46 protein-coding genes (2 of these 46 cut by a window edge) are annotated in these 57,671 nt (G+C 39.2%); 23 read left to right on the top strand and 23 right to left on the bottom strand.

Annotated elements, in window-relative coordinates:
• Nucleotides 1–1,313 carry the 3' portion of an ABC-F family ATP-binding cassette domain-containing protein gene (locus PL8927_RS18125; RefSeq protein WP_083624390.1) on the top strand. The gene continues 628 nt to the left of window position 1, outside the view, so the window shows 1,313 of its 1,941 coding nt (coding positions 629–1,941); its start codon lies beyond the left edge, outside the window; its stop codon occupies nucleotides 1,311–1,313.
• Nucleotides 1,314–1,359: 46 nt separating this feature from the next.
• Here the strand turns inward: PL8927_RS18125 and PL8927_RS18120 are convergent, their stop codons facing one another.
• The 7 genes from PL8927_RS18120 to PL8927_RS18090 all read right to left on the bottom strand — a co-directional run bounded on the left by PL8927_RS18120 (nucleotide 1,360) and on the right by PL8927_RS18090 (nucleotide 8,567).
• The gene (locus tag PL8927_RS18120; protein ID WP_083624386.1) at nucleotides 1,360–1,665 is read right to left on the bottom strand and encodes a hypothetical protein; all 306 of its coding nucleotides are present in this window, start codon (nucleotides 1,663–1,665) and stop codon (nucleotides 1,360–1,362) included.
• Between the two features lie 233 nt (nucleotides 1,666–1,898).
• Entirely contained in the window at nucleotides 1,899–2,924 is a 1,026-nt protein-coding gene (gene galT, locus PL8927_RS18115; RefSeq protein ID WP_083624383.1) for a galactose-1-phosphate uridylyltransferase, read from the bottom strand.
• Between the two features lie 39 nt (nucleotides 2,925–2,963).
• Nucleotides 2,964–4,007 carry a DUF2891 domain-containing protein gene (locus PL8927_RS18110; RefSeq protein WP_083624381.1) on the bottom strand — a complete coding sequence of 348 codons (1,044 nt, stop codon included), beginning with the start codon at nucleotides 4,005–4,007 and terminating at the stop codon, nucleotides 2,964–2,966.
• Nucleotides 4,008–4,165: 158 nt separating this feature from the next.
• The gene (locus PL8927_RS18105) at nucleotides 4,166–4,816 is read right to left on the bottom strand and encodes a DUF4340 domain-containing protein (protein WP_083624378.1); all 651 of its coding nucleotides are present in this window, start codon (nucleotides 4,814–4,816) and stop codon (nucleotides 4,166–4,168) included.
• Nucleotides 4,817–4,936: 120 nt separating this feature from the next.
• On the bottom strand, nucleotides 4,937–6,538 hold the full coding sequence (locus PL8927_RS18100) for a GldG family protein (RefSeq protein ID WP_083624375.1): 1,602 nt from the start codon (nucleotides 6,536–6,538) through the stop codon (nucleotides 4,937–4,939).
• 140 nt (nucleotides 6,539–6,678) lie between these two features.
• Complete coding sequence (locus PL8927_RS18095) at nucleotides 6,679–7,479, bottom strand: ABC transporter permease (RefSeq protein ID WP_083624373.1); 801 nt, start codon at nucleotides 7,477–7,479, stop codon at nucleotides 6,679–6,681.
• Nucleotides 7,480–7,481: 2 nt separating this feature from the next.
• A complete protein-coding gene (locus PL8927_RS18090) occupies nucleotides 7,482–8,567 on the bottom strand; it encodes an ABC transporter ATP-binding protein (RefSeq protein WP_083624370.1) in 1,086 nt (361 codons plus the stop codon).
• Nucleotides 8,568–9,200: 633 nt separating this feature from the next.
• Here PL8927_RS18090 and PL8927_RS28860 point away from each other — a divergent pair.
• Both PL8927_RS28860 and PL8927_RS18085 read left to right on the top strand, forming a co-directional pair.
• Nucleotides 9,201–9,326 carry a hypothetical protein gene (locus PL8927_RS28860; RefSeq protein WP_269322024.1) on the top strand — a complete coding sequence of 42 codons (126 nt, stop codon included), beginning with the start codon at nucleotides 9,201–9,203 and terminating at the stop codon, nucleotides 9,324–9,326.
• A gap of 71 nt (nucleotides 9,327–9,397) precedes the next feature.
• Nucleotides 9,398–11,215 (top strand): PmeII family type II restriction endonuclease, encoded by a 1,818-nt coding sequence (locus PL8927_RS18085; RefSeq protein WP_083624367.1) that lies wholly within the window; start codon nucleotides 9,398–9,400, stop codon nucleotides 11,213–11,215.
• A gap of 39 nt (nucleotides 11,216–11,254) precedes the next feature.
• Here the strand turns inward: PL8927_RS18085 and PL8927_RS18080 are convergent, their stop codons facing one another.
• Nucleotides 11,255–11,923, bottom strand: a complete 669-nt coding sequence (locus PL8927_RS18080) for a Fe2+-dependent dioxygenase (RefSeq protein WP_083624364.1) — start codon at nucleotides 11,921–11,923, stop codon at nucleotides 11,255–11,257.
• Between the two features lie 168 nt (nucleotides 11,924–12,091).
• Between PL8927_RS18080 and PL8927_RS18075 the strand changes: the two genes are divergently transcribed.
• On the top strand, nucleotides 12,092–12,361 hold the full coding sequence (locus PL8927_RS18075; RefSeq protein WP_083624361.1) for a hypothetical protein: 270 nt from the start codon (nucleotides 12,092–12,094) through the stop codon (nucleotides 12,359–12,361).
• Between the two features lie 42 nt (nucleotides 12,362–12,403).
• On the opposite strand, the gene panB is transcribed toward PL8927_RS18075, so the two are convergent.
• From panB to PL8927_RS18060, 3 genes are all read right to left on the bottom strand, one after another.
• Entirely contained in the window at nucleotides 12,404–13,195 is a 792-nt protein-coding gene (gene panB, locus PL8927_RS18070; protein WP_083624358.1) for a 3-methyl-2-oxobutanoate hydroxymethyltransferase, read from the bottom strand.
• Between the two features lie 130 nt (nucleotides 13,196–13,325).
• A complete protein-coding gene (locus tag PL8927_RS18065) occupies nucleotides 13,326–14,174 on the bottom strand; it encodes a GNAT family N-acetyltransferase (protein WP_156093236.1) in 849 nt (282 codons plus the stop codon).
• Between the two features lie 63 nt (nucleotides 14,175–14,237).
• Nucleotides 14,238–15,989 (bottom strand): serine/threonine-protein kinase, encoded by a 1,752-nt coding sequence (locus PL8927_RS18060; RefSeq protein ID WP_231506054.1) that lies wholly within the window; start codon nucleotides 15,987–15,989, stop codon nucleotides 14,238–14,240.
• A gap of 663 nt (nucleotides 15,990–16,652) precedes the next feature.
• Here PL8927_RS18060 and PL8927_RS18055 point away from each other — a divergent pair.
• The 9 genes from PL8927_RS18055 (at nucleotide 16,653) to PL8927_RS18015 (ending at nucleotide 26,646) form a co-directional block, all read left to right on the top strand.
• Nucleotides 16,653–18,083: a form I ribulose bisphosphate carboxylase large subunit gene (locus PL8927_RS18055; RefSeq protein WP_083624352.1), complete on the top strand. Its 1,431-nt coding sequence runs from the start codon at nucleotides 16,653–16,655 to the stop codon at nucleotides 18,081–18,083.
• A 139-nt stretch (nucleotides 18,084–18,222) separates the two neighbouring features.
• The gene (gene rcbX / locus PL8927_RS18050) at nucleotides 18,223–18,633 is read left to right on the top strand and encodes a RuBisCO chaperone RbcX (RefSeq protein WP_083624351.1); all 411 of its coding nucleotides are present in this window, start codon (nucleotides 18,223–18,225) and stop codon (nucleotides 18,631–18,633) included.
• Between the two features lie 54 nt (nucleotides 18,634–18,687).
• A complete protein-coding gene (locus PL8927_RS18045) occupies nucleotides 18,688–19,023 on the top strand; it encodes a ribulose bisphosphate carboxylase small subunit (protein WP_083624350.1) in 336 nt (111 codons plus the stop codon).
• Nucleotides 19,024–19,385: 362 nt separating this feature from the next.
• On the top strand, nucleotides 19,386–20,999 hold the full coding sequence (locus PL8927_RS18040) for a glycosyltransferase family 39 protein (RefSeq protein WP_083624347.1): 1,614 nt from the start codon (nucleotides 19,386–19,388) through the stop codon (nucleotides 20,997–20,999).
• Between the two features lie 85 nt (nucleotides 21,000–21,084).
• Nucleotides 21,085–22,668: a peptide ligase PGM1-related protein gene (locus PL8927_RS18035; protein WP_083624344.1), complete on the top strand. Its 1,584-nt coding sequence runs from the start codon at nucleotides 21,085–21,087 to the stop codon at nucleotides 22,666–22,668.
• Between the two features lie 292 nt (nucleotides 22,669–22,960).
• The gene (locus PL8927_RS18030; protein ID WP_083624341.1) at nucleotides 22,961–23,326 is read left to right on the top strand and encodes a HicB family protein; all 366 of its coding nucleotides are present in this window, start codon (nucleotides 22,961–22,963) and stop codon (nucleotides 23,324–23,326) included.
• A 5-nt stretch (nucleotides 23,327–23,331) separates the two neighbouring features.
• A complete protein-coding gene (locus tag PL8927_RS18025; protein WP_083624339.1) occupies nucleotides 23,332–23,766 on the top strand; it encodes a type II toxin-antitoxin system VapC family toxin in 435 nt (144 codons plus the stop codon).
• Between the two features lie 151 nt (nucleotides 23,767–23,917).
• Complete coding sequence (gene dnaG, locus PL8927_RS18020; RefSeq protein ID WP_083624336.1) at nucleotides 23,918–25,861, top strand: DNA primase; 1,944 nt, start codon at nucleotides 23,918–23,920, stop codon at nucleotides 25,859–25,861.
• A gap of 563 nt (nucleotides 25,862–26,424) precedes the next feature.
• Nucleotides 26,425–26,646, top strand: a complete 222-nt coding sequence (locus PL8927_RS18015; RefSeq protein ID WP_083624330.1) for a hypothetical protein — start codon at nucleotides 26,425–26,427, stop codon at nucleotides 26,644–26,646.
• A gap of 115 nt (nucleotides 26,647–26,761) precedes the next feature.
• Here the strand turns inward: PL8927_RS18015 and PL8927_RS18010 are convergent, their stop codons facing one another.
• The 5 genes from PL8927_RS18010 to PL8927_RS17990 form a co-directional block, all read right to left on the bottom strand.
• The gene (locus PL8927_RS18010; protein WP_083624327.1) at nucleotides 26,762–31,627 is read right to left on the bottom strand and encodes a WD40 domain-containing protein; all 4,866 of its coding nucleotides are present in this window, start codon (nucleotides 31,625–31,627) and stop codon (nucleotides 26,762–26,764) included.
• A 327-nt stretch (nucleotides 31,628–31,954) separates the two neighbouring features.
• On the bottom strand, nucleotides 31,955–33,151 hold the full coding sequence (locus tag PL8927_RS18005) for a hypothetical protein (protein WP_083624324.1): 1,197 nt from the start codon (nucleotides 33,149–33,151) through the stop codon (nucleotides 31,955–31,957).
• 240 nt (nucleotides 33,152–33,391) lie between these two features.
• Nucleotides 33,392–34,015 (bottom strand): cytochrome c oxidase subunit 3, encoded by a 624-nt coding sequence (locus PL8927_RS18000; protein ID WP_083624321.1) that lies wholly within the window; start codon nucleotides 34,013–34,015, stop codon nucleotides 33,392–33,394.
• A 78-nt stretch (nucleotides 34,016–34,093) separates the two neighbouring features.
• Nucleotides 34,094–35,866 carry a cytochrome c oxidase subunit I gene (gene ctaD / locus PL8927_RS17995; RefSeq protein WP_083624319.1) on the bottom strand — a complete coding sequence of 591 codons (1,773 nt, stop codon included), beginning with the start codon at nucleotides 35,864–35,866 and terminating at the stop codon, nucleotides 34,094–34,096.
• 39 nt (nucleotides 35,867–35,905) lie between these two features.
• Complete coding sequence (locus tag PL8927_RS17990; RefSeq protein ID WP_083624316.1) at nucleotides 35,906–36,943, bottom strand: cytochrome c oxidase subunit II; 1,038 nt, start codon at nucleotides 36,941–36,943, stop codon at nucleotides 35,906–35,908.
• 359 nt (nucleotides 36,944–37,302) lie between these two features.
• Between PL8927_RS17990 and PL8927_RS17985 the strand changes: the two genes are divergently transcribed.
• The 4 genes from PL8927_RS17985 (at nucleotide 37,303) to PL8927_RS17970 (ending at nucleotide 40,956) form a co-directional block, all read left to right on the top strand.
• A complete protein-coding gene (locus PL8927_RS17985; protein WP_083624314.1) occupies nucleotides 37,303–38,241 on the top strand; it encodes a COX15/CtaA family protein in 939 nt (312 codons plus the stop codon).
• Nucleotides 38,242–38,259: 18 nt separating this feature from the next.
• Nucleotides 38,260–39,225 (top strand): heme o synthase, encoded by a 966-nt coding sequence (locus PL8927_RS17980; protein ID WP_083624311.1) that lies wholly within the window; start codon nucleotides 38,260–38,262, stop codon nucleotides 39,223–39,225.
• A gap of 308 nt (nucleotides 39,226–39,533) precedes the next feature.
• Entirely contained in the window at nucleotides 39,534–40,379 is an 846-nt protein-coding gene (locus tag PL8927_RS17975; protein ID WP_083624308.1) for a M48 family metallopeptidase, read from the top strand.
• A gap of 31 nt (nucleotides 40,380–40,410) precedes the next feature.
• Nucleotides 40,411–40,956: a DUF456 domain-containing protein gene (locus PL8927_RS17970; RefSeq protein WP_083624306.1), complete on the top strand. Its 546-nt coding sequence runs from the start codon at nucleotides 40,411–40,413 to the stop codon at nucleotides 40,954–40,956.
• 3 nt (nucleotides 40,957–40,959) lie between these two features.
• On the opposite strand, the gene PL8927_RS17965 is transcribed toward PL8927_RS17970, so the two are convergent.
• Entirely contained in the window at nucleotides 40,960–41,730 is a 771-nt protein-coding gene (locus PL8927_RS17965; protein WP_083624303.1) for an LmeA family phospholipid-binding protein, read from the bottom strand.
• Nucleotides 41,731–41,879: 149 nt separating this feature from the next.
• Here PL8927_RS17965 and PL8927_RS17960 point away from each other — a divergent pair, with 149 nt between their 5' ends.
• On the top strand, nucleotides 41,880–42,674 hold the full coding sequence (locus PL8927_RS17960) for a pseudouridine synthase (RefSeq protein ID WP_083624300.1): 795 nt from the start codon (nucleotides 41,880–41,882) through the stop codon (nucleotides 42,672–42,674).
• Between the two features lie 6 nt (nucleotides 42,675–42,680).
• Nucleotides 42,681–43,589, top strand: coding sequence for a helix-turn-helix domain-containing protein (locus PL8927_RS17955; protein ID WP_083624297.1), 909 nt, complete (start codon nucleotides 42,681–42,683; stop codon nucleotides 43,587–43,589).
• A 1-nt stretch (nucleotide 43,590) separates the two neighbouring features.
• Here the strand turns inward: PL8927_RS17955 and PL8927_RS17950 are convergent, their stop codons facing one another.
• Both PL8927_RS17950 and malQ read right to left on the bottom strand, forming a co-directional pair.
• Nucleotides 43,591–44,799, bottom strand: coding sequence for an RNA-guided endonuclease InsQ/TnpB family protein (locus PL8927_RS17950; protein WP_083624294.1), 1,209 nt, complete (start codon nucleotides 44,797–44,799; stop codon nucleotides 43,591–43,593).
• Nucleotides 44,800–45,070: 271 nt separating this feature from the next.
• A complete protein-coding gene (malQ, locus tag PL8927_RS17945) occupies nucleotides 45,071–46,579 on the bottom strand; it encodes a 4-alpha-glucanotransferase (protein ID WP_083624291.1) in 1,509 nt (502 codons plus the stop codon).
• Between the two features lie 446 nt (nucleotides 46,580–47,025).
• Between malQ and PL8927_RS17940 the strand changes: the two genes are divergently transcribed.
• Entirely contained in the window at nucleotides 47,026–47,661 is a 636-nt protein-coding gene (locus PL8927_RS17940) for a TMEM165/GDT1 family protein (protein ID WP_083624288.1), read from the top strand.
• Here PL8927_RS17940 and glcD read toward each other — a convergent pair.
• The 3 genes from glcD to PL8927_RS17925 all read right to left on the bottom strand — a co-directional run bounded on the left by glcD (nucleotide 47,658) and on the right by PL8927_RS17925 (nucleotide 52,417).
• On the bottom strand, nucleotides 47,658–49,133 hold the full coding sequence (gene glcD / locus PL8927_RS17935; RefSeq protein ID WP_083624286.1) for a glycolate oxidase subunit GlcD: 1,476 nt from the start codon (nucleotides 49,131–49,133) through the stop codon (nucleotides 47,658–47,660). The two genes, PL8927_RS17940 and glcD, sit on opposite strands and share 4 nt — an antisense overlap.
• Nucleotides 49,134–49,231: 98 nt before the next feature.
• A complete protein-coding gene (locus PL8927_RS17930) occupies nucleotides 49,232–50,524 on the bottom strand; it encodes a sensor histidine kinase (RefSeq protein WP_083624284.1) in 1,293 nt (430 codons plus the stop codon).
• A gap of 102 nt (nucleotides 50,525–50,626) precedes the next feature.
• A complete protein-coding gene (locus PL8927_RS17925) occupies nucleotides 50,627–52,417 on the bottom strand; it encodes a GGDEF/EAL domain-containing response regulator (protein ID WP_083624281.1) in 1,791 nt (596 codons plus the stop codon).
• Between the two features lie 652 nt (nucleotides 52,418–53,069).
• Here PL8927_RS17925 and PL8927_RS17920 point away from each other — a divergent pair.
• The gene (locus tag PL8927_RS17920; RefSeq protein ID WP_083624279.1) at nucleotides 53,070–54,464 is read left to right on the top strand and encodes an AAA-like domain-containing protein; all 1,395 of its coding nucleotides are present in this window, start codon (nucleotides 53,070–53,072) and stop codon (nucleotides 54,462–54,464) included.
• Between the two features lie 184 nt (nucleotides 54,465–54,648).
• Here the strand turns inward: PL8927_RS17920 and glnA are convergent, their stop codons facing one another.
• The gene (gene glnA / locus PL8927_RS17915) at nucleotides 54,649–56,070 is read right to left on the bottom strand and encodes a type I glutamate--ammonia ligase (protein WP_083624276.1); all 1,422 of its coding nucleotides are present in this window, start codon (nucleotides 56,068–56,070) and stop codon (nucleotides 54,649–54,651) included.
• Between the two features lie 175 nt (nucleotides 56,071–56,245).
• Here glnA and apcB point away from each other — a divergent pair, with 175 nt between their 5' ends.
• Entirely contained in the window at nucleotides 56,246–56,755 is a 510-nt protein-coding gene (gene apcB / locus PL8927_RS17910; protein ID WP_083624271.1) for an allophycocyanin subunit beta, read from the top strand.
• Between the two features lie 262 nt (nucleotides 56,756–57,017).
• A protein-coding gene (locus PL8927_RS17905; RefSeq protein ID WP_083624269.1) for an RNA-guided endonuclease TnpB family protein crosses the window boundary here: on the top strand, nucleotides 57,018–57,671 show its 5' portion. It continues 216 nt past the right edge of the window; 654 of the gene's 870 nt are visible here — the first part of the coding sequence; the start codon lies at nucleotides 57,018–57,020; its stop codon lies beyond the right edge, outside the window.

Genomic DNA, 57,671 nt, shown 5'->3' with positions numbered 1-57,671 from the left:
TAATTACCCATGACCGCTATTTTTTAGACCAAGTAACAAATCGGATTGTAGAATTAGACCGAGGGGATTTATTTACATATTCTGGAAATTATTCTTATTATTTAGAAAAGAAAGCGGAAGCGGAGGATATTGCTGTTAGTCAACAGCGCAAACATCGCGGGGTTTTGCGTCGAGAATTAGAATGGTTAAGACGAGGGCCAAAGGCGAGAAGTACAAAACAAAAAGCCCGAATTCAAAGGGTTGAAGGGATGCAAGACCTAGAGTTTAAACAACTCCAGGGAAAAGTTGAAATTTCAACTCCAGGTCGTCGTATTGGGAAGAAAGTTATTGAATTAAATCAGGTGTCTAAATCTTATGATAATCGGGTTTTAATTCAAGATTTCACCTACAGTTTTAATCCCGATGACCGTTTAGGAATTATTGGGGGAAATGGGGTCGGTAAATCAACTTTATTGGATATGATTACAGGTCGAATTCAACCGGATTCAGGATTATTAGAAATTGGGTCAACCATTCATATCGGTTATTTTGACCAACATTCAGAAGATTTGTTAGCGGCGATGAATGAAAATCAGCGTGTGATTGATTATTTAAAAGAAGTGGCAGAATATGTTAAAACAGCAGATGGAACCCAGATTACCGCCTCTCAAATGTTAGAACGGTTTTTGTTTCCTCCTAATCAACAATATGCGCCCTTAAATAAACTTTCAGGAGGCGAAAAACGACGGTTATTTTTATTACGAGTATTAATGAGTGCGCCCAATGTATTGATTTTAGATGAACCGACCAATGATTTAGATGTACAAACCCTATCGGTTTTAGAAGATTATTTAGAGGATTTTAATGGTTGTGTAATTGTAGTTTCCCATGACCGCTATTTTTTAGACCGGACAGTAGAAACGATTTTTTCCTTTGAAGCTGGGGGAGTTTTACGACAATATCCGGGGAATTATTCGGTTTATTTAGATTATAAAAAAGCGGAGGAGTTAGAGTTAAGTCGTCAAACGGTGAAAGCCGAAGAAAAAACCACTGCTTTGGGTATAGATTCGGATAAGTCTCAACGGTATTCTTGGGATAAAAGCGGACAACGGAAATTATCGTCTAAAGAACGGCGAGAATATGAAAAGTTAGAGACAAAAATTGCTGAGTTAGAAGCGAAGAAAATCGACTTAGAACAACAATTATATTACGCACCTCCGGGGGCGGTGTCTAAAGTTCAAGACTTACATCACCAGGTAGAAATGATTACCCAAGAGATTGATAATGCTACAGAACGGTGGTTAGAATTAGCGGAAATTGCCTCTTCTAATTAACAAAAGGTAGAGATGATTTTAATCACCTCTACTGCTAGAAATTAAGCTATAAACGACTTTGTTCGATAGGTGGGGGATTGAGATTTGTCTCAATGGCTTGGGGTTGACTCGCCACCCGAATTAATCCAATTAATAACACAAGAATAACGCCCATCAATGGCCAGAATGAATCTTCTGAAGATTTCTGTTTAAGAGTAACTGGTTTTTCTCCAATGTCTCGAATATCATATTCATTCCCCCCACAGGTTTGACAAAACATCACATTTTTGTTGTAGGGATGGGGAAGAAAGTCGCAAGGAAGTTTCTGAAGACTTTCGTTATCTTTATAGGGACAATTCACTTTATGAGTCATGCTGACCTCCCTGTCTGTGGGATAGTTAAAGAGTATTCCGGGTTAAGGGAATACAGCCTTTTTTAAAACTTTATTTTTATAATTTAGCACCTATTTTTTGAAAAAGCCTCTATGAAAAGAGGGAAATTAAGCTTCTATCTATAGACCTATAACCTGGGATTTTTTCTATCTTATTATAGAGTTAATTTTAAATTTGGAAGGCTGGAAAATTAAGCGTTTGTGGAAAATAAACTTTAATGTTTGTCTAAACTAGAATCAGGAGGAATTTCAATTGAACGTAAAAATTCAGCACTTTCTTCCGGTAAAGCCGTATTAATATACATTCCACTTCCCAGTTCAAACCCGGCGGATAAAGAGACTCTGGGAATTAAAGCAATATACCAATGGGAATAATCAGTGCGTTGTTCTGCGGTGGGAATGGAACGAATTGTATAGTTATAATCGGGATTATTTAACCCATAGTAAAGTTTGGCGAGGACAGTTTTTAAGGTTTTAGCTAAATCTAAAATTTCTACTTCGGTAATTTCATCAAAGGAGGAAGTATGACGACGGGGAAAAATCCAAGTATGGAAGGGGGAAAGAGCCGCATAAGGAATAAAAGCAACAAAATGTTCACTGGTAAAAATAATGCGTTCTTTTGCTTGCAATTCCTCTGCTAAAGTTCGACAAAAAATACATTCTCCGGTATCATCATAATAGCGAATCGCTTCCCGTGCGCGGTCACGCCATTGATAGGGAACAATGGGAATGGCGGCAATTTGTGAGTGAGGATGTTCTAAAGAAGTTCCTGCACCTCGACCATGATTTTTAAAGATAATAACAGTTTCCACGCGAGAATCTTGGCGAATATCAATATAACGTTTGCGATACACACGAATAATATTTGCTAAATCTTGGACGTTCATTAATGCCATTGTTAAATCATGGCGAGGGTGTTCAATGACAACTTCATGAAATCCAAACCCTGATAAAGCTCTAAAAATACCTTCGGTTTCTCGGACTCGTTCACCTTCAGGAGATAAGGCGGGATATTTATTAGAAACAACACGGACTCGCCATTCTAAATCATCCGATAACCGTAACAGTTCTCGACCTCCGGTTAACAGTTCATTTCCTGGACAAAAAGGGCAATTAGAACGATAATGAGGAATAGGAATAAGCGATGTTTCAATCTTAGAAAATTCATCAGGTCGTTTAGCTCGTTCAGTCGCAATAATCACCCAATCTCTTGTAATTAGATTCTGTCTAAGTTCAGTCATGGCACATAAGATTTAATGAGTCTAGTAAAATCAGAATTGTCAATAATTTTTGAGAGTTAGTCCTCGTTTTGTTCCTAAATAAACAGCAAAACTTCCTAACCAATGACTTCCTCCATAAAAATTGCCCGACACAGGATTTAAACCCACTTGGCGATGAAGATTTGCCACCACTTCTAAGGCGGGAATTCGGTTATCCCCTGGAGATAAACCTGAGATAATCCCGTCTAACATCCACGCCCGACTCAAGTTTAACCCATCAAAATGCGATTGTCCGTAATCTTCAGGATTATTAACTGTAATTGGATGAAACCCATCAATTTTAAATTCTTGAGGAAGTTTGGGTAAAAAAATAGTTAACCATTCTGCAAATTCAGACGCCGGAAGCACCCGTCGCATTAAATCAGCTTCTGCTAAACAAGGGGAGAGAAAATCATAACCCAAGGGTTCACAATGGAGAGAATAATTGTAATCCTGATGATAAAATTTTCGAGCTTTATATTCAATTTCATCTAATAACTGTTGATAATGAGTAATTTTTGCCCAATCCCAAATTAATCCTAAAGCAAAAGCGGTTTGATTGTGTAATCCTGTACGATTAGGATAGGATAGTGTTAATAACCAGTTGTGGAGATTATTGATAACAATGGTTTGTAAGGGGTGTAAATCTTCTAATAAGTCTTGAGCTTGTTCATCTTCCCATTCCGTGAGTTCTGCCATCAATTGTAAGAACCAAGCTAACCCATAGGGACATTCAAATCGAGGTTGAGATTGTAAGAATTTCGTTTCAGCCTTAATATTTTTAGGGGTGAGATTTTGATTAAAAATTTCCCTAGCAGAGGAGACAAAATCGGCTTCTGGAAAGTAGCGAATTAACCGAGTTAACATCCAATGATTATGAACCGCAGAATGCCAATCTAAACAGCCATAAAAGGCAGGATTTAGTTGTCGATGGGGAATTAAATCGGCATCACTTTCTAACCAGTAGCAATGAACATGAGGATATTCTTGAAAAACACATTGTAAGCCAAACTGAGCAAATCGACTGGCGACTTCCACTGAAAAGGTTTCAGGTTCTAAATTCACGGTGTTTAAAGTTGATTTTTTTTATAATTAAGTTCTATTTTAACATAGGCTATACTTGAAATCAGCAAGCGATCGCTATCTAATAACTCTAGCTAATTAGGGTTGTGAGCCAATTCATTATTCTAAGAGTGCGTAGAGCTATAGCTTTCAGCTAATTATTAGGGTGTTGCTGATGGAGTTGGAGTTGGAGTTTGTTTAGGCTGTTCGGGAGGTTCTGGGGGAAGTTTCCACTCCTCCAGAGGACGGTTCATCGCGGATAAAATATCACCAGAAATGACTAAAACCGTCACCTCTTTTGCTGAGGGTTGGGGGGAGTTAATTTGAGCATATAAAGACTCTCCGCGAAAATCTTTTTTCCCGAAGCGTAATTGATAAGTTGTATTATTTTTGAGTTTGACTTCTATTTTATCCGTTACCGTATCTAACCCATAATCCTTAAGTTTATCCAGTGAAACGGTTAACTTCTGAATTCCCGAATTAGGATCAGAGGGAATACTTTGATTTTTCAATAATTCCATCAACAGATAATCCACCGAAGCCGGATTTGCTAAAAATGGCGTTGGTGCTATAATTTTCCAAGGAGATTGTTTTAACTCATCCGCATTAGTTACTCGTTCCACTGTAATCGTTTGTTGAGGAGTTGTCACCGTAAAAGATTGAATCTCATCCTTACCAAAGGAGAAAATTTGCTGTTGTTTGGCTTGAATTTCTTGCTGTTGTGTTTTTCCCTGAATTTCAAACACATAAACAAACCCCGCCAAACCCAAGGCTAAACTCATTAAAATTAAGGTTGAACGTTGAAATTTCATAAACTGTAGTTAAATTACGAATTACGAATTACGAATTATAAATTCGTAATTCTTCTTAATAAACCCGCCCGTCAACTGTCAACTGTCAACTGTCAACTGTCAACCGTCAACCGTCAACAATTACCTCCTTTTCCACCATAAAAACACAGCCATTCCAAACCCAAATAGAGGTAAAACCACTAACCCTAACCAACTGAGAGTTTGTCCTAAAGTTGGAGTAATTGCTAGGCGGCGACTGGTGGGTAATTTAGGACGAATAGATAAAGTTTCTTGGTCAGAATGACTCAACCAACTGACAGAATTGAGAAACACATCTCCATTCAATTGTTGACCAAACCATCCATTAGTGGCAAATTGTGAATTTCCAAATACCACTAACCGGGCTTCCGGTTTCTCTGGGGTCGGTGAGGGTTTATTATCTGAATTCTCGGCTGTTTTCCCCGTGCGAGCTAACGCTACCCCCAAGGAGAGGGGGCCCTGTCGGTCTACGCCGGGGTTAAGCTGAAGTTCAGGACTTTTGAGGTCACTTTCCGCCCAGGTTTGATCATTTGTCCAAATTAACGGACTTTCGGTTATCCCATCCAGGGTGCGACTTTCAACGGGACTGGAATAGGGATAAATTGAAATTCCATTACCAAAATCTTGAGTAATTGGATGTTGACCATATTCTCGCACAATCGGAACTGTCGGCCCTAACCCCACTAAACGGCCACTTCCTGACCCATCAATAGCCAGACGAGTATCAACTTTTATTCCCCATTTTTCTAATAAATTATCTAAACCATGATTTGTTTGCGGGTCTAATAGGAATAGAACCCCACCTCCTTGCTCTAAATAGGTTTCTATAGCTTTAACTTCCCCCTCAAACAATTTACGTTGAGGACTAGCAACAATAATTACATCTGCATCCGTTGGAACAGCCGTTTGTTCTGCTAAATTCAACGGTTCTGCGATAAAGTTCTTTTCTTTTAAACTCTTTAACGCTTCTGATAATCCTCCTTGTCCTTCGTTTAAAGGCCGTTCTCCATGACCTTGCAGAAAATACACTTTGGGGGCGCGGTTACTGACTAACTGTTGCAGATTATTCGTTAGTTTTAATTCCGTTAACGGTTCTAACGATTCTTTCCGCAGCCGTTGTCGTTTGTCTCCCAACTCTAAATAAACTTCTCCAAATTCTTTTACCCCAAATTGTTGAGCGACTCCCGGTTTAGCTTGGGGGTCTACAAATTCATATTGAAAATTTTGACCCCCAATGCGTTCATAGTCCGCTAATAATTCTTGGGTTTGAGGATTTTCTCCTCGGTCAAAAACCCAAACTTTCACAGGTTGTTTGAAGGTTTTGACTAAGGTTTGGGTTTGGGGAGATAAAGTAAATTGTTGATTTTCGGTTAAATCAATTCTGAGGTTATTTCTAATCGCAATAAAATTAATCAATCCTAAAATAATCAAGACTGATATCGTAGAGGCGAAAGCATTTGTTCCCGCTTGGGTAGAACGGCGGCTCCAATAGGGAGTTTGAGAGGAATTCTGGGGTTTAAAATAAGCTTGAAATAAAAACCATAACCCTAAAACCACAACTCCTGTAATGATTAAAATTAAGGGGATGGGTTCCCAACTTCCCATAACAATACCCGCCGATAACCCCATCACGATTAAACAGGGGCCAAGCCAAAATAGGAGTTTAAGGAATTGACGATTGATTCTAAATTGGGTTTTTGTCATATAGCAGGGAACAGGGAACAGGGAACAGGGAACAGGAAGGAAAAGAGTTAACCGTCTAGGTTTGAGTATCAATCTATGTCCTAACTGCCAGGAGCGGTTGCTATAAATCAATTAGGAGTGATCAGGATTAATAGTTCCTCTTAAGACCGTTGGAAACGTAAGGCATCAATAGATTGGGCGGTTAGAAATATCCCTAAAACAATATAAGTGGCTAACATAACCATACTACTACTATCAAAAATTCCTCGAATAAAATTGGTATAACTGGAAATCAGAGATAACTGTTTTAAGGCTTCTCCTAAAATTCCCCCCACACCACTCCCAATTAAATCAATTAACCACAGAAATAAAATTAGAGCAAAGGTAAACACCGCCGATAAAATTGTACTATCGGTTAGGGAAGAAATAAACATTCCCAAGGATAAAACCCCCGCCGCAAATAGAATTAATCCTAGATGAGCGAGGAAAAATACTTCGGGAGAAAGGGGAGGATTAGAAACACTCAAGGCTAAGGCTTGTAATCCCATCAATGGTAAAATCATCGTGAAATAAAACGTTAGTACCCCTAATAATTTCCCCGTTGCGACCGCCCAATTTGTGAGGGGAGAAGTCGCTAACAGTTCCAAAGTTCCCCGTTTGCGTTCTTCCGAATATAACCCCATCGACAACATCGGTAATATAAATAAAGATAACGTTCCAATCAAACGCAAATAGACTTGTAAAAATTCGTAGGGTAAATCAATCGGCGGGTCAGTCATTCCCATTTGATCTCGGTAAGCAACTTGCTGAATTAACCCCTCTGGCCCTAATAAAAGCGCAATAAAAAAGTATCCGGTAATCAGCCAAAAGACTCCCGCAATTGAGTATGCTAAGGGAGAGGCAAAATATCCCTGTAACTCCTTACGATAAATTGCCAGAATATTGTTCAGAATCATTAACATAATTATTGATCCTCCTGGTCAGATTTTAAGTTTTCGGCTGGAGAGTCAGTCACTTCTATACTTTCAGATTCCTGATTCTCAGGTTCTGAAGTTATCTCTTCTTCTATTTCAGTATTTATTATCAACTCCGAGTCGGTTTGCGGAGCCGGGTTTTGGGTTGTTAACTCTAAAAATACATCTTCTAAACTCGCACGAGTGCGCCGCAGTTCATACACGTTTAAATCCGATGCTATTAACCGCGCTAAAATTTCAGGAGCCGGTTCTTGATCGGGTTCACAACTCAACCGCAACCAATGGCGATTAGAATCAACCGAAGTTTTTAATTGTTCTACGGCTTTCACCCCGAATATCTGATTTAACGTGACCAATGTTTCCGCCGTGATTTCTCCTTCGACTTCTACTTCATATCCCGACCCCCCTGTTAACTCTTCCATCAGGGTTTCCGGTGTCCCCGTTGCCACAATTTGACCGCGATTAATAATCGCCACTTGGCTACAAGTCATACTAACTTCCGGTAAAATATGCGTTGACAACACTACCGTATGACTTCCCGCTAAACTTTTAATTAAATTCCGCACTTCAATAATTTGTCGGGGGTCTAAGCCAACGGTAGGTTCATCTAATACAATGACAGGGGGATCATGAACAATCGCTTGAGCAATTCCGACCCGTTGACGGTAGCCCTTCGATAATTTCCGAATTAAAGATTTTCGTCGTTCTAATAATCCGCATTTTGCCATTGCTGTTTCAACATTGGTTTGGCGATCGCCTGCGACAACTTGTTTAATCTGTGCCACAAAATGCAAATATCCTTCAACAGTCATATCAGGATACAACGGCGGATTTTCGGGTAAATATCCAATTCGTTGTCGCACATCCATTGATTGTTCATGCACATCAAACCCGGCAATTCTTGCAGTTCCACTCGTTGCCGGAAGATAGGCTGATAAAATTCTCAGGGTGGTTGTTTTTCCCGCCCCATTAGGCCCTAAAAATCCCAAAATTGCCCCCGGTTCCACCGCAAAGGAAACATCCCGCAGAGCTACAGTAGAACCGTAGGTTTTACACAACTTTTCGACTTCAATCATGCTAACCAATAGAGCAACGTCTCTTACTTTAGCTTGAAACGGGCATTCTCAAAACCTATAGCGCAAGGGAACAGGGAACAGGGAACAGGGAACAGTAAGAAGTGAAAGGGTTTCAGGATTTAGAAATGTTCTAACTGTAATGCGTAGCGCTATATTATTTTTAAACAGTATAATCTCCCCTGCTTCCAGGGTTATAGATAAGTAAAATCAATGTTTAAGGGTGGAGTATTTTTAAATTTAAAACATTCAGAGATTGTAACCAACTGTAAAGCACCCCATTATTGCAAATTATTCTCAAATTTTTTACGAAAAATCAGGGGGTTGACAGGTTGAGACCGAAGATGTAAAATTTTTGTCAAGATCTCAGAATGGCTGTTTTTTGTAAAAAATTGGAGAAAAGGGCTACAAGTCTCAATTTGCTGTTAATTTAGCTAATTCTACCGTGAATTTAGGGATAATATCTGCCCAAATCCCCTTACTGATTCCTCCTCAAAGAACATTTCAGATTATTACAGAGTATAAAGATTTGTAATCGCTATTGACAAAAATAAAATAATGTGCATATTGCCAGAGATAGATTTTTGAGATTAAGTATTCTATTGTAATTCCTGAGTAACTCGATTATATTTTAATATGGCAAATCGCCTATTTTTAGAGAACCAACTCCGAGAAAAATTTTTGAGTCAGAATGTAAAAGAATTTAATTTAGCAGGAATCTTTGGGTTTAGTGTTCAAACGGAATCAATTCTGGTAAATTAAAAAAGTGGATTCATTAAATTTAGCTTTGATTCCAGTGTATAAAATCAATCATCCGCATAATTAAAATCAATATGCAAGACTCGGTGCAACCTGAATATCATTTACAAACCTTCAATGTTATAGCGGGAGATTCTGGGTATTCTAAATTAGAATTGAAGAGTCAGGAAATCCCCGTTAACTGGAATAATCAAATTATTTTGGGTAATTGCTTAAATGTATTAAAGCAGATACCTGATAATCAGGTTGATTTAGTAGTTACATCCCCACCTTATGCGGATAGTCGTTCAAAAACCTACGGCGGAATTCATCCCGATGAATATGTCAACTGGTTTTTGCCAATTTCGGCTGAAATCAAGAGAGTCTTAAAATTAAATGGCACATTTATTTTAAATATCAAAGAAAAGGTTGTGAATGGTGAACGACATAATTATGTGATTAAACTTATTTTAGAACTGCAAAAACAAGGTTGGTTATGGACTGAAGAATATATTTGGCATAAGAAAAATAGTTATCCGGGTAAATGGCCAAATCGATTTCGGGATGCGTGGGAACGATGTTTACAATTTAATCAGCAAAAAAAGTTTAAAATGTATCAAGAACAAGTTATGGTTCCTATGGGAGATTGGGCAAAAACTCGCCTCCAAAATTTGAGTGAAACGGATCAAATTCGAGATAATTCTAAAGTCGAGAGTGGCTTTGGAAAAAATGTCTCAAATTGGTTAGGAAAAACAAGGGTTTATCCGGCAAATGTGTTGCATTTAGCCACAGAATGTGGTAATAAAAATCATAGTGCTGCTTTCCCTAAGTCTTTGCCATCATGGTTTATTAAATTATTTACTGAACCGAATGATCTGGTATTAGACCCATTTGTCGGTTCAGGAACAACCTGTATCGCAGCTAAAGAGTTAGGGAGAAGTTATTTAGGCATTGAGATTCAAGAAGACTATTTTAATCTAGCCTTATCTAATCTTGACAAAACAGAATTTAATCTTCAAAATCAAGACTCAGTTATCGAAACTGTCTCAACCGATTCTCTTCTTTCTATTGATGCTAATATAACAAATTTAACCATGAGTCAAAAAAATTATCAAATTTATAATGATTATCTAATTAATCAGGTTTTGACTCCTTTTTATAATAAAAGATTTGAAAAATTGAATAATCTTAAACTTAAAGATATTCTCAAGCGTAAAAATCCTTATTTATTCAAAGCCAAGAATATTGAACTAGCTGGTGATTTTGTGAAAAGTATAGTTGATGCTTTTCTGTCTTCTCAAGAAGAAACAATCTTTGGTCATTTATTAGAAGGCTTTGCCATTTATATCTCCGAAACTCTTTATAGTGGCTTTAAGTCAACATTAAATAGTGTTGATTTAGAATTTGAGCGAGAAGGGAATTATTATATTGTGGGGATTAAATCAGGAATAAACTGGGGTAATTCTGATCAAATTAATCGGATGAAGGATAACTTTAAGAAAGCTAAAGCTAGGCTGAGAGACCAAGGGAAAACTTGTGATATTATTGCGGTTAATGGTTGTATCTATGGAAAAGACAAAAATCCTTTAAAGACAGATCAAGATCCAGATAAAACCTACTATAAATATGCAGGTCAAGATTTTTGGAATTTTATTTCAGAAGATGATAGCCTGTATCAACAAATGATTGTCCCGATTGATATAGAAGCTCAGAAAAAAGATGAAATTTTTAAAACTATCTATTCCAGTAAAATTAATCAAATGACACAAGAATTTATGCGGGATTTTATGAAAGATAATCAAATTGACTGGGTTAAGCTAGTTGATTATGTCTCCAAGCGGGAAAAAACCCATTTAGATCCTGCTATTGAACAGTTATCCTTAGATTTAGAATTAGGAGATTCGGAAACTTAACCTCGTAGTAAGCCCTTCAGGGCTTCCGGTGAAAGCGAATCATTCTGCCCATCTTCTCAATAAATTGGTATAGGTTTTAGAAACCAAATCAAACTCAATGGTTTTCCCGTCCTTGGCAAAGATAGAACGGCGAGTCGTATCTAAATCAAATAAAATTTCTCGATTTGCAGGGTCACGAACTAAACTTTGAACCCATCCCACAATCGCTAATCTTACCCCTTGCGTTACAGGTGCAACTCGGTGTAAGGTTGTAGACGGATAAACAATCATTGAACCCGCTTTTAATTTATAGCTGCGTTCTTCATCACTATTTTCAATCACTAATTCTCCGCCTGTGTACGTTTCAGGATTACTTAAAAATAACGTAAACGAAACATCAACCCGCCAAAATTCTTGATCTCCCATCAAGGCATTATCCGTATGAGTTCCATAGGACATTCCATCTTCGTAGCGACTGGCTAAAACCGAATGAATAATTTTTGGTAAAACCGCACTTTGAAATAGGGCATTTTTTTTCAGAATACACTGAACTTGTTCTCGCAAAGCTTCAGCTTCCGGGGTTTTCTTGTCAAGCTGCTGATTATTCTTAACGACTTTGGCGTGCCAACCTGCCGTTGTCTTGCCATCAATAAAGCTGGCTTGACTGAGACTGTCAATAAAAAATTTTAATTCCTCTGATGTCAAAATATCATCAATCGAGAACAGCATAGGAGATAGAATCGCAACATTAGATAACGTCTAGCCTTTGTACCTCTGTCTTCCTGCGAATTTCAGCAAAACAAGCTTAACACTGTGCAAATTTGTCAGGTTGACGGTATATTTAAAGACGGCTTAATCTTACCTTAAATTTTGTTGGTGTAGTCAAGGAGTGTCAAAATGCAATCGAGAACCATTCAGTTATTTCTCAGCGTCGGTTTAGCTGCTACTTTAGGAGCTTGTGCCCCAGCCGCTCAAGAAGGCGGTACTCCAGCTACCTCACCTGCTCCAGAAGCGACCTCTAGCCCTGCCACTTCACCTACCCCAGCGGCAACTTCTAGCCCTGCCACCTCACCAAGCCCAGAAGCAACTTCTAGCCCAAGCCCAGAAGCAACTTCTAGCCCAAGCCCAGAAGCCTCTCCAGAAGGTGGCGAAGGTGGCGAAGGCTAAAGCCTTTGCTTTGTAGAGATGTTCGAGAGAACGTCTCTACAGTTAAGGTTTATTTTCAGAGGGAAATTTTCTCTGCTGAACTTCGGTACAGAACTGTTGAACGGCTTGGGTAATTGTTTGTTGTAAATTGGTGTAGGTTTTGGCAAAGGGGGGTTGCCATGCCGATAATCCCAAAATATCGGAGGTGACTAATACTTGACCATCACAATCAACCCCTGCTCCAATCCCAATTGTTGGGATCGTTAATTGTTGGGTAATTTGTTGAGCTAAGTCCGAGGGAATGTGTTCTAACACAATTGTAAACGCTCCGGCTTGCTCCAAAGCGATCGCTTCTGAGAGAATCCGTTCTGCTTGAGCGGATGTTTTGCCTTGTTTGCGATAACCGCCAAATTGATGAACAGACTGGGGCGTTAACCCAACGTGACCCATCACCGGAATTCCAACTTGTACTAAATGACTGACCGTTTCTGCCATTGCTGGATATCCCCCCTCTAGTTTAACGCCTTGAGCACCTGTTTCTTTGAGAATTCGTCCGGCTGAATGAATCGCTTGTTGAGGACTTTCTTGATAGGTTAAAAAGGGTAAATCAACAATTAATAACGCCTGTTTTACTCCCCGTCGTACCGCTTTAGCATGATGAATCATTTCCTCTAAGGTTAGGGGTAAAGTTGTGTCGTATCCTAACCCAACCATTGCCAGAGAATCTCCTACTAATATAATATCAATTCCGGCTTGATCGAGCAATTGAGCGATCGCATATTCATAGGCCGTTAACACCGTGATCCGTCGCCCTTGCTGTTTCCATTGAATTAATTGTTGAGTTGTAACTGCCATAATCAGTTATCAGTTATCAGTTATCAGTTATCAGTTATCAGTAATTCTATCAATCATGACATAAATACAGTCGCATCAGACATCAGACCTTTTCTATTTCTTTAGATGTTAACTTTTATTTGTTTAAATTTTACCCTAATTCTAAACTCGTCACTGCAAAAATATTTTGCCAATTGATATTTGGTGGATCACCAGTATACATTCTAACACATTCAAACATCGATTGCATTTGATAACGTTCAACTAAGGAAATTCCCGAATTATTAATATTCGGAACATCGAGGTAAATAGGATTTCCTTCTGCATAACCAGCTAAAGCCAAAAATAACTTTTCTGTAACTTCTACATTTTCCGCAAATACAGGCCCAATTCTAAATCCATCCGTTGCTTTTCTAATCACTCCATAACCGACTAAATTATCTTGATTTAGAATAGCATATCCTTGTCCCTGGGGTTGATTAATCCATTTAGAAAGAAAATTAGGACGATCACCCGGAAAATATTGACGATCATAATCACAAAGTTTAGCAAAATTAATGGTTTTTAAATCCACTACATCAGGAGATATTTTTCCTGAAATTATCCCTTGATACCGGAGATGGGAATGAGTGGGTTTAAAACCGAATTTTTGATAAGTATTAACTTGTGCTAAAACCGCATCTAACGCTGCATTTTGACCCGAAATTAACTTAAACGCTTCCTGCCAAGTTTTTAAACCATATCCTTGTTGACGATATTCTGGTTTAACAATATAAAGGCCAATAAAGTTAAAATTACTGTTATATCTAACCACAGAAATACAACTAATGGGTTTACCGTTTAATTCCCCAATTAAAAATCCACCCGCATCAGCACGATAAAAACTATCAACATCATCAATACCGGGGTTCCAACCTTCAGATGCACCCCAACTTAAGGCTAATTTTAGATCATCTAGGGTCATTTGGCGAACTTTGAAATTGTCTTCTATTATTGTCATTTTTTCTCCTGATCAAAATTATTCCTATTAATAGAGCCCAAACACAACAACGGAAAAGGGAAACTACCGACTAAACCAGCGAAATACAGGAAGAATCAAATAGTGAGTCATTCCTAAACAGAAAGCCGTTGTCCCACTCAGTAATGCCATAAAACCCAAACTTTGCCAAAATTGAGCTAAATTAGGCTGTTGTATTCCCGTAGGGAACTTTAACATTTCTGGAGGGAGAAGATCAAATTGAGTGAAACCGAAAAATAGGGTAGTAACAGTTAATAAAACAAATAGTCCCTGAACAAGTTGCTCACTGCGTAACCCTAAACCCAACGTTACTAATGCAGCAGCTATTCCGAAAGGGAGTTGATTTAAAAGGTCTAATTCCCTTCCTTGAAGCCCTAAATTTCCGAACTGATGGATCAATTGTTCGCTTGCTCCCCCCACACTGTAACCCAATATTCCCATAATTCCTGCTAAGGCATAACGACGGCGTTGATTAAACCCTCCCGCATCCGTTAAGCCAATTCCAGTTCCTAATCCCGCTAATCCCCAAACTAACACTTCCGCGCCTAAAGTTAGGGGAACATTTGGCAAAAGTCGGGGTAATTCTTGCGCTAAGAAAAGTGTAATAATTTCTCCTAAACCAGAGAAATAAACTAACATTGAACCGATCACCGTGCCAATAATAGAGCCAATGACTCCTAATGTCATTTCCCAACTCGTTTCCACAACCCCCCGAACACAATGCACCGTCAATTTTCCCAGTCCCAAAACCAGTTGAATTAACCCTCGATCCCATTGAATTAAAGTTTTTTTCAGGTTGTCGAGTAACCGTTGATGAGAAGATATCATCCGTCGCGGATGTTTTTTCTGTCGAATAATTCTAAAGATATCCGTTTGAATTTCCGTAGCAGTTTGAGGTCGTTGACGGGGATCGAGTTGCACCATCCGATCTAATAAATGGGCAAACCCAGGACTAACCTGAGCTTTGTCTCGCCAACGCAATTCCATTGTTAACCTATCATCTAACTCCCCTGGAAATTGACCCGTTAATAAATGAATACAAGTGCGTCCCAAGGCATAAAAATCCGTTGCAGGCGCCACCATCGACCCGATCACCTGTTCAGGGGGACTATATCCGGCGGAAACAAGGCGGGTGGTACTGCGGGGGGTACTTTCGCGATCGCCATGAGCAATGGAGCCAATTTGTTTCGCCCCCCCAAAATCAATCATCACCAGTTGGGTATCCCAAACTTGAGTTGTGTTTAGGGGGAGATGGGGAGTCATGCGTAACATTAAATTTGAGGGTTTGATGTCTCGATGAATAATTTGATAACCATGTAACTCGCGTAAAATATCCAACGCTTGGGATAGCCAACTGATCACCCAGTCTTCGGGACAGCCTTGGGGATATTGGTTCAATATTTCTTGTAACGTTGGGCCATGAATTTTTTCCATCACCAAACAGGGAAGATGGCCATCGGTAGCGTTGCGTTTTTTTAAATAAAAATAACCCTCTGCTTCAACTCTGGGAACTCCCCGATGGCGTAACTGGGATAAAACCGCAGCCTCCTGTTCAAACAGTTCTAAGGCTTTGGGAGAAGGTTCAACCAGAACTTTTAGGACTTTTTCGGTTTGGGTTTTGAGATCCCAAACGGTATACAACCGGGAAAACCCCCCACTTCCTAAACTGTGCAAGGGGATATAGCGTTGGTTGAGTTGTAGGGGGGCTCCACAACTCTGACAAAATTTGTTCCCCCAAGGTTGATGGGAGGGATGGGAACATTGGGGATTGATACAGTGGATGGTGGGTGAATTCACAGTTATCAGTAATCAGTTATCAGTAATCAGTTATCAGTCAACAGTCAACAGCTATAGCAGTCGCCCCTGGCAGTTAGGACATAGACTGATGGTAAAACCGCGCACAGAGAACTCTTTTCCTGCCTGTTCCCTGTTCCCTGTTCCCTGTTCCCTGTTCCCTGCTATATAACAACAATCTTAACGAACAGTCCTACGCAAAACCCAGTTTTAAATTAATAGAGTAAAATCAATTAATAATTGATTTACTATAGATTTAATACTATTTAATCCTCCATCAAGATCACTGATTCAGACTCAACAAAAGCGAAGCAAGGATTTAGGCGAGGATCTGAATTGAACAAGGGAATCATAACGTTTTACTTGACAGTAGGCTGTAACTGTGCAATCTCATTCTGTAGAAAATCAAGTAAAATTACTTATTATATTTGACAGAAATTATTTAATAAGACTTAATATAAAAAGGTCAATTTAATGGTAAAGCGGTCTAAAAACTGACAAGAATCTGAGGAAAATGTCGCTAATTTAGAAGAAATATAAACAAATGTTATGAAAATATTAAAAAGATTCAACGTTGCAATGACTCATTTCTTGATACTATTTTAATCAATTGCCAATCAGCGCATAAAATAAGCGATTCCTCACGAAGGGAGATTTTAGGGAGATATGTCTTACTCTCAAACACAAAGCAAGTCCAAATCTGGCTATAAAGCTGGTGTACAGGACTATAAACTGACCTATTACACGCCCGACTATACACCAAAAGATACAGATGTTCTGGCTGCCTTTCGGGTGACGCCACAACCTGGAGTTCCCCCCGAAGAAGCTGGGGCTGCGGTAGCCGCCGAATCTTCCACCGGAACCTGGACAACGGTGTGGACAGACTTGCTGACTGACCTAGATCGTTACAAAGGTCGTTGCTATGAAGTCGAACCCGTTCCGGGTGAAGACAACCAATATATTTGCTACATCGCCTATCCTCTGGATCTGTTTGAAGAAGGTTCTGTCACCAACTTACTGACCTCTTTAGTCGGTAACGTTTTTGGTTTCAAAGCTCTGCGGGCACTGCGTTTAGAAGATTTACGCATCCCCATCGCTTACCTGAAAACCTTCCAAGGCCCTCCTCACGGGATTACCGTTGAGCGCGATAAATTAAACAAATACGGTCGTCCTCTGCTGGGTTGCACCATTAAGCCTAAACTCGGTCTGTCTGCCAAAAACTATGGCCGCGCCGTTTATGAGTGCTTACGCGGTGGTTTAGACTTCACCAAAGACGACGAAAACATCAACTCTCAGCCCTTCATGCGCTGGCGCGATCGCTTCCTGTTCGTTCAAGAAGCCATCGAAAAAGCTCAAGCTGAAACCGGGGAAATCAAAGGCCACTACTTAAACGTGACCGCCCCCACCTGCGAAGAAATGATGGAACGGGCCGAATTCGCCAAAGAAATCAAAACCCCGATCATCATGCACGACTACCTGACAGGTGGTTTCACAGCCAACACCACCTTATCGAAATGGTGTCGTCGCAATGGCGTGTTACTTCACATCCACCGTGCTATGCACGCTGTGATCGACCGTCAGAAAAATCACGGGATTCACTTCCGCGTGTTAGCCAAATGCTTACGGATGTCTGGTGGTGATCACCTGCACTCCGGTACCGTCGTCGGTAAACTCGAAGGCGAAAAAGGCATCACCATGGGCTTCGTTGACTTGATGCGCGAAGACCACGTTGAACTCGATCGCGCTCGTGGGATCTACTTCACCCAAGATTGGGCTTCTATGCCCGGTGTTATGCCCGTTGCGTCCGGTGGGATTCACGTTTGGCATATGCCCGCCCTGGTGGAAATCTTCGGCGATGACTCTTGCTTACAGTTCGGTGGTGGCACCCTCGGACACCCCTGGGGTAATGCTCCTGGTGCAACTGCAAACCGTGTGGCTCTGGAAGCTTGTATCCAAGCTCGTAACGAAGGCCGTAACCTGTTCCGTGAAGGCGGCGACGTCATCCGCGAAGCTTGCAAATGGTCTCCTGAACTGGCCGTTGCTTGCGAACTCTGGAAAGAAATCAAGTTTGAGTTCGAGTCCATGGATACCGTCTAAATTGATTTGAGATTTTGAATTTTGGATTTTGGATTTGTGCGATTCATCTGTAGCTTGACAAATTAGATCAGTTATGGCTAAAACTCAATCCAAAATCTAAAATAAACAAATCTTAAGTTGTGAGGGTTGGGTTCAGCCTATGGACATCAAACAAGTTGCGAAAGAAACATCAAAGGTGCTGGCAAGTTACCTGACCTATCAGGCTGTAAGGATTATTACGAATCAACTACGGGAAACGAACCCTGGACAAGCGATCTGGCTGAGTGAATTTTCCTCAACGGGCAAAATTCAGGACGGAGAAGTCTATCTGGGAGAAATGCTCCAAGAAAATCGGGAGATAGCCTTTCGCATTATGACGGTGCGAGACCATCTGGTGCAGGAAGTCGCTGATTATTTACCGGAAATGGTTCGTGACAATATTCAAAAAGCCAATATGGATTTTCGGCGTCAGTATTTAGAACGAATCACGCAACTGAGTAGCGTTGAACCTAACCCAGAGACTCAATTGCAAACCGACTCAGAACCAAACCCCGATGCTTCGGTGAGTTAAGGCTTGATTGTCCTTGCCTGTAAACCTTTAGTGGACTGAACTTCAGAAACAACAATGCGGACATTACCAAAAGAACGTCGTTTTGAAACTTTATCCTATCTGCCCCCCTTGACCGATGCTCAAATCGTCAAGCAAGTCCAATATATTCTGGATCAAGGATATATCCCCGGTGTGGAATTTAGCGACTCTTCTGAGCCCACCCAGCGTTATTGGACACTGTGGAAACTGCCTTTATTCAATGCTTCTACCTCCCAAGAAGTCTTGGCTGAAGTTCAAGCTTGTCGCCAAGAAAATTCCAAATCCTTTATTCGGGTGATGGGTTTTGACAACGTGAAACAGTGCCAAGTGTTAAGCTTCATTGTTCACAAACCGACGACTTCTCTGTACTAAGGTCAAGTCTTGAAACGCGATGAGTTAGTACCTAATTCAGGATCGTCTAACTCATCTATTGCTTAAAATTGTTGAGAATTTGAGCCAAATTTAGGCAGGGAATTACCCTGCTTTTTTGTTCAAAAGCACTAAAATTAAACGTTATATGAAATCCAAAAATGTCTGCTACAGATCTCCCCCCTTATTAAGGGGGGTTGGGGGGGATCATCTGTAGCGTTGATAATTAGATTTCATATTATATTCCATCCTTCAATATAATTGATCGAATACCTAATCACTTTTTCCTATCCCCTATTCCCTATTTTCTTTTCCCCTCTGTTCCCTGTTCCCTGTTCCCTGTTCTATTAACTCAAACGGATGTTATGCTTCATCCCTGGAAATTTTTCAAAAAAATTCGCCCTCATGTTCTGACCTTATTTTTAATTGTTGCCATTGTTGTTGGTATTGCCTTTCGGTTTGTAACTTTAGATGGAAAAATCTATTGGCATGATGAGGTTTATACAACCCTGCGGGCTGCGGGATACACCAGTCAAGAATTCGCCCAAGAATTCTACCAAAATCGCATGGTTTCCCCCGTTGATCTGCTGAAATATCAACAACTTAAACCGGGGAGTACCCCCCAAGATACTCTCAATTCTTTAGCCACAGAAGATCCTCAACATTCTCCCTTTTACTATTTGTTAGCACGAGGATGGATGTTTATAGGCGGTAATTCTATTCTGGCTTCTCGGATTTTACCCGCTTTTATTAGTTTAATCTCTCTACCTTTAATGTATTTATTGGCTTGGGAACTTTTTCAATCTTCCCAAACCGCTTTACTAGCTACGGCTTTTTTAGCTTTATCTCCCTTTGATATTCTATTTGCTCAAACTGCCCGACAATATAGTTTACTCACCTTAACGGTGATTGTTAGTAGTTATTTTTTACTCAAAGCAGTTCGTTGGCGACATCCTTTATTGTGGGTCGGTTATAGTTTAGCTTGTATTTTAGGACTCTATACCCATGTTTTATTCGGGTTAACAATTATGGGTCATGGGGCTTATATTCTGTTACTAAGTCTTCAACCTTCCCGATCTTTTAAAAAACGAAAACGGTTTCCTTTTTCTGTTTTATTGTTAGAATTTTTAGCTGCCGTTGCGATCGCTATCCTAGCTTATAGTCCTTGGTTAATAATTTTAATCAATAATTTACAACGGGCTGTAGATGTTACTAACTGGTCAAGTTATTCAATTAGCTTACTCAATTTACTCAAGTTTTGGATTTTGAGTTTTACCTCTCTATTTGTTGATATCAACTTTGACTTCAACAGTATTCAGATGTATTTACTCAGACTGCCATTTCTTCTGTTAATTCTGGCTGCATTATTTCAAATTAGCCAACAAACAAATCGACCAACTCGCCTATTTATTTGGACATCGATTTTAGTTCCCTTATTAATCTTAGCTTTACCTGATGTGCTTTTAGGAGGAGGACGTTCAGGGGTAACGCGCTTTCTAATTCCTGCTTTTCCAGCCCTGCAATTAGCCCTTGCTTATCTGTTTTCGACTCATATTCAGAGCAATAAAATTTCTTTAATGGATGGAGAAATATTCTGGCGAGGACTGTTAGCAACAGTCTTTACCTTGAGTATTATTTCCATTAGTATCAGTGCCAATTCCTTAACCTGGTGGCATCAAGTTCCGAGTCATGAAATTCCCCAAATGGCTCGTTATTTCAATCAAAATCCATCCTCTACCCTAATCGTTGATCAAGGAAGTGATTATACAAATTTGGGAAATATTATTTCACTGAGTTATGAATTAAACCCTAAGATCAAACTATTTATGGTCAATTCTGAACCCAATTTATTATTACTTCCCATCGGGCCTAAAATTTTTGCCCTCAACCCCTCTCAAGAATTACGCCAAAGGATTAAAACTGATCACTATCAGCTAGAACCCGTTAATCAACAAACCCAACTCTGGGAACTGAAGTAACAAAATTTTGCGATTTTTCTGGAAACCTCTATGGGATTGATCCTCTGAACTAAGATGGTGATATCGGGTTCAACAGGTTAGGCTTATGGCTGAATTTTATCACTCAGATGAAAACACGGTGCAACGGTTTCGAGAATTGCAAATTCAACTTCGCCAACGCTTTCAAACCTCAAGCCATCAGGAACTACAGGATCAGGATGTCGTTCTTATTCCCTCCTTGAGTTTGGATAGTCATCAGTTAGAAAAAGTTCAGGGCGCCCATCAATATGAAGAACGATTACTGTTTTCTTTAATTCGGTTACGAAATCCTAGAATGCGGTTAATTTATGTATCTTCCCAACCCATTCATCCCACCGTAATTGATTATTATTTAAACTTAATGCCCGGAATTCCCCTGAGTCATGTTCGGGAGCGTTTACTCTTATTTTCAACCTATGATACCTCTCCCAAACCCTTAACCCAAAAAATTTTAGAACGTCCCCGTTTAATCTCTCGCATTCATCAAGTTTTAAGACCGAATAAATCTTACATGGTTTGTTTTAATTCCACTCTTTTAGAACGGGAATTATCAGTACAATTAAATATCCCTTTATTTGGAGTTGATCCTGACTTAAATTATTGGGGAACTAAAAGCGGAAGTCGGCAAATATTTGCTGAAACTGGAATTCCTCATCCCGATGGTAGTCCGTTAGTTTGGAATTCCGAAGACTTAACAGAAGTTGCCCTAAAATTATGGGATCGTCAACCTGATTTAAAACGGATGGTAATTAAACTCAATCAGGGATTTTCTGGAGAAGGAAATGCCCTATTAGACTTAAGACCTTTGCAAGATTTAACCCTTCATGAACGAGAAAAAATTCTCAAAACCTACTGGTATAATTTAAGCTTTCAAGCCCCGAATGAAACTTGGGAAACCTTTAGCGATCGCCTTTCCGAATTAGGAGCAATTGTAGAAGCCTTTATTGAAGGAGAGTTGAAAGAATCTCCCAGTGTTCAATGTGAAATTTTTCCGACGGGAAAGGTTGAAGTTCTCTCTACCCATGATCAAATTTTAGGTGGCCCCGATGGTCAAGTCTTTCAAGGATGTCGATTTCCCGCCCAAGAAGTCTATCGATTAAAATTGCAGGAAATGGGAGAAAAAATTGGTCAAAATTTAGCCCATAAAGGGGCATTAGAACGGTTTAGTGTAGATTTTATTGCGGTGCATCAACCCGACCGTTCAGATTGGGATTTACAGGCGATAGAAATCAATTTACGTCGAGGAGGAACGACCCATCCGTTTATGACCTTAAAGTTATTAACAAATGGGTCTTATGATTTAAAAACAGGGCTATTTTATAGTCAAAAATCTCATCCTAAGTTTTATATGGCTTCTGATAATTTACAAAACGAACAGTATCAGGGATTATTACCGAATGATTTAATGGATATTATTGTTAATCATCAGTTACACTTTGATAATAGTACGGAAACGGGAACAGTTTTTCACTTAATGGGATGTTTATCTCGCTATGGAAAATTGGGATTAACTTGTATTGGCAATTCTCCTCAACACGCCCAAGAAATTTATGATCGAGTGGTGACAATTCTCAACGAAGAAACAGAAATTCAACCCTTTAGAAGTTGGGAAAACTATTCTTTATCAACAGCTATACCCATCATTCCATGAGGGTTAAGGGATTAAAAAACCACAAAGGTACAAAGACACAAAGAAGGAGAAAAGGATCAGATTAGGGGATTCTATGTCAAAATAAAGACTAGCAATTTTAGTTCTATCCCCAATGTTGACTCCCCGAATTCATCCAGAAATAGAATTACAAAGATAGATTTCTTTACGAGAACAATTATATGAGATCTTAGCGATCACAACGAGTTTTTATCAACAGGCTTTAAGACAGCCAGGGGGACTTCAAACCTTTAGTGTATAATAAGACTGAATTAGATTATAAAAGGATAATTCTATGACTGCCAACTTAATTCAATCGTCATCTGCATCTATTGCCAAATTGACTTATCCTGTGTTAATTCAACAACAAAATGAAGAATATATAGTAACAGTATTAGGTTTAGATTGTAAAGCTAAAGGTTCAAGTCGAGAAGCAGCACTAGAACAATTATTAGAACAAGTTAATGCTATTTTGAAACAAGGTGAAATTGTGCAATTAGAAATTCCTCTACCCAAACCGAAACATCCTTGGATGAAATTTGCAGGAATGTTTAAAGACGATCCCTATTTTGACGAGATGCTCAAAGATATTGAAGATTATCGTCGTGAAAGAGATGCTGAAACAGAAGAATATTATCGTCAAATTGATGGAGAGGAGTAGAAAAAGTGAGTTTTTGGATATTAGATACTGATCATATTTCCTTATTTCAACGACAACATCCTGTTGTAACACAACGAGTGATTACAGTTAGTCCTGAAGAAGTTGCAGTTACTATTGTTACAGTAGAAGAACAGTTTTATGGACGTTTAAACCAAATTAAAAAAGCAAAATCTGCTGATGAGCTTTTATTTGCTTACGCAAGATTAGAAGAAACTTTAAAGTATTATCAAACTATTAATGTGATAAATTTTGACCAGGAATCTTATCATTGTTATTTTGAGTTATTGCGTCAAAAAATTCGCATTGGTACGCAAGATTTACGCATTGCCGCTCTTGTGATGGCAAATAATGGAATTTTAGTAACACGCAATCGACAAGATTTTGAACGAGTTCCTGGGTTGAGGTTTGAAGATTGGAGTATTGAAAATATGGGTGTTTAAAGGGTGCGATCAATAGCAAGTTCAATTTCTTGAATTTATGCCCCTTGTAAATAATGATACCTTTCAAAAAATCAGATACTAAAAAAATTAGAGGGATCATCAAGGGTATTTTATGGCAAAATAAAGACTTATCATTTTAATCTCATCCCCAATGTTGACTCCCCGAATTCATCCAGAAACAATCGAAGATGTTAAGGAACGCGCTGATATTTATGATGTCGTATCCGAGAAAGTGGTCTTGAAACGACGGGGAAAAGATTTTGTGGGGTTGTGTCCCTTTCATGATGAAAAAACCCCTAGTTTTACCGTTAGTCCGACTAAACAAATGTTTTATTGTTTTGGATGTGGGGCGGCGGGAAATGCCATGAAATTTATCATGGATTTAGAGAAACGTTCCTTTAGTGAAGTGGTTTTAGAGTTAGCTAAACGCTATCAAATTCCGGTGAAAACTGTAGAACCCGAAAAACGAGAGGAATTACAGAGACAGATTTCTTTACGAGAACAATTATATGAGATTTTAGCGATCGCTACCAGCTTTTATCAACACGTTTTAAGACAATCGGAAGGATTACCCGCTTTAGATTATTTAAAATTAAAACGCCATCTTAAAGAAGATACAATTCAACAGTTTCAATTAGGATATGCGCCCCAAGGATGGGAAACTCTCTATGATTATCTAGTTGAACAAAAACATTTTCCGGCGGAATTAGTCGAACAAGCAGGGTTAATTGTGCCTCGAAAAACAGGAAATGGGTATTATGATCGGTTTAGAGATCGGTTAATGATTCCAATTCATGATAGTCAGGGAAAAATTATTGGATTTGGGGGCAGAAGTTTAGGAGATGAACTTCCGAAATATCTCAATTCTCCCGAAACCGAATTATTTGATAAAGGTAAAACGTTATTTGCTTTAGACAAAGCTAAAAATGCAATTAGTAAGCAAGATCAAGCGATTGTTGTTGAAGGCTATTTTGATGTCATTGCTTTACATACGGCGGGAATTCAAAACGTTGTGGCTTCTTTAGGAACTGCCTTAAGTTTAAATCAAGTTCGGCAGTTAGTTCGTTATACTGAATCTAAGCAAATTATTCTGAATTTTGATGCCGATGTTGCTGGAAATAAAGCCGCCGAACGCGCCATCGGGGAAATTGAAGATCTCGCTTATCAAGGTTATATTAACTTACGGATTTTAAATATTCCCTCTGGGAAAGATCCTGATGAATTTTTAATCCATAATTCTGCCGAAGATTATCAAAAATTATTGTTAAATTCTCCCCTTTGGATTGAGTGGCAAATTCAACGATTATTAATGGGAAAAAACCTAGAAACCGTTGCCCAATCTCAACAAGTCTCTCATCAGATGGTAGAGTTATTAAGAAAAATTGACAATGGAATGCAACGCACTCATTATATTGAATATTGTGCTGAACTTCTGAGTCAAGGACAATCTCGGTTAATTCCGCTTTTAGCTAAAAATTTACAAACCCAAGTTAATAAACCCCAGGTAGAAACGGGAAAAGATAAACTATCTTCTAATGCTTTAGTTACAGTTAATTCTGAACGCAGTTTATTAGAAGAAGCCGAAGTTAAACTCCTGAGAATTTATTTACATTGTCCCGAATATCGTCTCACCATTTTTGATGCTTTAGAAGCCAGAGATTTACAATTTAGTTTAGCGCATCATCGGTTTTTATGGCGAGAAATTACTAAAATTGAAGAAAAATATCAAAAAAGTTTAGATTCCGTTGATTTAATTTTAGAATTGCAACAAGTTTGCTTACAGGAAAATCAACAAACAAAACAATTTTATCATTTATTTTATCTGGATGAACATACAGAAATTGATATTTGTCGCGCCCGCTTAATTATTCGCAGTTCTGTTGCGTCTATTGAAACTGTAATTTGTCAAAAAAGACGAGATATGGCGTTAAAATTATGGCAAGAAACAGATGTTTCAAAAGAGCAGAACTTGGCTCAAAAATATTATCAACAAATTGATGCAGAAACAAAATGGATATGGGAATTAAAACGAATTCGGGATACCCAATTTCATGATTTAATATCTGTTCCTTTAGGGGGAATGAATTTTAATTAATAGTCCTGTAAATGTGCCAATATTGTAACTGAAACACAAGATTTAAGCAAAAACCAGGTTTCTTCACAAAAAATCTGGTTTTCAGTCCAGAGACAACCTCCCAAAACCGGGTTTCTGGGAGCGTGTTTTTACCAAATTTTTGTAGTATAAAAGTAGTATAAAAAATAAACATGACGCTAGAGAAAGTGGAATAACTCACCCGAACTATACAGACCAGTTCACTATCCTAGGAGATAGAGAGAAAAAAATTAAGCCTCTATCCTTCTCTTTAGGTGTAAATAAAATGAATCAATGATAAGAAACTACTCATCAATTGACACTATTCCTGATCAACAAAATCTCAATAGTAAAGTAGATTGTTAAGACTAGAAAACCAAATAATTCATGAATTTACTGGTTTTTCTTGTAGTCAATAACATCCCGCACATCTTAGAGAAATAAAATCCGTTTATCACCCCTCTAAACCACAAATTTAAAGCAAGCTTAAACCCTTATTTTAGTGCATTAATTCATGGGTTCAATAAACGGATTTACGCTTTAATTATACCCGAAGGAGTCTAATTATGTTACACAAAAGTCTGATCCCTTTAACCTTTATTATGTTATCGGTGATCACAGCAACCCAAGCTCAAGCTTCACCGTTCACTATTTCCAGTTCTTCTGTGAATTCTCCCTGTAACGTTCACAATAATACGACCCTAAAACAACAGCATTTACCCTCTATTTGTTCTCAAGCTAGAGAGGAAAGTCAAGACCTAGATACGGGTAGACCTCCACGAGATTAATATTAATCACTAATTGTAGGGTGCGTAAGCATCGCGCACGCACCTTTTTATATTCAATCCAGATTAAATAAACCCTTTTGTAGAGACGTTGTATACAACGTCTCTACTTGCTATTTTAGCGAGAAGTATTAAACGCCTCACAAATTTCTGGATTTCTATCACTAGAATTAGAGCCAGTTTCTAAATAATCATGAAGCTGATTACAAGCTTTTTCTAGTAAGATATTAGGGTTTTGATTCACCTGATTTGTATCAATATTCCAAATACTAATTCGACTAACTTGATTCGGATCTGTTTTTTGAATTCCGACTAAGCTTTTCCCATCCGGGCTAAAATTAACGGATAAAATAGGTTCTAAACTTGGCTTTAAAGTCGTAATTAAACTTCCATTAACATCCCAAAGCTTAATTGTACCATCTGCACTAGCAGAAGCCAAAATTTTACTATTAGGGCTAAAATTAACTTCATAAATTCCTTTCCCATGTTTTCCTAAAACGACTGAAGTTTCAATAGGTTTCCACTTTAAACCCTCCTTTTTCCAAATGGAAATAGATTCTCCATCTTTAGTGGCTGCAATCAATTGACCATCGGGACTAAAATTCATTGAACCAAACCGAATTTGAGCACCTCTTAACTGTGAAATTTGACTCCCCTGATTCACATCCCATAATTTCACAGTTTTATCATTACTTGCTGAAACTAAAATGTTACCATCGGGACTAAAACTCAAATCATTAATTTGGTCTTTATGCTCATCAAATGTTCGCTTTAAAGTTCCATTAATATTCCAAATTCTAATTTTATTGTCATTACTTGCTGTTGCAATTAACTGACCATTCGGACTATAAACCACACTCCAAACAGCAGATGGATGAACAATAGATTTAATTTCTTTACCTTCTAAATTCCAGATTTTGACTGTTCGGTCATCACTCGCTGATGCAATCATTTTTCCATCAGGACTAAAACCGACGTTATTAACAGTATCACGATGACCTTGGAAAGTTTTTTGGACTGTTCCATTTAAAGTCCATAATACAACGACATCATCTTTTTTATCATCTTTGATGCGTAAATCTCGTCCCGGAGAAGCAACCCAATTATTATCTTGACGAGAAAAACTACTACTGTAGATTTTATAGTCTTTCAGTTCAATCATTTTAGGTAATGCTTGTAAACTCCAGATTCTCACAATCCCGTCTTTACTGGCAGAAACTAACCTTTCTTCCTGCTTAGAAAAACTAACTTGATTAATAATATCTTTATGTCCTTGCAGTGTAGAAATTAATGAACCTTCTTTTGTCCAGATTTTAATGGTTGTATCTGTACTTCCCGTTGCAATTAAATGACCATCTCGGCTAAAATCAACAGTATTAACAGCCTGTTGATGTCCCTCTAAAGTTCTAATTAATTCACCTTCACGATTCCATAATTTAACCGTCTTATCATCACTAGCTGATGCAATTATTTGACTATCAGGACTAAAACTAATACTCCAAATTGGTTGGGAATGAGCCTTAATTGTTTTAATCAGCTTCCCTTGACGAGTCCAGAGATTAATAATCCCATCTTCACTCGATGAAGCAATTTGTTGACCATCGGGACTAAAAACAACACTAAGAACTGTTTTTTGATGTCCGTTTAAAGTTTGAATTAATCGACCATCTAAGCTCCAAATTTTAACCGTTTTATCTTTACTTGCGGAAGCAATTTGTTGTCCATCAGGACTAAAACTAACCCATTTGACTTCATCTTTATGTCCTTCCAATGTTCTGATAATTGTTCCATCTTTTGTCCAAAGTTTTATTTTCTTATCCTTACTTGCAGAGGCGATAAGTTGACTATTCGGACTAAAGGTGACAAACCAAACAGAATCCTGATGTCCTTCTAAAGTTTTAATAACTTTACCCTCACGAGTCCATAATTTAATGGTTTTATCATCACTCGCAGAAGCAATCAGTTGATTATCAGGACTGACAGCCACACTTAAAACACTATTTTTTTCATGTCCATCTAAAATATTTTGTTCTTGAATGATTTGAGTGGCGATACCTAATTTACTCAAAGTTTCTTGGTAAATAGAAGATTTATAACTATCAGGTTTTAAAAGTTTACCCGCAATGATAAGTGTTAATAAAGCATCAAGCTGATTATTTTCATTGACCAGAGCCGTATATTTAGTATTTTCATGAGCCAAAATCAACTCTGATTTTTTGGTTTTTAAATCATTAATTCGCCAAAACAGAAAAGAAGAAGACGAAATTATTAAAAATAATAAAAATGCAATCAAGCTCAAAAATTGTTGTCGCAAAAGTTTTTGTTTGTCTAATTCTAGTTGTTGACTTTTTTTTCGAGTTTCTTCTAACTCTTTTAGCAGGTCAGAACTACGATTTTGACGAATTAAACCGACTAAATAATCATGTACCAGTTGATACCGTTCCATCGGAATTTCTGGTAAAATAAAAACTAAACCAGAAAGGACAAAAATCTTCAGAACAGTATCTAAATTTTCATTAATATTTTCAAAATAGTTTGCTAATTCTTTAATTTCTCGAACTAAATCAGCACGAGTTTTTAAGGGACGAGTATTATTTTCATCCGTTAGTAAATAAAGCACTAATTCCGCCAAATTTTTATTGCTTAAACCACAATCTCGAATCACTTCATCTAAATAGTCTTCAACTAACTGTTTTTTTTGTCCCGCTTGTTGATATTGTTTTAACGTGGTAATTTTTTGAGCTTGTAACTGAGAACCCACAACTTGTAATTCTATCGGTCGAATTTCTCCTAAATCTTCTGCTAAATCTTCAACTAATTGATGAATTAGAGCAGGTTCAAGAACAAATTGCGTCCTTTCCGTTAAACTCTGAATCACAGACTTGGCTTCTTCCCGTGTAAAATTCCCAATATAAGCCAAAATATTGCGATCTAAAATATTATTCCCAATAATCTCTAAATAACCTTGACGAGTACATTCTAATAAATAATGTAAATAATCCTCTCGCAAAGATAAAACAATTTTAACATAGGGAATATTTAAACAATCTTTAATAAATTGATAACAGTTTTGTCGTTGTTGATTCTCTTTACAAGCAAAGAAAAATTCCTCAAACTGATCAAAAATAATCACAACCCAGAAATTTTGATTAACTAAGGTTCTAATTTGTTCTAAAATCACTTCTTGATTATTCAGTTCAGAAGAGTTTAATTCAATATTGCTAACCTCTCTAATTCCTTTAGCTAAAGCACGAGAAAACTCCTGATTCAAGTTCGTATAAACTTGAAGTAATACCGGGATAAAGTGACGAGTATCAATGGCAGTTTTTTGTAACTCTGGAATAAAACCAGCTTGCAAAATCGAACTTTTACCGACTCCTGATTGTCCATAAACCACCGTTAACCGACAATCATTGCGTCTAATGCGTTCACCCAACCAATTGACAACCGATAAACGACCAGACGCGGTAATTTCAGGATTAATGGTTTCAGTATGGTTAATTGGAGGTAAACTAGGATTATTAATGCTTTGAATATGTCCGAGTCGTCCGGCTCCGATAAAGGCTCTTAATCTAAATTGTTGCTCAATTTCTCGACGTTTTTGCTTAATTTCATAAGCCATTAAATATTCGCCTTTTTGGAAATATAAATCCTGTAAAAGTTGTAAAATCCGAATATAAAGTTCTGGGTCATAATGTGGTTTGGAGCGAGCTTTCGCTTTTTCTAGAATTTTAATCGCCTCTTGATATTGGTGTAGTTGTTGATGTGCTTGAGCCAGAGTCACCAAATACCATCCCTGATGATAGGAAGTCTCCCAATCTAAAATTAACTGTTCATCAGAGGTTTGGGGATGATAATTTGATAAGGTTTTAGTTAATAAATTTTGAGCCTTTTCTGCTAAAGTTTTTGCTTCATAGGGGGAAGCTTTTGCTAAAGCAACTTCAGCTAAAAAATGATATCCCCGCGCTTCTCGAAAAGGATAAGCATAAATTTGATTATAATGAATCGATTCCTTCGCCACTTTTTCCAATTCTTGCCATTCTTTTAGTCCAAACAAAACATCCGCCAACGCATTAATAAACTTAGCCACTAAATCCCAACGGTTTGCTCGTTTAAAGGTTTGAATGGATTGAGTATAATAACTTTTAGCCTGATGATAAGCAGATGGCTTTTCAGTGGGATGTAAAATTCCATAACTGTGCCACCAAAATCCGACATAAAATAATAATTGACTATAGCGAATTAAATTATTTGTTTGTTGCCAAAGTTCTAAGCTACGTTCATAATGTTGTAACGCAATATGGTTAGAATGATCAGAAACTCGACCCAATACAAATTCTAAACCCGCACCTAGTTCAGTTCCTAATAGTTCTCCTCGTTTCTGTAATTCTTGACGAGCTACTTCTAATTCTTCTCTTAAGGGAGAACCTAACTCTAAATTTAAGCAAGAATTCGTTAAAAAAATACCCGCACCACTATCTAACACGGTAGCAGAAACTTGATCGGCTGTTTGTTGAATAAATTGCAGTAAATCTTCTGTCGTAATTTCAAAAATAATCGCTGTTGACCAACTATAAAAATCAGGAGCTAACCGAATTAAAGCGTGTAACAGAGAATCCGTCACCCACAGCACCAAAGGACAGTGGAATTTCCGGCGAAATTCCTCCCGCATTTGGTTCATAATCTTAATCAAAGTATCCAGTTGTTCGTTTGACTCTAAACCAGATACAATTAAAGCTTGCGGTGGATTTTGTTCGGCTTCAACCGCTTCAACCAAGGCATTATAAATATTAGTTACCTTGGTATCCAGAGTAACAATTTTAATTGCACTAGGGTATTTTTGTTGTAATTGCTGAATTATTTTTTCTCGAACAATTCTATAATTAGAATGAGCTAAAATCAGGGAAAAATCACCATTAAATCTTGCAAAAATTCGATTTAAAGTTTTTAAAGAATCTTGATTAGTTTGTTGTATTTCTTTCATAAAATTTGGGTGTATTCCTCCTCCTAATAATAATGACTGTACTAGAGGCTCTAAATCAGTAGGTAAAACTCTGCCTCAACGGTGCTTCGGGTGTACCTGTAAACTTTTACACCCTAGAATCGTTGATTCTTTTAAGTTGATGGATACCCACTTACTGAGTACAGTGATTGATTCTTCAATTCAGGAACCGGAATGCACCCAAAACTGCGATCTTAGTTTGTTGCTTTTGCAGTTTTCTTAATATTCCCATTCTAACTTGACAGAGAAGACAATGGCATCCCCTAGCTGTCCTCTCTCTTTTTCCGACTAGATATTTTCCTATTGTAGCTAGAGTTGATCTAATTCGTCTGTAACAACACGACGAATGATTTCCGTGACTTCTGCCGCCATTCTAGCATCTAATTCCAATGCTTCTTGAGTAACATCTCCCATATTTTTCACTGGAATTACACCTCTTAAAGTGAGTGCTAAAGTTCGGAATTGAGCCGATTTTCCGTTAGCTTTGGGTAAAGGGTCAATAAACTGTACAAATGCCATATAACAAGCTTCTACAGTTTGCCGAATTTCACTATCTCCATAACCCATTTTAGAAAGAATAACTGGAGCCGTAATCACTTCTTCAATTCCCAAGGTTTCTAACGCAACATCTACATAACGAGCCGTATCTTGACCCATCGCTAAAATTAAACTATTTAACGTTTTTTGCTGAAGGTTTGGCAACTGACATCCTGATGGTAGATAAGCGTGCCATCCTATCAAAGAAATCAAACGAGTCAGATCATAAGCTGAGACAAAATTGTCACCTTTAGGACTGTCTGTAACGGCTTTCATTAGGGTATTTTGAGTAACCCGATCAAAAATGATTGGATTCTGAATTGCAGAAACTTCTCCATAATCTCCTTGGAATTTCAAGGTTGAATTTCCTGTCAATTTTTGAAACCAAATTTCTAAATTAGATCGAGTTTCAAATCGTTTAAAAAGGGTGGCTAAGGCATTAGAACTAGCCAGCTTTTCTTGATAGTTGACAATATCTTGAATTGCTAAATCCAGAGGAAACTTAACGGTTGCATTTTCAGGATCTTTTAAGTCTAAATTTTTAATATCTCCTTCAGGAAAGAGTTGATCAATTTTACTTAAAGTATGAAGAACCGGAATAATTTTAGTAGAACTCCAAAATTGGGCGGTTTTAAGCGGATTTCTCCCTAACCAAATAGTCTTGAGTTCTCCGGCTTCAAATTTCCCTAGACTAATACAAGCTTCCTCAATTTGAGGATGGAGAAAATCTAAACCTTGTTGATCAATATAAGGAATTTTCCCTAAAACGGGATAGGAACTATATTGTAACGGTCTGCGGGTTAAATATTGAGGATAATCAGGAATCTTATTTTGATAGGGAGACTGTTCAATTCCTCGATCTAAAAAGGCAAGTTTCTCAGAATTAGCTCCGACTTTACGCTCAATTTGCAGAAAATTATCAAACACTTGTTTTCTGTTTTTAGCTTGTTCTAAACGATAGTTATTCATCAATGATGCCTCTTTAGTTAGTTTTAGAGTAATTGTCAGAACTCTGAGAATATAACAATGATCCACAAAGTTCACCTTTTTCTTAACTGATAACTGATAACTGATTTCACAATATCCAGATTATCCTTTTCTGTTTCAAAGGTTTCAGGGAATTAATCTTAATCATATTCATCTCTACCCCAAATTGCCAATAAAAAAACCCCGTAGGGGGTTTGAGGATAATATTGATTTGATGAAGATTTACAACAAATACAACAAAATAAACAGAATAATCCAAACCACATCAACAAAGTGCCAATATAATTCCGCCGCTTCCGGGCCAAAATGGGATTCTTTGCTGTAGTGAGTGGCTTTGCGTCCCCGCCACAACACCGCTAAAATTAACAAGATTCCAAAGGTGACGTGCAACCCGTGAAACCCCGTTAACACATAGAAAGAACTGGCGTATAAATTAGTCGTTAATCCAAAGGCTAACTGACTATATTCATAAGCTTGACCGCTTAAGAAGGTTAACCCCATAATCGCCGTTGCAATAAACCAATTCCGCAAACCCGCAGTATCATTTTTCTTAATAGCAATTGTCCCTTGATTCATGACAAAACTACTCGAAATCAGAACTACGGTATTAATCGCCGGAAGTAATAATTCTCGTTCAGTCCCTTCCGGGGGCCAAACGGGTGACATGGCTCGATAAATCAGATAGGCAGAGAATAAGCCTAAAAAGATCATACTCTCTGCAATCAGGAAGACAACCACGCCCAACATTCGCAGATCGGGGTGTTCTTGATGTTCATGTCCAGAGGCGGTAGCCTCTTGTTCATATCCAAGAACGGTTTGAGACTCGTTAATTGCTGAACCTTGCATGAATTGAGTTAATAAAAGGGAACAGGGAACAGGGAACAGGGAACAGGGAAGAAATTAATTCCGAGTTCTCGATGTTATTTAATGACTAGGATCATTAATGTCTTTTTCGGGTTCAACAACCGTTGTTGAACGGTCGTCTGTAAATACTGTAGAAGATTTGGCTTCAGACATAGGAACACCGACTTCTTTGGGGCGGCTTCCGGCCATTTGTTTTAACCGTTGACGAATGGCTAGGGTTTTGCGACTTCCGTAGTCATAGGGCCCAGTTTTGAGAACGGGAGTAACGAGGAAGTTTTCAATTGGCGGAGGAGAAGACGTCATCCATTCTAAGGTTAAAGCTTCCCAAGGATTATCAGGAGCTTTAGGCCCTTTGAACCAACTCCAAGCCGCATTAATTAAGAAGGGGATAGTCGAAACGGCCAGAATATAACTGCCTACGGTACAGACCTGATTTAACGTGGTGAATTGGGGGTCATACATGGCCACCCGACGAGGCATTCCTTGTAATCCTAAAGCGTGCATGGGCATAAAGGTCATATTCGTACCCACGAACGTCAGAACAAAGTGAACAATTCCCCAGGGTTCGTTCATCATCCGTCCCGTCATTTTTGGGAACCAATGATAAATCGCGGAAAACACGCCAAACACTGCACCCCCAAACAGAACATAGTGGAAGTGCGCCACGATGAAATAGGTATCGTGAACGTGAATATCAAAGGGAACCGACGCCACCATAATTCCGGTGACACCGCCCATCACGAAGGTAGAAATAAACCCCATCGCAAATAGCATGGCGCTATTCAGACGCAGTTTACCGCCCCAAATCGTTGCTAACCAGCCAAAAACCTTGATTCCAGTGGGGACAGCAATGATCATCGTCGTGATCATAAAAAACATCCGTAACCAACCCGGAGTTCCACTGGTAAACATATGGTGTGCCCAGACAATTAAGCCTAAAAAACTAATGGCTAAACTGGAATAGGCGATCGCTTGATATCCAAAAATCGGTTTCCGAGCATGAACCGGCAGAACATCGGAAATTACCCCAAAAAAGGGTAAAACCATGATGTAGACGGCTGGATGGGAATAAAACCAGAATAAGTGTTGATAAACAACGGGATCACCGCCCCCAGTGGGGTTAAAGAAACTGGTTCCCGCGAGTAAATCAAAAGACAGCAGAATTAACGCCGCAGCGAGTACCGGAGTAGACAGCAGAATTAACGCAGACGTGGCGATCATTGCCCAACACAATAGAGGCATATCGTTGAGCCCCATTGTAGGAATTCGCATTTTGAAAATCGTCACCGCGAAGTTTAATCCCCCCAAAATCGAAGAAGTTCCCAACAATAAAACGCTGAGAATCCAAATTTCTTCTCCAACTTGGCCCGACAATATACTCAGAGGCGGATAGGATGTCCAACCCGCTTTAGGCGCTTCAAATAAGAAACTCCCTAATAACAGCGTCCCACCGGGAGGAATTAACCAAAAGGCAACGGCATTCAACCGGGGAAACGCCATGTCTCTGGCCCCAATCATTAAGGGGATCAAATAGTTGGCTAATCCCGCACCCGCCGGAACGATCCACAGAAAGATCATTACAGTTCCGTGTACCGTAAATAAGCTGTTGTAGAGTTCAGGACTGACAAAATCAGGATCGGGGGTTGCTAGTTCGGTACGAACGGCCGTTGCTAAAGCACCCCCGACTAAATAAAAGAAAAAGGCCGTCACCAGATATTGAATCCCGATGACTTTGTGATCGTGACTAAAACCAAAATAATCTTGCCAACGTCGTTCCTGCTCATGATCAGGTTTAGGAACATTAGCGGTGAGATCCAGTTGTGCTTGTGCCATTTTATCAGTTATCAGTTATCAGTTATCAGTTATCAGTTATCAGTTATCAGTGTTAGAAACAAAATCAAGATTTTGTTGACTCAAAGCAACAGTCAACTGTCTCATCACTGATAACTGTTCACTGTTGACTGATAACTGATTTTCGTTGACATAGGGTGCTAGAAATTCACCATCGGGTAATTCTGCGGGATTGATGGCAACGGCTTGTTGTAGGTTGGTTGCGCTGGCAACGGCATTTTCAGCCACCCAAGCCGCATAATCTTCTGGGGTATCGACAATCATTTGCGATCGCATTGCCCCATGATAGCCACCACACAACTCGGCACAGACAACGGGATAGGTTCCCAGCTTAGTGGGTGTAAATCGCAATTCTGTGATCCGACCGGGAATCGTATCTTGCTTTAAGCGCAATTGCGGAATCCAAAAGGCATGGATTACATCTTGGGCGGTCATGTTTAATTGCACTTCTTGACCAACGGGGACATGAAGTTCTCCGGCGGTAATACCTGTCTCTTTGTAGTTAAAAATCCAGGCAAACTGTAACCCAGTCACATCCACATTAACGGCGGCGATTTTCCCTTCTTGAGCGGGAGATGCGCCGATCCCCAAGGCGATTTGGGTAAATTCTGGGGGCTGCTGGCCGTCGATTAATGGGGCTGCGATCGCCGATCCATTCATTTTGCCGTGGGCGTGCATAGAATGTTGACCCGAAGCCATCGGATCAAGGCCGCCCATGTTGTTATAGATTTCAAAACTATAAATACCAATCCCCAAAACGATAACCGCCGGGATCGCTGTCCAGACAATTTCTAGGGGAATATTGCCGTGAATGGGAGTCGCATCGGTTGTGTCATCTTTTTTGCGACGAAATTTAATTAAAGATACCAGTAACACTCCTTCGACTAGAAGCACTAACCCAAAGCTAATGGTCATCATCAGGTTAAATAACCCATCGACTTCAGCCGCTTCTGCGGAGGCTGCAACCGGTAATAAATTATGGTTTTGACCATACCAGAGACTGACGAGAGTAATCCCGATCCCTACTAGCAAAGTCAAAATTGAACTTGGAATGATCACGCCTATTCCTCCTTATTGAGCATTTCCAACACAGAGATCGGATAGGAAGATGCTGTCTATTTACACGCTTGTTTAATCTTAGTAGCTGGTTGAGAAACCTGAACACCAGGGTTTATTTTCTGGCTAAAACCCTACATCTACCGTAAAGCAAATCACAAATCCCTGAATCGATACTGAATTATCTTTTGGATTTTCTTTAGAATTGCATTGGGGGTTGACGGTTGACCGTCAACAATTAACGCAAAATCAGAAAACTTCCTAAAAGTCTGTTCATCTTGGGATTGCATCGTTAACTTAGATAAGTACAATCAACCATCATGCTTTAATCATTGCAGTCTCAAGTTAAATGGGTGGAACTCATGGCCAATACTGTCCTTAACGATGCCAGTTTATCAACCACACAGACGGGAGAGATCGGATCTCTCGCCCAGAATATGATTCGGCGTTTAGTCTGGAAACTGAGTATTGCCACGTTACTGTTAATGGCCGTTGGCAGTGCTACGCGAGTCATGAATGCTGGACTGGCTTGTCCTGACTGGCCGTTATGTTATGGGGAGTTTATCCCCGCAGCCCAGATGAATGTTCAAGTCTTCTTGGAGTGGTTTCATCGTCTTGATGCTGCTGGAATTGGATTCGGTACAATAGTCCTTGTGGGGTTATCCGGGTGGTACAGACGGGAGTTACCCCAATGGCTCCCTTGGGCTTCCCTCTTCGCCTTAGCTTTAATCGTGTTTCAAGGCGTTTTAGGGGGACTCACGGTTACACAACTGTTACGTTTTGATATTGTTACCGCCCATTTAGGAACTGCTTTACTGTTTTTCTCAACCTTGCTGATTATCGGTTGTCTTCTCTTACCCTATCAAGGTACGGTCAATGTGGGAAAGCTAACTGGGATGAGTATTACCGCAGCAATTTTAGTTTACTTCCAAAGTATTTTAGGAGCGTTAGTCGGTTCTCAATGGGCTTTACATCAATGTTTTGGGTCTTCTCAACTCTGTACTGTGATGAATAGCCATATTATTGGGGTTGTTCCTCCCACTCTAGTCACATTAACCCTAATTATTTTCGCTTGGCGAACTTCTGCTTTGCATCCCTTACTCAGAAAATTAGCAACTATCGCAGGAGCTTGTTTAGTGGCTCAAATTCTTTTAGGGGTGGCAACGTTTTACTTGCGTTTACAAGTCGAACCCCTCACCGTTGCCCATCAAGCGATGGGAGCGACACTTCTCGGAACTCTAGTTTGTTTTAGCACTTTAGCACTGCGAGATCGACAGTTATCCGTAATTAGTAATCAGTAATCAGTGAGGAATTTTTTCATGCAAGAAGTGATTCAAACCAACGTCTCCCGACACCATGAGAATGTTTTACAAGTGGTGCAAAGTTATTATCAATTGACCAAGCCTAGAATTATTCTATTGTTGTTAATTACAACGGCTGCGGGAATGTGGTTAGCGGCTAAAGGAGAGGTTGATCCCTTATTGTTATTGGTAACATTAACGGGGGGGGCTTTAGCGTCGGGTTCTGCTAATACGATTAACTGTTTGTATGACCGAGATATTGATTACATTATGGAACGGACTCGCTGGCGTCCGCTACCATCGGGTCGTGTTAAACCCCTGGATGCTTTAATTTTTGCGATCGCTCTTGCGATTACTTCATTTGTCTTACTGACGGTTTTTGCAAACTTATTAACGGCGTTATTAGCTTTATCGGGAATTGTTTTTTATGTCCTGATCTATACCCATTGGTTAAAACGCCATAGCGTTCAAAATATTGTCATTGGAGGCGCGGCTGGAGCGATTCCTCCGTTAGTGGGATGGGCTGCTGTTACCGGAGATTTAAGTTGGTCTGCTTGGCTATTATTTACGATCATTTTTCTCTGGACACCGCCTCATTTTTGGGCATTAGCCATGATGATTCGAGATGAATATAAGGAAGTCGGGGTTCCAATGTTACCTGTAATTGAAGGGGATGAAACTACTGCTAAACAAATCTGGATTTATAGCTTAATTCTGATTCCTTCTACCTTATTGTTGGTTTATCCGTTACATACGAGTGGTTTTGTTTATGCGATAATTGCCTTGATTTTAGGAGGGATTTTCTTACAAAAAGCTTGGCTATTATTACAAACTCCCTCGGAACGAAATACAGCGCGATCGCTGTTTAAATATTCCATTCTCTATTTGATGCTATTGTGTGCGGCAATGGTGGTTGATAGTTTACCCATTACCCGTGAGATGGTAATGGCATTGAGTGAATCTTTGCCTCTGGGACTGATGTAAAAACCAGAAATTGCCCGCACCCTGCGGGCTAAAATTTATTAAACAAACTTTATATATAGCAATCCTAAATGATTTGTGAAAAAATTCTGTAGGGGTGGCGTCCCTCCCAACCCTCTTTATGTCTGGGTTGGGAGGGGCGCCACCCCTACGATAAAATAGTACAACCTATTTAGGACTGCTATAGTATCTATCTTTTGATATAGTTTTTATAAAAAATTATCCTAATATCTCTAAAATTCCCAGTCGTTAGAGAGGACAAATTTAAAAAAAATATGTTATAATCCTAGATAAGTGTTGAGATATCTTCCGTGCAAAGACTTTTATTGCGTCTGTTTATCGGAATTTTATTTGCTCTATTTGGGTTGGTCAGTTATTGTACCAATGTTGAAAAAAACCCAATCACCGGGGAAATGCAGCGAGTTAGTCTTTCTCCCCGTCAAGAAGTTGTTTTAGGACTCAAATCCAGAGGACAACTCGCGGATCAATATGGGGGTTTATATCCCGATCCCAGGTTACAAAATTATGTCGATGAAGTGGGATTACGGGTAGTAAAACAATCGGATGCAGCCCAAGCGTCCTATCCCTTTGATTTTCATCTGTTGCGTGATCCCAAAACGATTAATGCTTTTGCGTTACCAGGGGGACAGGTATTTATTACCCAAGCCCTATTTAATCGTTTGAATTCAGAAGCACAACTGGCGGGGGTTTTGGGACATGAAGTTGGCCATGTAATTGCCCGACATGGTTCAGAACATCTGGCGCGACAACAGTTAGGATCGGCGTTAGTGAATGCGGTGGGAATTTCAGCCAGTGATAACCCCCAGGATGCTCGACAAGCCGCAATTTTAGCCCAGGCTGCGAATCAATTAGTCAATCTGCGATATGGCCGCGAAGATGAGCTAGAAAGCGATCGCCTAGGATTTCAATTCATGACCCAAGCGGGTTACAATCCCAAGGGATTAGTCGAATTAATGCAGATCTTAGCCTCTGCTCGTTCTGGGGGAAACCCTCCAGAATTTCTCAGCACCCATCCTAACCCCGGTAATCGGGTTGAACGGCTCCAGGCTATAATTACTGAAACTTATCCGAATGGAATTCCGGCTAATTTAGATGAAGGACAAGAACGCTTTACTCAAATTGTGGGTTCTCGCTGATGTCCTTTAAACGTTGATCAGGTTAAAAGATATGAATTATTGGATTCTCTATTGGGTTGTTATTGCAGTTATGGTAATTGGGGTAATTGGAACAGTTGTGCCGTTATTACCCGGAACCAGTTTAATATTAGGAGCGATTTTAGTTTGGGGAATTGCTACCCAATTCACGGGCATTGTTTGGCCGATGGTGGCGATATTTGTTATTTTAATTTTAAGTACAATTATTGAATATTTAGCGACCTATTGGGGCGTTCAGCAGTCCGGGGCGAGTAAATGGGCGCAGTTTGGGGCGATTATTGGATTAGTGCTAGGAGTATTCGGACTGTTACCTGCTTTACCCCTGGGAGGGCCAATTTTGGGGCTGTTATTGGGGCCAATTTTAGGGGCTTTTATTGGGGAATTTCTCTATCAACGGGATCTCAAATTCAGTGAACGAATTAAGCCCTCTTTCAAAGCGAGTATTGGGGTTTTTATTGGTTCAATTTTAGGAAATATTATTGAACTGGTGTTATCAATTATTGCAGTAATTATTTTTGTGGTGACAACTTGGCCGTTAGTTTCAACGTTGCAACCATAATAATTAGGGATTAACTTTGACCGTAGCGTTAATTTGAAGAAGTTGAGCAGATAAAATTAAATCTTGAATTTTAAGATCTGATCCCAAATCAATGGTATAATGACTCAATTGAAATTCAGTATTCAAAGTTTGAATTTCAACTTGAGGCTGGACAAACATCAGTTCATGGGAACTGGCAAGTTCTAATCCTGTTTTTAATTGAAACGGCAATAATTCACCCTTGGAGAAAAGCAGCTTGGCTGTTAAAATTAAATGATCGGTTTCTAGGGTAATTTGGGTATCTTGAACCTGTTGAACTGAATTAATCCAAGACTGATCTTGATCCGGTTTGAGATCAGAGGAAGACATTAATGGGTTTTCCATCATGGATCTCAACAGGGACAAAACAAACTCGTTTAATGCCTGTGCTAATATCGGAGCCTGTAGGGACATATTCAGATCCGATTGATTAAAATTTAGATCCCCTGTGACCCAAAAAGGTTCTAATAGATGTAGGGGTTGACCTTTTAAAACTTGACCTAAATTAAACCGAATACCTGAGCCTTGTAATTGTACCTGAGTTAGATGTAACCCTTGATAAATGGCATTCTCAGCCGAGACAGAGACTTGAGGAATATGGCCTGATAGTAAAGAACGATTAGTCCCCTCGATACTAAAGTGCAAATCATCGATTTTGTCAACTTGCGATCGCAACCAAAGCTGAATTGCCGTTGATAGCAGAGTTCCAACTAGAGGTTTACGCGGCATTTCAATCAAGGCCATAGCGACTCCCATTTTTCATCCCCATTATTTCACACCGAGTTCAGATTGATAGTAGGATTAATTGCGGATTGCTGTAATATTTGTACATAGTCTTTAGACTTGTGGCACAATTGAGCGTGGTTTTAAAAGATTTAGAGCAGTATACGACGTTCACCCCAATCATGGATGAAAGGCTACAAAAAATTATGGCTCAATGGGGCATTGCCTCGCGCCGTCATGCGGAAGAAATGATCCAAGCAGGACGGGTGCGAGTCAATGGTAATCTCGCCCATTTGGGACAAAAAGCCGATCCCAACCGTGATCAAATTGAGATAGATGGGAAACTCATTCATCCCTCAAGACGACCTGTGCCGATCTATTTACTGCTCAATAAACCTATAGGTGTTGTATCTACTTGTTTAGACCCGAACGGACGACCTTCCGTTTTGGATCTACTTCCCCGTAAACTGCGGGTGGGTGAAGGCATTCATCCGGTTGGACGGTTGGATGTAGATTCTACAGGAGCATTGTTGCTGACTAACGATGGAGAATTAACATTTCGTTTAACTCATCCTCGTCATTTCATTCCTAAAACTTATCAAGTCTGGGTGCAGGGAAATCCGTCGGATTCAATATTACAGGCTTGGTGTCAGGGTGTGATGTTAGCAGGAAAAAAAACCCTCCCGGCTCAAGTCCGGTGTATCCAGCAAATTCCCGGCGATCAGGCATTATTAGAAGTGATTTTATACGAGGGTAGAAAGCGGCAAATTCGCCGAGTTGCCGAGCAATTGGGTTATCCGGTTGTAGAACTGCACCGGACAGCCATTGGCTCAATTCAACTCCAACCTCCCGGACAGCCTGCATTGTCTGAAGGTCAGTATCGTTCTCTCAGTACATCTGAAATTGAGTTTTTACGAAATCCCGTTTCCTCACCATTGGTTAGTGTGCCAGTTAACCCTGTAGAAAGCAAGGAGTAAAAGATTATGAAAACTGATTTATTTGTCTTACCGTTTAAAGTGACTAAACATCCTCGCCAGACGCTTAATTCCTATGATGCTGAACGAATTCAGCGCTTAGTAGAAATCGGAGAACAACTCCGAGAAACTCGGATTAATCATTCCTTATCTTTAGATATGGTATCGGCTTACACCCGAATTCGTTCTCATTTATTACAAGCACTAGAAGAAGGTAGGACAGAACAGCTACCGGAACCTGTTTATACTCAAGGGTTAATCCGTCGTTATGCAGATGCTTTGGGTTTAAATGGAGCAGAACTCGCTAACTTTTTCCTTCCTGAACCTCCACAAGCCGGAATTAAATCTAAACTCAGTTCCTTAGCCCTGCCTCAATTAAGACCAACTCATCTTTACTTAACTTATATCCTATTAATTATTTGTGCCATTAATGGGGTTTCTTATCTGAATAAAACCACTAATTTTGCGGGTGTATCGGGTGAACAGGTGGCTACACCCAAACCTTCGGAAGTCAATCCTCAACTCCGTCAGGCGGTAGTTCAGTCCCAAACTCAACCCGAAAGTCGCTTATTGTCTTCTCCCCTGGATACCCCAACGTCAACGATGACAACAACGGTTGAGAAAGCCTCGGAAACGAAGCCCTCCGCCAAATCAACGACTGAAAAGACGGTAGAAGTGGGAATTGTTGTTAAAGATGCTTCTTGGGTCTTGATTGAAGTCGATGGGAAAACCGAATTTGAAGGAACTTTAGAGGGAGGAACACAACGCAGTTGGAAAGCAAAGGATAAAGTTGTTGTTGTCGCTGGAAATGCCGGAGGTGTTCTAGTTACAGTCAATAATGGAGAAGCTAAACGCCTCGGTGAACCCGGTCGGGTAGAAGAAGCGGTTTTCAAAGCTGAAGATTTATCTAAATCGTGAACTACCCACACTTCTCTACGAGTAAGTGTGGGCTTCTAGCATCAACGGGGATAGCATCTGAAGAAACAGAAGTTTGTTCAGATGACTGACATCCCCTTAGACTAGCAGTATCGCTGGTTCCCAACGACAGTATCCGCAAGGCTTCATTTTTGATATTGATCGCAGCGTTGAGATCACGGTCATGGGTTGTTTGACAATGTTCACAACTCCAGTTTCTAACATCAAGAGGTAGACTACCAACTTGATTTAGACAGACGTGACAAGTTTTAGAAGACGGGAAAAATCGATCAATTTCGATATAGGTTTTCCCGTCTTTTTCAGCTTTATATTTCAACATTGTGCCGAACATTCCCCAACCGCAATCACTAATTGACTTGGCTAATTTAGGGTTTCTCACCAGATTCTTAACTGCTAGATCTTCTACAGCAATCACTTGGTTTTCGTTGACTATCTTGCGGGATAGTTTGTGTAGAAAATCTTCTCGACACCGAGATATTTTAGCGTAGACTTTAGCGACTTTTAATCTAGATTTTTGTCTCCTGTTACTTCCCTTTTGTTTACGAGATAATTTCTGTTGTTTTCGTTTTAAGTTGCGTTGATGTTTAGCAAAGTGTTTGGGGTTGCTATATTTGTCTCCATCACTGGTAATTGCAAAATGGGTTAATCCTAAATCAATCCCAATCGCTTTTCCATTCGTTGATGGTTCAGGCATTTCCTTGCCGTCATCAACTAACACAGATGCGTAGTATTTCCCGTCACGATTCTTTGAGATAGTAACGGTTTTAATTGTCCCCTCAAATTCTCGATGGCGACGACAATAAATTAGCCCAACTTTGCCGGGTAATTTTAGATAATCTCCTTCCAGCTTAACGCTCTGGGGATAACTGATTGATTGTCTGCTATGTTTGGATTTGAATTGAGGTAATCTTGCTCGTTTCTCAAAGAAGTTTTTGTAAGCTGTACATAAATTGAGAGCGACGACTTGTAAACATTGAGAATAGGCATCTTTTAACCAAGGATATTCCTTTTTCAGTTGAGGTAACAATCCTTGAATTGCTGTTCTTGATAACCCTTTTCCTGTTGCTTTATAAGTTTCTTGACATAAATTTAAGGCATAATTCCAATACCAACGGCAACAACCAAAGCTTTTGGCTAAGGCGATTTGCTGCTCAATTGTTGGGTAAATTCTGAATTTGTATGCCAGAAACATTGTCGCTTTCAAAACTCTTTGATATACTTTAACATATTGTTGTTAATTTTGTCGGGATTGGGACATACAAAATTAACTTGGGGGAGTCCATGTATCCCACGCTGATTTGGTGGTTATTTTTTTTGTAGGCGTGAAATTCAGCGAGGGACTTATCGCTCCCCCAAACCCCCTCGTAAGTTAAATCAGGTATCAGTTATCAGTGTAAGAGTTAATATTTAGTAGTTAGTAGTTATTAGCTAAAAACTCAAAACTGATGACTGATGACTGATTACTAATGACGCGGTTGACGACCGTAGGTTTCAGTAAAAAATTTGAGACGTTCTCCGATTTCTTCGGTTAACATTCCCGGTTGAAAACGCCAAGCCCAGTTGCCTTCAGCTTCCCCTGGCATATTCATTTTAGCTTCACTGCCTAACCCTAAAATATCCTGAAGGGGGAAAATTGCTTGATTAGCGACACAGGACATGGCTAACCGAATTAAATCCCAATGAATGCCATAATCGGAGGTACAGCCTAAATAGCGGGTAACTCTAGCTTGTTCCTGTAAGCTACGACGGTTAAACCATCCCAGGGTTGTATCATTATCATGGGTTCCGGTATAAACAACCCAATTCGCCGAACTATAATTATAGGGTAAATAGGGATTACCTGACCCGGAATCAAAAGCAAAATGTAGGATTTTCATGCCGGGAAAACCATATTTATCGCGCAATTCTTCGACTTCTGGGGTGATAATTCCCAAGTCTTCGGCAATAATCGGTAATGTGCCTAATTTCTGATTTAATAAGCTAAAAAAGGCATCTCCAGGGGCGTCTATCCAGCGACCATTAATCGCAGTTGTTTCTCCTTGAGCTACCCCCCAATAGGATTCTAAACCGCGAAAATGATCAATCCGAATTAAATCTAAATAGCCTAATAAAGACTCAACTCGTTGTATCCACCAATGGAATCCTTCTTGTTGTAAACGTTCCCAATTGTAAACGGGATTTCCCCACAATTGACCCGTTTCACTAAAATAATCCGGGGGAACACCCGCCATTAATGAGGCTTCTCCGGTTTCTCCATCTAAAGAAAAGATTTCAGGATGTGACCAAACATCAGCACTATCATGAGCGACATAAATCGCTAAATCTCCAAACATTTGTATGCCTTGTTCATTCGCATACTGTTTGAGTTTTCCCCATTGTTTAAAAAATTGAAACTGGAGAAATTTATGATAATAAATGGGTTCAGCTAATTTTTCTCCCCATTTGTGTAGAGCTTCCTGTTTCCGTCGAGCAATTTCTTCATCCCATTGATTCCAACTTTCACCATTTAAGGCTTCTTTGAGAGCCATAAAAATAGCATAATCATCTAACCAATAGTTGCTGCGAGAACAAAAGTGATTAAATTCCTGTTCTTGGTCAGATGTCGCATTTTCTTTAAAGGTTTTACAAGCTTTTTGAAAGAGTTGATCTTTAAAGGCTTTAACCGGATCAAAATTAACAAGATGACTAGGAAATTTAGGAGGATTAATTAAGTCTTCGTCGGTTAATAATTCATCCTCTTTTAAGAGTTCTAAACTAATTAATAAGGGGTTTCCCGCAAAAGCAGAATAGGATAAATAAGGAGAATTGCCAAATCCGGTGGGGCCAAGGGGTAACACTTGCCACAATTGCTGGGCACTATTTTTTAAGAAATCAACAAATTGATAGGCGACGGGGCCAATGTCTCCCACGCCAAATGGACTCGGTAAAGATGTGGGGTGCAGCAGAATACCGCTAGAACGGGGAAATGCCATAAGGATTAACGCTCTTAAGGGGATAGAAATTTGTACGGGATCAAGTGAAGTTGCAGATGGGAACAAATCAAATCAACGTCTGAGATCCATGCTTTGATCTTACGACTAAGGGGAAGATCCTGTTTCATAAATTTTAGCAAGGGGACAGATAGTTAACAGAAAGTAAAATTTTTTCTAACTTTAGATAGAAACCTCGTGATTTTTCCCTTTTTCTAGCCACCGTTAAAGAGAGGTCGGTTAAGAATTAAGTTTTTAAGAAATTTTTATTAATATTTCAGTGGCTGAATAAAAATGAATTGATTATGAAACTATTGTGATTCATTTATGAATAAAATTAGCAATTTAAACGGATAAAAATACTTAAATAAACCGAGATTTTATGGTAAAGTAGAAAACAGAAGTCTAATTGTTTGCTTTCATTAATCCTGTTTCATAATATTGAAGTCATGCTTACTGCTTTTACTGCCGCTCTCTTACTGATTACGATTTCAGAGCTTGGAGACAAAACCTTTTTTATTGCGGTTATTTTGTCATCCAAATATGATAGAAAAATTGTATTTATCGGGGTAGTGGCTGCATTAGCAACCATGACAGTTCTTTCTGTTATTGTAGGGCGAGTTTTTTCATTTTTACCTCAAATTTATATTCACTATGCCGAGATTATTTTATTTGCCTTATTTGGGTTTAAGCTGTTGTATGATGCCAGTAAAATGCCCCCTGAATTGGGAAGTAAAGATGAACAAGAAGAAGCGTTAGAAGCAGTAGAAAAAGCTGAAAATAAGTTTCCTAAACGCAAAAGCAAATGGGGGACTTTATTAGAATCTTTTGTGTTAACATTTGCAGCAGAATGGGGCGATCGCACTCAAATTGCTACGATCGCCTTAGCGACATTTCATAACCCGGTTGGGGTAATTATTGGCGGAATTGTCGGACATACAATTTGTGCGGCAATTGCGGTATTAGGAGGAAAATTAATTGCTGGAAGATTATCAGAACGCACCATTACAGCCATTGGGGGTTGTCTATTTCTGGTTTTCAGTGCGATCGCCTTATTTGAAGGGGTGAGAAGTACCGCCGTTTAAAATACTTCTACACCCTCAAATTGTTTAACGTTTTGCACTTTTGCTGACTCTCCACAGGTGCGCGGAGTCGGCAACATTTTACCCGGATTTGCTAAACCTTTGGGGTTAAAAACTGCTCTCACCCATTGCATTGTTTCTAAATCAACTTCGTTAAACATTTGAGGCATATAACATTTTTTATCGGCACCAATGCCATGTTCACCCGATAAACTTCCCCCCACTTCAACGCAAATCTTGAGAATTTCACCGCCAATTTCTTCAACGGTTTCTAACGCGCCTGCAACGGAATTATCATATAAAATTAAAGGGTGTAAATTGCCATCTCCGGCATGAAAAACGTTAGCAATACGATACCCATATTTTTCTCCTAATGCTTCAATTTGTTTCAAAACATAGGCCATTTGAGTCCGGGGAATCACCCCATCTTGGACATAATAATCAGGACTGACATGACCTGCTGCTGCGAAAGCTGCTTTGCGTCCTTTCCATATTTTTAACCGATCTTCGGGGTTACTGGCGGTAGTAATATTTCTCGCTCCATTTTTTCTACAAATTTCACTAACTCGTTGTTTATTCTTATCAACTTCAACTTGTAAACCATCCAGTTCAACGAGTAAAATTGCTCCCGCATCACGGGGATATAAGCCAATTTTTACCACGTCCTCAACGGCATTAATACTGAGGTTATCCATAATTTCCATTCCCCCAGGAATAATCCCCGAACTAATAATATCAGAAACCGCCGATCCAGTCGCTTCTAAATTCATAAAATCGGCTAATAAAACACAAATTGATTCCGGTGCTTTCAGAATTCTTAAAGTGATTTCAGTAGCCACCCCTAATGTTCCTTCTGAACCGACAAATAATCCGGTTAAATCATATCCTGGCATTTCGGGAATATCGCCACCTAGATCGACAATAGAACCATCAGGAGTTACAATTTTTAAACTTAAAATATGGTTAGTTGTTACCCCATATTTTAAACAATGAACCCCCCCAGAATTTTCTGCAACATTTCCCCCAATGGAACAAATAATTTGACTAGAAGGGTCAGGTGCATAATAAAATCCAGCACCACTCACGGCTTGTGTCACCCAGTTATTAATCACACCCGGTTGCACCACAACCCGTTGATTTTCTAAGTCAATATTTAGGATTTTTCGCATTAAAGCCGTGACAATTAACACACAATCTTCTACAGGTAAAGCACCTCCTGAAAGTCCTGTTCCTGCACCTCTAGCGACCCAAGGAATAGAATTGCGATCGCAAATTTTTACAACTTCTGCTGTTTCTTCTGTAGTTTGGGGAAGGACAACTAATGCCGGACGTTGGCGATAGCTAGTCAGTCCATCACATTCATAAACCAGTAATTCTTCGCGGCGTTGAATGACACCTTTTTTACCAACAATAGTTTCAAATTGTTGAATGAGGGGTTGCCAGTTTCGGGTTGGTTGTGATTTTTGAGCCACCATAGGGATAACACTCAGGAAAATTAGGGATTTTTTATATTATATCGCTCTTTTATTAATTATTTGCATCAATTTTATTAATAAATCATAGTTTAAATAAATCAGGAGTTCATTTGAGTGGGTAGATCAATAATAAATTCACATCCTTCTCCTTCGTCAGAGTTACAACTCAGTTTTCCCTGATGTTTTTGGACAATAATTTCATAGCAGGTTGTTAATCCTAATCCCATGCCATGACCCACAGGTTTTGTGGTAAAAAATGGGTTGAATAATTGAGATTTAACTTCCTCTGACATTCCTACGCCATTATCTTTAATCCGAATTCTGATCTCATTCGGATGGGTCGCTTCTGTTATAATCCAAATTGTCGGTGACATCCCTGGTAAAATTTTTGATCCGATTCCTGACTCTAAAGCATCAATTGAATTCGTTAATAAATTTAAAAATACCTGATTAATTTGACTAGCATAACAAGTTACAGGGGGTAAATTATCGTAGGATTTAATAATTTCAATTTCAGAGCGTTGTCCCTCGGATCTCAGCCGATATTGTAAGAGTAATAAGGTACTATCCAGTCCTTGATGTAAATCAACAGGTTTAATATCTGATTCTCCTAAACGAGAAAAAATTCTTAATGCTAAAATAATGGTGCGAATTCGTTCTGTTCCTCGCTCCATAGATCCCAGAATATTTTGCAGGTCATTACTAATAAAATCTAATTCTAATTCTTGCAAAAAAGCTTGAATAGATGGACTGGGTAGAGGATATTCTTTCTGATATAAACTAATTAAATTTAATAAATCTTGAATATATTGTTGAGCCGGAGCCAAATTTCCTGAAATAAAACTAATGGGATTATTAATTTCATGAGCAATTCCAGCTACAAGCTGTCCTAAACTCACCATTTTTTCTTTTTGAATCAGTTGAGCTTGAGTTAACTTTAATTCATTGACCGTTAATTGTAATTGAGAATTTTGTTGTTTGAGTTGACTTTGTAACTGTTGAATTGTTAATTGATTTTGAATCCGAATTAAAACTTCTTCAAACTGAAAAGGTTTGGTAATGTAGTCTACTCCTCCGGCTTGAAAGGCTTTGACTTTATCTAAAATATCATCTAAAGCACTTAAGAAAATAATCGGAATATTCCGAGTTCGTTCATCTTGTTTAAGCTGTTCACACACTTGATAACCATTCATTCCGGGTAGATTAATATCAAGTAAAATTAGATCGGGTAAAATAGTTTTGACTGCCGTTAATGCCATTTGACCGTTAATTGCTTTCCGAACATTATATCCCTGATTTACCAGCATTTGAGATAAAAACCGTAAATTAGCTGGGGTATCATCAACAACAAGAAGATCGGCTTTAGGTTGATTGTTTGAAGAATGATTCATATTTTATGCTTTCTTGATTGATGCTGAAAGGTTTTTGTGTTGTATAATTAGGGATATTAAGGGGATATCATCAAGCACATTATGTTAATTATACTAACTTTATTACCAGTGTGGGGAAGATTGAATCAGATGGGTTGCTGTTTGACTATTAACAGGTTTAGAAAAAAGATATCCTTGACCTGCATTACAGTTCAGCTTTCTTAATTGATCGAGTTGTTGTGCAGTTTCTATTCCTTCTGCAATCACATTCATTCCTAGGGTTTGAACTAAACTAATAATCACGGGAACTAATCCTAGGGTGTTAGGATTATCGTCAATAGGAGTAATAAAAGAACGATCAATTTTTAGGGTGTCTACCGGAAAAGAATGCAGATAACTTAGGGATGAATAACCTGTCCCAAAATCATCAATACTTAAGTTAATTCGCCGTTTTTTGAATTGTTTTAAAATATCGGAAGCGGTTTCTGGATGATCTAAAATCGCACTTTCTGTGATTTCTAGGTTTAAATATTGAGGTTCAAGTTGGCTTTCATCTAAAATATTATCAATTTGTTTAATTAAATTTTCTTGAGAAAATTGTAAAGCTGATAAATTCACACTTACCGTTAAGGGATAATCACTTAAGCGTTGTTTTTTCCAAGCTGAAACTTGATGACAAGATTCTCGTAATACCCATTCCCCAATTCGAGCAATTAAACCTGTTTCTTCAGCAATCGGAATAAATAAACCCGGAGGAATTAAGCCTTGAGTTGGATGATGCCAACGAATTAAGGCTTCAAACCCAATAATTATTCCTGAGTTTAGGGAAATAATCGGTTGATAGTGAACGCTGAATTCCTGATTAACCAGTGCTTTTCTCAGATCTGTTTCTAATTGTAATCGTTGCAAAACAGCTTGATACATTTCTGGCTCAAATAGTTGATAGCGACCTTTTCCTAATGCCTTTGCTTGATACAGTGCTGTATCTGCATCTCGTAACAAATCTTCGGGTTTTTGATAACTTGGATTGGAGATAGCAAGACCGATACTAAAATTAATAAAAACCGTTCGGATTCCTAGGCGGAAAGGATGGGAAAAGGATTCTAAAATTTGATTGGCAATGTGTTGAGGATCACGATGTCTAAGCGGATTTAATAAGATTACAAATTCATCACCCCCTAAGCGAGCAATTAGGTCAGGAGGATCTAAAAAACTTTGTAAACGTTGAGCGATCGCAATCAGTAATTCATCCCCAGCAAAATGACCTAAAGAATCATTCACGAATTTGAAGCGATCGCAGTCTAAAAATAAAATAGCATAGGGTTGATCTAGGTGAGTTTGATTTTGTTGAAAAGCTTGTTTTAATTGTTGTATAAAAGCTCTCCGATTCAATAAGCCTGTCAAGGAATCGTGAAGCACTATTTTTAGTAATTGCTCATTAGCTTGTTCAAGTTGTAATGTTCTTTCTTGAACCCGTTCTTCCAACTGTAAATTAAGATTAATCAGTTGTTTTTGAATTTGATTTAATTCTAAATGATGTTCCACTCTAACCATAACTTCTTGATATTGAAAGGGTTTAGAAATAAAATCTACCCCACCCATTTTAAAGGCTTTAACTTTATCGTCAACATGGGATAATCCACTCATAAAAATGATCGGTATTTTCGAGGTTTGTTTACAGGATTTTAATTGCTTACAAACTTCATAACCATTCATGTCCGACATGATAATATCCAGTAAAATCAAATCAAGAGGATAATTCATTGCTAAGGAAATCGCACTTTTCCCATCATTTGCGGTATAAACACAGTATCCTTTACTTTCTAAAATTGCAGATAAAAATATTAAATTATCGAGGGTATCATCGACAACTAGAATATTTTTAGTTTCACCGGAATCCAAGACATTATTCATAAAGGATAGACTGCTAAAATGAGTTGTAAATAGGACAATTAAAGTAGAGATATAATAGCTCTATAGCATTTTTATTCCAGATGTACAATCCTTCTATTGTTTATTTTAATTTGTTTTCTAAATTAAGAAATTTCTGGAAACAAGACACTGTTAAAACAAGGGTGATCAAAATTTTTAGCTCAATGATTAAGCACCTGATATAACTTAACCTAAATAGCTGGGAGTTGAAAAAGCTTGACTTCAATTTTAAACCTGATTAGGAACGGGATAGAGTCACAGGTTAATATTCCCCGATTAATCAACGCCATTAATATCCAATTTTAACAGTTTGGTAATCTTTTGAGTTGGGTAGAAACAACTAAAATATTTTAAAGTTTATCCTGATCTTGAGTTGAAGTTAGGAGAATTTTCCCCCCAACTCAGAAACAATTAATATAGACCCCTAGAGCCACTGTTGAGACGAATCCGGCAATCAGTTGAGAGAATCAGCTACATTGACTTTCGTTTTGAGTACACTTGATTTAGCACATTTGCTTTTTTCTGTCAATATATAATACAATTTACATAGACAACAAAAAAAAGACTCTGTATTAGTTTATACTAATTGTCGAATTTCAATGATAGACCGCCCCTTTCTTCTCATATCTACTCAATGACAATCGACGATGTGGTTCTAGTCCTTAATGTAATGCTCCCTAAGCCCTTGACTCGCCTTCAAGAACTGATCTTGCGACAAGCGTGGGAGGGTAAAACCTACAATATTATTGCCCAGGAAGCTTACTATGGCCCAGAACGAGTTAGAAAAGTTGCGGCTGAATTGTGGATTTTACTGAGTCAGGTATTAAATGAACCGATTAATAAAGCCAACTTTCGCAAAAACCTAGAATTCCGGGAACTCACCCATACCCAACAACAATTAATTCGACAATTTTCACCCCTACCCAGTTTCAGCCGCAAAAATCCCCTGGAATTTCCTGATTGTCCTTTGTCCCTCACCTCTCGGTTCTATATTCCCCGTCCTCCCGTTGAGGAACTCGCCTTTACAGAAATTATGGAACCCGGTTCTGTGCTTCGGATTAAAGCCCCCCAAAAAATGGGTAAAAGTTCATTATTGTTAAGAATTCTAGCCTATGGGGAAGAACTGAACTATCGAACCATTAGTTTAGATTTTAATCAGGCAGAAGAATATTTATTTACAGACTTAAATAAATTCTTGCGTTGGTTCTGTGCCAATGTTAGTCACGGCTTAAATTTAGAATCCCATTTAGAAGACTATTGGGATGAAGATATTGGGAGTAAAGTTAGTTGTACGATTTATTTTCAAAATTATCTTCTCGACAAAATTCAAGAGCCTATTGTATTAGCATTAAATGAAGTGAATCGAATTTTTGAATATCCTGAACTCGCTAAAGAATTTTTTCCGATGCTGCGATTTTGGTATGAAGAAGCTCGTAAAATTAAAAATTGGCAAAAACTTCGCTTAATTGTTGCGTACTCCACCGAAATTTATGTTCCTCTCAACTTACATCAATCTCCATTTAATATTGGATTACCGTTGAGTTTACCCTATTTTACTCACGAACAAGTACAAGAACTAGCTAAATGTTATCAATTAGATTGGACGGGTGATCTGGAAATTCAACAATTAATGGCAATGGTCGGGGGACATCCGTATTTAGTGCAATTGGCAATGTATCATCTCATCTCTGCATCCCGTGACAATATTACATTCGTATTGGAACCCGAACTTGATCTAAATGCAACACCCAAAGCCCAACTCGAACAACTGCTGCAACAAGCACCCACAACCTCTGGAATTTATAGAAATCATCTCCGCCGTCTGTTGGTTTCCCTGAATCAAGACCCTCAACTGAAAGCTGCCTTTGAACAGGTAATTACCACAGAAGGTTCAGGTAAAATCGACTCAACCTTAGCCTACAAATTAGACAGTATGGGTTTAATTACGTTTAAGGGTGATCAGATTGAACCCAGTTGTGAACTGTATCGCCTTTATTTTCAAGAAGAATTTATCGTTGTTGACTGTTGACTGTTGACTGTTGACTGTTGACTGTTGGCGAGCGAGGACGCTCCCCCCTGCCTCCCCTGCCTCCCCTGCCTCCCCTGCTTCCCCTGTTCCCTGTTCCCTGTTCCCTGTTCCCTCTCCCCTGCTATAAATCAAAAAAAGCCACCGCTAGGGTGGCTGTCAATAACTCAAACGAGTTTAACAAAAATTAACAATCGTAATAGAGCGCAAACTCGTAGGGAGTCGGACGTAACCGGGTGGGGTTGACTTCGTTGTCCAGTTTGTAGGAAATCCAGTTGGCAATAAAGTCTTCGGTAAACACACCGGGTTCAGTTAAGAAGGCGTGATCATTCTCCAACGCTTCCAACGCCAATTCTAAAGAACCTGGAGTGGAAGGAATCTTCCGCAGTTCTTCAGGACTGAGATCATAAATATCCACATCCAAGGGTTCCCCTGGATCAATTTGGTTCTTAATCCCATCGATTCCAGCACAGAGCATCGCTGCAAACGCCATATAGGGGTTAGCAGTAGCATCAGGACACCGGAACTCTAAACGCTTGGCTTTGGGGTTGTTTCCAGCCAGAGGAATCCTCACAGAAGCCGAACGGTTTCCTTGAGAGTAAGCCAAGTTCACCGGAGCTTCATACCCAGGAACTAAGCGTTTGTAGGAATTGGTGCTGGGGTTGGTCAAAGCTAACAACGCCGGAGCGTGTTTGAGAATACCGCCGATGTACCACAGCCCCATTTCGCTGAATCCGGCATATTTATCGCCAGCAAACAGAGGTTGACCATCTTTCCAAATCGATTGGTGGGTGTGCATCCCAGAGCCATTATCCGCAAAAACGGGTTTAGGCATGAAAGTGACAGTTCTGCCGTATTTTTTACCGACGTTTTTGATCACATATTTGTAGATCATCAAGTTATCGGCGGCTTCAATTAGAGTTCCAAATTTGAAACCCAGTTCGCACTGTCCACCCGTAGCCACTTCATGGTGATGTTTTTCAATGGGAACTCCACATTTGGCCATTGTTAACAGCATTTCAGTACGGATATCTTGGAAAGTATCCGTCGGCGCTACAGGGAAATACCCTTCTTTGTAGCCCGGTTTGTAAGCTAAATTTCCACCTGCTTCTTCCCTTCCCGAATTCCAACGACCTTCAACCGAATCAACATAGTAATAGCCACAATGTTGAGTTTGATCGTAGCGAACATCATCAAAAATGAAAAATTCCGCTTCCGGGCCAAAGAATGCCGTATCACCAATCCCTGTGGACACTAAATAATCTACGGCTTTCTGGGCAATAACACGGGGACAACGGTTGTAGGGTTCCCCAGTACGCGGTTCTTGAATACTACAAATGATGCTGAGAGTCGGTTCTGCCATGAAGGGATCGATCCAAGCTGTTTTTGGATCTAATACCATTGACATATCAGATTCATTAATGGCTTTCCAACCGCGAATGCTGGAACCATCAAACGGTACACCATCTGTAAAGGAGGATTCATCGATTTGGCTGTTGTGTACCGTTAGATGCTGCCAGGTTCCTAGCATATCCACGAATTTCAGGTCAATCATTTGAATCTTTTGGTCTTCGATGATCGATAAAACCTCTTGGGCAGTCTCAGGCATGAATGAATATCTCCTCAAAAATCTTGATTATCTCTGAAAGGCTTGGCCGTTGGGCTGACAAAGCATCTGGCTGATCATAGTGACTCAGATTGATTAAGTTTTGTATTGAGTGCTACAATACAGCACGTCGCGGCTTCAGAATAATTGAAATGATATTATAAAGGAGATAGCCATCATGCGAGATGCCGTTACAAGCTTAATAAAAAATTACGACAGAACGGGTCGGTATTTAGATCGGGATGCTCTCGATCAACTCAAGTCCTATTTTTCAACCGGTACGGTACGAGTGCAAGCGGCTGCTGTGATTAATAGCAACGCAGCGGCTTTGGTCAAACAAGCGGGTTCTGATTTGTTCAGTCAAGTCCCTGAGTTGATTCGTCCCGGTGGTTATGCTTACACCACCCGTCGTTATGCAGCCTGTTTACGCGATATGGACTATTATCTGCGTTATGCCAGCTATGCTTTGGTGGCAGGCGATATGGATGTTTTAGATGAACGGGTACTCCAAGGGTTACGCGAAACTTACAATTCTTTAAATGTTCCTGTTGGCCCTACCGTTGCTGGTATCGGTATTCTCAAAGATTTAGTCGCTGAACAGGTTGCCGCCGCCGGACTCCCTACCGGAGACTATTTAGAACAGCCTTTTGATCATTTAATTCGGGAATTGGGTGAACAGGATATTTAATCCTTTACTCAATTTTTTTCAAGCGATTGCATTCACGAACGCTGATTCCTTTTTGGCAAACTCATCTCGGCAACCCCGACTATTAGATTAACCTCAGTTTTTTGTTGGTTAAGGGTTTCTGGGGTGATGCCATTTTTAGATTTTAGCTTCTTCCGCAAAGAGTGCCCCACGTCTGACCCGTTAGGGCAGCGTGGGATGAATTGCGGTCAGGGACTAGAATGTTCAATAATTGGTGATCATTAAAAAAAGGAGGTGATTTAAAGTGCTTAAGGCAGTAAAGGTTAGACTCTACCCGACATCCGAACAGGAATTAGCATTAGCTAAGTCATTTGGTTGTGCAAGGTGGTATTGGAACTTTGCCTTAAATGCCTGTATTCAGCACTATCAAGAAACAGGAAAAAGCTTAAAGTTGGTAACTTACAAAGGAATGCTCCCTATTGATCTGGGGTTAAAAGATTTTGCAATTGTTCATGACGGAGATAGCGCAACTAAATATACTAACCCTAAACATTTATATCGTCACCAGAAAAATCTAGCCCGAAAACAGAAAAAACTCTCTCGAAAAAACAAAGGAAGTAAATCCAGGGAGAAATTTAGAAAAATTGTAGCTAAGGTTCATGAGAAAATCGCCAATTCCCGCCAAGATTTCTTGCATAAATTATCAAGAAATTTGGTAGATGAAAGCCAAATTATTGTCGTTGAAAACCTCAACGTTAAGGGGATGGTTAAGAACCGGAAGCTATCAAAATCAATATCTGATGTGGGATGGGGAATCTTTGTTAATTTTATAGACTACAAACTTCAACAAAAAGACGGTGAACTTATAGAGATTCATCGCTTCTTCCCCAGTTCCAAAACTTGTTCGAGTTGTGGTCATATAGTGGATGTGCTACCTCTGAATATCAGAGAATGGGAT

This window comes from Planktothrix serta PCC 8927 (genome assembly GCF_900010725.2).
Classification (GTDB): Bacteria; Cyanobacteriota; Cyanobacteriia; order Cyanobacteriales; family Microcoleaceae; genus Planktothrix; species Planktothrix serta.
Note: the sequence above shows the minus strand (reverse complement) of the source record. Positions and strands in the feature narration are given on the sequence as shown.

Bases quoted from the DNA above. Each gene is read 5' to 3' on its own strand.
- PL8927_RS18120 (WP_083624386.1), bottom strand. From the start codon at position 1,665: ATGACTCATAAAGTGAATTGTCCCTATAAAGATAACGAAAGTCTTCAG.
- galT (WP_083624383.1), bottom strand. From the start codon at position 2,924: ATGACTGAACTTAGACAGAATCTAATTACAAGAGATTGGGTGATTATT.
- PL8927_RS18105 (WP_083624378.1), bottom strand. From the start codon at position 4,816: ATGAAATTTCAACGTTCAACCTTAATTTTAATGAGTTTAGCCTTGGGT.
- PL8927_RS18100 (WP_083624375.1), bottom strand. From the start codon at position 6,538: ATGACAAAAACCCAATTTAGAATCAATCGTCAATTCCTTAAACTCCTA.
- PL8927_RS18095 (WP_083624373.1), bottom strand. From the start codon at position 7,479: ATGTTAATGATTCTGAACAATATTCTGGCAATTTATCGTAAGGAGTTA.
- PL8927_RS18090 (WP_083624370.1), bottom strand. From the start codon at position 8,567: ATGATTGAAGTCGAAAAGTTGTGTAAAACCTACGGTTCTACTGTAGCT.
- PL8927_RS28860 (WP_269322024.1), top strand. From the start codon at position 9,201: ATGGCAAATCGCCTATTTTTAGAGAACCAACTCCGAGAAAAATTTTTG.
- PL8927_RS18085 (WP_083624367.1), top strand. From the start codon at position 9,398: ATGCAAGACTCGGTGCAACCTGAATATCATTTACAAACCTTCAATGTT.
- PL8927_RS18080 (WP_083624364.1), bottom strand. From the start codon at position 11,923: ATGCTGTTCTCGATTGATGATATTTTGACATCAGAGGAATTAAAATTT.
- PL8927_RS18075 (WP_083624361.1), top strand. From the start codon at position 12,092: ATGCAATCGAGAACCATTCAGTTATTTCTCAGCGTCGGTTTAGCTGCT.
- panB (WP_083624358.1), bottom strand. From the start codon at position 13,195: ATGGCAGTTACAACTCAACAATTAATTCAATGGAAACAGCAAGGGCGA.
- PL8927_RS18065 (WP_156093236.1), bottom strand. From the start codon at position 14,174: ATGACAATAATAGAAGACAATTTCAAAGTTCGCCAAATGACCCTAGAT.
- PL8927_RS18055 (WP_083624352.1), top strand. From the start codon at position 16,653: ATGTCTTACTCTCAAACACAAAGCAAGTCCAAATCTGGCTATAAAGCT.
- rcbX (WP_083624351.1), top strand. From the start codon at position 18,223: ATGGACATCAAACAAGTTGCGAAAGAAACATCAAAGGTGCTGGCAAGT.
- PL8927_RS18045 (WP_083624350.1), top strand. From the start codon at position 18,688: ATGCGGACATTACCAAAAGAACGTCGTTTTGAAACTTTATCCTATCTG.
- PL8927_RS18040 (WP_083624347.1), top strand. From the start codon at position 19,386: ATGCTTCATCCCTGGAAATTTTTCAAAAAAATTCGCCCTCATGTTCTG.
- PL8927_RS18035 (WP_083624344.1), top strand. From the start codon at position 21,085: ATGGCTGAATTTTATCACTCAGATGAAAACACGGTGCAACGGTTTCGA.
- PL8927_RS18030 (WP_083624341.1), top strand. From the start codon at position 22,961: ATGACTGCCAACTTAATTCAATCGTCATCTGCATCTATTGCCAAATTG.
- dnaG (WP_083624336.1), top strand. From the start codon at position 23,918: ATGTTGACTCCCCGAATTCATCCAGAAACAATCGAAGATGTTAAGGAA.
- PL8927_RS18015 (WP_083624330.1), top strand. From the start codon at position 26,425: ATGTTACACAAAAGTCTGATCCCTTTAACCTTTATTATGTTATCGGTG.
- PL8927_RS18010 (WP_083624327.1), bottom strand. From the start codon at position 31,627: ATGAAAGAAATACAACAAACTAATCAAGATTCTTTAAAAACTTTAAAT.
- PL8927_RS18005 (WP_083624324.1), bottom strand. From the start codon at position 33,151: ATGAATAACTATCGTTTAGAACAAGCTAAAAACAGAAAACAAGTGTTT.
- PL8927_RS18000 (WP_083624321.1), bottom strand. From the start codon at position 34,015: ATGCAAGGTTCAGCAATTAACGAGTCTCAAACCGTTCTTGGATATGAA.
- ctaD (WP_083624319.1), bottom strand. From the start codon at position 35,866: ATGGCACAAGCACAACTGGATCTCACCGCTAATGTTCCTAAACCTGAT.
- PL8927_RS17985 (WP_083624314.1), top strand. From the start codon at position 37,303: ATGGCCAATACTGTCCTTAACGATGCCAGTTTATCAACCACACAGACG.
- PL8927_RS17980 (WP_083624311.1), top strand. From the start codon at position 38,260: ATGCAAGAAGTGATTCAAACCAACGTCTCCCGACACCATGAGAATGTT.
- PL8927_RS17970 (WP_083624306.1), top strand. From the start codon at position 40,411: ATGAATTATTGGATTCTCTATTGGGTTGTTATTGCAGTTATGGTAATT.
- PL8927_RS17965 (WP_083624303.1), bottom strand. From the start codon at position 41,730: ATGGGAGTCGCTATGGCCTTGATTGAAATGCCGCGTAAACCTCTAGTT.
- PL8927_RS17960 (WP_083624300.1), top strand. From the start codon at position 41,880: ATGGATGAAAGGCTACAAAAAATTATGGCTCAATGGGGCATTGCCTCG.
- PL8927_RS17955 (WP_083624297.1), top strand. From the start codon at position 42,681: ATGAAAACTGATTTATTTGTCTTACCGTTTAAAGTGACTAAACATCCT.
- PL8927_RS17950 (WP_083624294.1), bottom strand. From the start codon at position 44,799: ATGTTTCTGGCATACAAATTCAGAATTTACCCAACAATTGAGCAGCAA.
- malQ (WP_083624291.1), bottom strand. From the start codon at position 46,579: ATGGCATTTCCCCGTTCTAGCGGTATTCTGCTGCACCCCACATCTTTA.
- PL8927_RS17940 (WP_083624288.1), top strand. From the start codon at position 47,026: ATGCTTACTGCTTTTACTGCCGCTCTCTTACTGATTACGATTTCAGAG.
- glcD (WP_083624286.1), bottom strand. From the start codon at position 49,133: ATGGTGGCTCAAAAATCACAACCAACCCGAAACTGGCAACCCCTCATT.
- PL8927_RS17930 (WP_083624284.1), bottom strand. From the start codon at position 50,524: ATGAATCATTCTTCAAACAATCAACCTAAAGCCGATCTTCTTGTTGTT.
- PL8927_RS17925 (WP_083624281.1), bottom strand. From the start codon at position 52,417: ATGAATAATGTCTTGGATTCCGGTGAAACTAAAAATATTCTAGTTGTC.
- PL8927_RS17920 (WP_083624279.1), top strand. From the start codon at position 53,070: ATGACAATCGACGATGTGGTTCTAGTCCTTAATGTAATGCTCCCTAAG.
- glnA (WP_083624276.1), bottom strand. From the start codon at position 56,070: ATGCCTGAGACTGCCCAAGAGGTTTTATCGATCATCGAAGACCAAAAG.
- apcB (WP_083624271.1), top strand. From the start codon at position 56,246: ATGCGAGATGCCGTTACAAGCTTAATAAAAAATTACGACAGAACGGGT.